This window comes from Methanosalsum natronophilum (assembly GCF_024808815.1).
Taxonomy (GTDB): Archaea; Halobacteriota; Methanosarcinia; order Methanosarcinales; family Methanosarcinaceae; genus Methanosalsum; species Methanosalsum natronophilum.
This window is the reverse complement of the sequence record NZ_JANUCS010000014.1, coordinates 1-57671: the sequence shown is the minus strand read 5'-3', so window position 1 is coordinate 57671 and position 57671 is coordinate 1. Positions and strand designations below refer to the sequence as shown.

At 35.3% G+C, this 57671-nt stretch carries 57 protein-coding genes and 2 tRNA genes (1 of these 59 running past the window's edge); 33 read left to right on the top strand and 26 right to left on the bottom strand.

Annotated features, from left to right (window positions below; genetic code table 11):
• On the bottom strand, positions 1-583 hold the 5' portion of the coding sequence (locus J2T59_RS08000; RefSeq protein ID WP_259135409.1) for a TrkA C-terminal domain-containing protein. The gene continues 59 nt to the left of window position 1, outside the view; 583 of the gene's 642 nt are visible here — the first part of the coding sequence; the start codon lies at positions 581-583; its stop codon lies off the left edge, out of view.
• Between the two features lie 45 nt (positions 584-628).
• Positions 629-1681, bottom strand: a complete 1053-nt coding sequence (locus J2T59_RS07995) for a class I SAM-dependent methyltransferase (RefSeq protein ID WP_259135408.1) — start codon at positions 1679-1681, stop codon at positions 629-631.
• An 83-nt stretch (positions 1682-1764) separates the two neighbouring features.
• On the opposite strand from J2T59_RS07995, the gene msvR reads away from it, so the two are divergent.
• Positions 1765-2532 (top strand): transcriptional factor MsvR, encoded by a 768-nt coding sequence (gene msvR / locus J2T59_RS07990; protein ID WP_259135407.1) that lies wholly within the window; start codon positions 1765-1767, stop codon positions 2530-2532.
• A 24-nt stretch (positions 2533-2556) separates the two neighbouring features.
• Here the strand turns inward: msvR and J2T59_RS07985 are convergent, their stop codons facing one another.
• The 5 genes from J2T59_RS07985 to J2T59_RS07965 form a co-directional block, all read right to left on the bottom strand.
• On the bottom strand, positions 2557-3264 hold the full coding sequence (locus J2T59_RS07985; protein WP_259135406.1) for a DUF2110 family protein: 708 nt from the start codon (positions 3262-3264) through the stop codon (positions 2557-2559).
• A gap of 68 nt (positions 3265-3332) precedes the next feature.
• Positions 3333-3947, bottom strand: coding sequence for a winged helix DNA-binding protein (locus tag J2T59_RS07980; RefSeq protein WP_259135405.1), 615 nt, complete (start codon positions 3945-3947; stop codon positions 3333-3335).
• Positions 3948-4027: 80 nt separating this feature from the next.
• The gene (locus J2T59_RS07975; RefSeq protein ID WP_259135404.1) at positions 4028-5203 is read right to left on the bottom strand and encodes a tRNA (guanine(10)-N(2))-dimethyltransferase; all 1176 of its coding nucleotides are present in this window, start codon (positions 5201-5203) and stop codon (positions 4028-4030) included.
• 58 nt (positions 5204-5261) lie between these two features.
• A complete protein-coding gene (locus tag J2T59_RS07970) occupies positions 5262-6500 on the bottom strand; it encodes an MgtC/SapB family protein (protein ID WP_259135403.1) in 1239 nt (412 codons plus the stop codon).
• A gap of 98 nt (positions 6501-6598) precedes the next feature.
• On the bottom strand, positions 6599-7264 hold the full coding sequence (locus J2T59_RS07965; RefSeq protein ID WP_259135402.1) for a metallophosphoesterase family protein: 666 nt from the start codon (positions 7262-7264) through the stop codon (positions 6599-6601).
• 124 nt (positions 7265-7388) lie between these two features.
• Here J2T59_RS07965 and trmY point away from each other — a divergent pair, with 124 nt between their 5' ends.
• From trmY to J2T59_RS07930, 7 genes are all read left to right on the top strand, one after another.
• On the top strand, positions 7389-7994 hold the full coding sequence (gene trmY / locus J2T59_RS07960) for a tRNA (pseudouridine(54)-N(1))-methyltransferase TrmY (protein WP_259135401.1): 606 nt from the start codon (positions 7389-7391) through the stop codon (positions 7992-7994).
• Between the two features lie 152 nt (positions 7995-8146).
• The gene (locus tag J2T59_RS07955; RefSeq protein WP_259135400.1) at positions 8147-9403 is read left to right on the top strand and encodes a tRNA pseudouridine(54/55) synthase Pus10; all 1257 of its coding nucleotides are present in this window, start codon (positions 8147-8149) and stop codon (positions 9401-9403) included.
• A 91-nt stretch (positions 9404-9494) separates the two neighbouring features.
• Positions 9495-9791, top strand: a complete 297-nt coding sequence (locus tag J2T59_RS07950) for a 50S ribosomal protein L21e (protein WP_259135399.1) — start codon at positions 9495-9497, stop codon at positions 9789-9791.
• A gap of 329 nt (positions 9792-10120) precedes the next feature.
• On the top strand, positions 10121-10474 hold the full coding sequence (locus J2T59_RS07945) for an RNA polymerase Rpb4 family protein (protein WP_259135398.1): 354 nt from the start codon (positions 10121-10123) through the stop codon (positions 10472-10474).
• 129 nt (positions 10475-10603) lie between these two features.
• The gene (locus J2T59_RS07940) at positions 10604-11203 is read left to right on the top strand and encodes a DUF655 domain-containing protein (RefSeq protein WP_259135397.1); all 600 of its coding nucleotides are present in this window, start codon (positions 10604-10606) and stop codon (positions 11201-11203) included.
• Positions 11204-11231: 28 nt separating this feature from the next.
• On the top strand, positions 11232-12071 hold the full coding sequence (rsmA, locus tag J2T59_RS07935; RefSeq protein WP_259135396.1) for a 16S rRNA (adenine(1518)-N(6)/adenine(1519)-N(6))-dimethyltransferase RsmA: 840 nt from the start codon (positions 11232-11234) through the stop codon (positions 12069-12071).
• A 31-nt stretch (positions 12072-12102) separates the two neighbouring features.
• The gene (locus J2T59_RS07930) at positions 12103-12699 is read left to right on the top strand and encodes a HemK2/MTQ2 family protein methyltransferase (RefSeq protein ID WP_259135395.1); all 597 of its coding nucleotides are present in this window, start codon (positions 12103-12105) and stop codon (positions 12697-12699) included.
• A gap of 20 nt (positions 12700-12719) precedes the next feature.
• Here the strand turns inward: J2T59_RS07930 and J2T59_RS07925 are convergent, their stop codons facing one another.
• From J2T59_RS07925 to J2T59_RS07890, 8 genes are all read right to left on the bottom strand, one after another.
• A complete protein-coding gene (locus J2T59_RS07925) occupies positions 12720-13592 on the bottom strand; it encodes a thiamine pyrophosphate-dependent enzyme (protein WP_259135394.1) in 873 nt (290 codons plus the stop codon).
• Positions 13593-15329 carry a 2-oxoacid:acceptor oxidoreductase subunit alpha gene (locus J2T59_RS07920; protein ID WP_259135393.1) on the bottom strand — a complete coding sequence of 579 codons (1737 nt, stop codon included), beginning with the start codon at positions 15327-15329 and terminating at the stop codon, positions 13593-13595. It abuts the gene before it with no gap.
• 226 nt (positions 15330-15555) lie between these two features.
• Positions 15556-16458: an NAD-dependent epimerase/dehydratase family protein gene (locus J2T59_RS07915; RefSeq protein WP_259135392.1), complete on the bottom strand. Its 903-nt coding sequence runs from the start codon at positions 16456-16458 to the stop codon at positions 15556-15558.
• Between the two features lie 277 nt (positions 16459-16735).
• The gene (gene nikR, locus J2T59_RS07910) at positions 16736-17158 is read right to left on the bottom strand and encodes a nickel-responsive transcriptional regulator NikR (protein ID WP_259135391.1); all 423 of its coding nucleotides are present in this window, start codon (positions 17156-17158) and stop codon (positions 16736-16738) included.
• Between the two features lie 24 nt (positions 17159-17182).
• Entirely contained in the window at positions 17183-17572 is a 390-nt protein-coding gene (locus J2T59_RS07905) for a 5-(carboxyamino)imidazole ribonucleotide mutase (protein ID WP_259135390.1), read from the bottom strand.
• Positions 17573-17628: 56 nt separating this feature from the next.
• Positions 17629-17916 carry a chorismate mutase gene (locus J2T59_RS07900; RefSeq protein ID WP_259135389.1) on the bottom strand — a complete coding sequence of 96 codons (288 nt, stop codon included), beginning with the start codon at positions 17914-17916 and terminating at the stop codon, positions 17629-17631.
• An 11-nt stretch (positions 17917-17927) separates the two neighbouring features.
• Complete coding sequence (locus J2T59_RS07895; RefSeq protein ID WP_259135388.1) at positions 17928-18803, bottom strand: shikimate kinase; 876 nt, start codon at positions 18801-18803, stop codon at positions 17928-17930.
• Between the two features lie 61 nt (positions 18804-18864).
• A tRNA-Trp gene (locus J2T59_RS07890) sits at positions 18865-19060 on the bottom strand.
• A gap of 325 nt (positions 19061-19385) precedes the next feature.
• Here J2T59_RS07890 and J2T59_RS07885 point away from each other — a divergent pair.
• Positions 19386-19532 carry a zf-TFIIB domain-containing protein gene (locus J2T59_RS07885; RefSeq protein WP_259135387.1) on the top strand — a complete coding sequence of 49 codons (147 nt, stop codon included), beginning with the start codon at positions 19386-19388 and terminating at the stop codon, positions 19530-19532.
• A gap of 76 nt (positions 19533-19608) precedes the next feature.
• On the opposite strand, the gene cobT is transcribed toward J2T59_RS07885, so the two are convergent.
• The 5 genes from cobT to J2T59_RS07860 form a co-directional block, all read right to left on the bottom strand.
• On the bottom strand, positions 19609-20664 hold the full coding sequence (gene cobT / locus J2T59_RS07880; RefSeq protein ID WP_259135386.1) for a nicotinate mononucleotide-dependent phosphoribosyltransferase CobT: 1056 nt from the start codon (positions 20662-20664) through the stop codon (positions 19609-19611).
• Between the two features lie 52 nt (positions 20665-20716).
• Entirely contained in the window at positions 20717-22150 is a 1434-nt protein-coding gene (gene proS / locus J2T59_RS07875) for a proline--tRNA ligase (RefSeq protein ID WP_259135385.1), read from the bottom strand.
• Positions 22151-22302: 152 nt separating this feature from the next.
• Positions 22303-22914 carry a ZPR1 zinc finger domain-containing protein gene (locus J2T59_RS07870; protein ID WP_259135384.1) on the bottom strand — a complete coding sequence of 204 codons (612 nt, stop codon included), beginning with the start codon at positions 22912-22914 and terminating at the stop codon, positions 22303-22305.
• A gap of 20 nt (positions 22915-22934) precedes the next feature.
• A complete protein-coding gene (locus J2T59_RS07865; protein ID WP_259135383.1) occupies positions 22935-23315 on the bottom strand; it encodes a cell division protein SepF in 381 nt (126 codons plus the stop codon).
• Between the two features lie 187 nt (positions 23316-23502).
• On the bottom strand, positions 23503-23985 hold the full coding sequence (locus tag J2T59_RS07860) for an RNA-binding protein (RefSeq protein WP_259135382.1): 483 nt from the start codon (positions 23983-23985) through the stop codon (positions 23503-23505).
• A 171-nt stretch (positions 23986-24156) separates the two neighbouring features.
• Here J2T59_RS07860 and ileS point away from each other — a divergent pair, with 171 nt between their 5' ends.
• From ileS to J2T59_RS07840, 4 genes are all read left to right on the top strand, one after another.
• The gene (gene ileS / locus J2T59_RS07855) at positions 24157-27342 is read left to right on the top strand and encodes an isoleucine--tRNA ligase (protein WP_259135381.1); all 3186 of its coding nucleotides are present in this window, start codon (positions 24157-24159) and stop codon (positions 27340-27342) included.
• 87 nt (positions 27343-27429) lie between these two features.
• On the top strand, positions 27430-28098 hold the full coding sequence (locus J2T59_RS07850; protein ID WP_259135380.1) for a 6-hydroxymethylpterin diphosphokinase MptE-like protein: 669 nt from the start codon (positions 27430-27432) through the stop codon (positions 28096-28098).
• A 181-nt stretch (positions 28099-28279) separates the two neighbouring features.
• The gene (locus J2T59_RS07845) at positions 28280-29368 is read left to right on the top strand and encodes a DUF373 family protein (protein WP_259135379.1); all 1089 of its coding nucleotides are present in this window, start codon (positions 28280-28282) and stop codon (positions 29366-29368) included.
• Positions 29369-29430: 62 nt separating this feature from the next.
• Entirely contained in the window at positions 29431-30222 is a 792-nt protein-coding gene (locus J2T59_RS07840; RefSeq protein WP_259135378.1) for an MTAP family purine nucleoside phosphorylase, read from the top strand.
• Positions 30223-30270: 48 nt separating this feature from the next.
• On the opposite strand, the gene J2T59_RS07835 is transcribed toward J2T59_RS07840, so the two are convergent.
• The gene (locus tag J2T59_RS07835) at positions 30271-31041 is read right to left on the bottom strand and encodes an RAD55 family ATPase (protein WP_259135377.1); all 771 of its coding nucleotides are present in this window, start codon (positions 31039-31041) and stop codon (positions 30271-30273) included.
• A gap of 112 nt (positions 31042-31153) precedes the next feature.
• Here J2T59_RS07835 and J2T59_RS07830 point away from each other — a divergent pair, with 112 nt between their 5' ends.
• From J2T59_RS07830 to J2T59_RS07810, 5 genes are all read left to right on the top strand, one after another.
• Complete coding sequence (locus J2T59_RS07830) at positions 31154-33616, top strand: DUF5814 domain-containing protein (RefSeq protein WP_310572668.1); 2463 nt, start codon at positions 31154-31156, stop codon at positions 33614-33616.
• A gap of 577 nt (positions 33617-34193) precedes the next feature.
• A complete protein-coding gene (locus J2T59_RS07825) occupies positions 34194-34580 on the top strand; it encodes a DUF3467 domain-containing protein (RefSeq protein WP_259135375.1) in 387 nt (128 codons plus the stop codon).
• A 149-nt stretch (positions 34581-34729) separates the two neighbouring features.
• On the top strand, positions 34730-34951 hold the full coding sequence (locus tag J2T59_RS07820; RefSeq protein ID WP_259135374.1) for an LSM domain-containing protein: 222 nt from the start codon (positions 34730-34732) through the stop codon (positions 34949-34951).
• A 32-nt stretch (positions 34952-34983) separates the two neighbouring features.
• The gene (locus J2T59_RS07815) at positions 34984-35346 is read left to right on the top strand and encodes a helix-turn-helix transcriptional regulator (RefSeq protein WP_310572667.1); all 363 of its coding nucleotides are present in this window, start codon (positions 34984-34986) and stop codon (positions 35344-35346) included.
• 68 nt (positions 35347-35414) lie between these two features.
• Positions 35415-35489, top strand: a tRNA-Glu gene (locus tag J2T59_RS07810).
• 256 nt (positions 35490-35745) lie between these two features.
• Here J2T59_RS07810 and J2T59_RS07805 read toward each other — a convergent pair.
• Entirely contained in the window at positions 35746-36645 is a 900-nt protein-coding gene (locus tag J2T59_RS07805; RefSeq protein ID WP_259135373.1) for an ABC transporter ATP-binding protein, read from the bottom strand.
• Positions 36646-36753: 108 nt separating this feature from the next.
• On the opposite strand from J2T59_RS07805, the gene J2T59_RS07800 reads away from it, so the two are divergent.
• A complete protein-coding gene (locus J2T59_RS07800; protein ID WP_259135372.1) occupies positions 36754-38589 on the top strand; it encodes an ABC transporter permease in 1836 nt (611 codons plus the stop codon).
• Positions 38582-39685, top strand: coding sequence for an ABC transporter permease (locus J2T59_RS07795; RefSeq protein WP_259135371.1), 1104 nt, complete (start codon positions 38582-38584; stop codon positions 39683-39685). Before J2T59_RS07800 ends, J2T59_RS07795 begins: the two co-directional genes overlap by 8 nt.
• A 65-nt stretch (positions 39686-39750) precedes the next feature.
• On the opposite strand, the gene J2T59_RS07790 is transcribed toward J2T59_RS07795, so the two are convergent.
• Positions 39751-40197: an FKBP-type peptidyl-prolyl cis-trans isomerase gene (locus tag J2T59_RS07790; protein WP_259135370.1), complete on the bottom strand. Its 447-nt coding sequence runs from the start codon at positions 40195-40197 to the stop codon at positions 39751-39753.
• A gap of 264 nt (positions 40198-40461) precedes the next feature.
• Between J2T59_RS07790 and J2T59_RS07785 the strand changes: the two genes are divergently transcribed.
• From J2T59_RS07785 to J2T59_RS07755, 7 genes are all read left to right on the top strand, one after another.
• Entirely contained in the window at positions 40462-41343 is an 882-nt protein-coding gene (locus J2T59_RS07785; protein ID WP_259135369.1) for a damage-control phosphatase ARMT1 family protein, read from the top strand.
• Between the two features lie 85 nt (positions 41344-41428).
• Positions 41429-41617, top strand: coding sequence for a CooT family nickel-binding protein (locus J2T59_RS07780; protein WP_259135368.1), 189 nt, complete (start codon positions 41429-41431; stop codon positions 41615-41617).
• Positions 41618-41756: 139 nt separating this feature from the next.
• Positions 41757-42767: a type II glyceraldehyde-3-phosphate dehydrogenase gene (locus J2T59_RS07775; RefSeq protein ID WP_259135367.1), complete on the top strand. Its 1011-nt coding sequence runs from the start codon at positions 41757-41759 to the stop codon at positions 42765-42767.
• A 14-nt stretch (positions 42768-42781) separates the two neighbouring features.
• The gene (locus J2T59_RS07770) at positions 42782-43585 is read left to right on the top strand and encodes a bifunctional fructose-bisphosphatase/inositol-phosphate phosphatase (RefSeq protein ID WP_259135366.1); all 804 of its coding nucleotides are present in this window, start codon (positions 42782-42784) and stop codon (positions 43583-43585) included.
• 104 nt (positions 43586-43689) lie between these two features.
• Complete coding sequence (locus tag J2T59_RS07765) at positions 43690-44535, top strand: NAD(+)/NADH kinase (RefSeq protein WP_259135365.1); 846 nt, start codon at positions 43690-43692, stop codon at positions 44533-44535.
• A 9-nt stretch (positions 44536-44544) separates the two neighbouring features.
• Positions 44545-45315 (top strand): nickel pincer cofactor biosynthesis protein LarB, encoded by a 771-nt coding sequence (gene larB, locus J2T59_RS07760; protein ID WP_310572666.1) that lies wholly within the window; start codon positions 44545-44547, stop codon positions 45313-45315.
• A 145-nt stretch (positions 45316-45460) separates the two neighbouring features.
• On the top strand, positions 45461-46642 hold the full coding sequence (locus tag J2T59_RS07755) for a homocitrate synthase family protein (RefSeq protein ID WP_259135412.1): 1182 nt from the start codon (positions 45461-45463) through the stop codon (positions 46640-46642).
• Positions 46643-46667: 25 nt separating this feature from the next.
• Here the strand turns inward: J2T59_RS07755 and J2T59_RS07750 are convergent, their stop codons facing one another.
• The 3 genes from J2T59_RS07750 to J2T59_RS07740 all read right to left on the bottom strand — a co-directional run bounded on the left by J2T59_RS07750 (position 46668) and on the right by J2T59_RS07740 (position 48649).
• Positions 46668-47225 carry a TIGR00288 family NYN domain-containing protein gene (locus J2T59_RS07750; RefSeq protein ID WP_259135411.1) on the bottom strand — a complete coding sequence of 186 codons (558 nt, stop codon included), beginning with the start codon at positions 47223-47225 and terminating at the stop codon, positions 46668-46670.
• 136 nt (positions 47226-47361) lie between these two features.
• Entirely contained in the window at positions 47362-47790 is a 429-nt protein-coding gene (locus J2T59_RS07745; protein ID WP_259135364.1) for a hypothetical protein, read from the bottom strand.
• A gap of 31 nt (positions 47791-47821) precedes the next feature.
• On the bottom strand, positions 47822-48649 hold the full coding sequence (locus tag J2T59_RS07740) for a rhomboid family intramembrane serine protease (protein WP_259135410.1): 828 nt from the start codon (positions 48647-48649) through the stop codon (positions 47822-47824).
• 453 nt (positions 48650-49102) lie between these two features.
• Here J2T59_RS07740 and cdhA point away from each other — a divergent pair, with 453 nt between their 5' ends.
• Genes cdhA through acsC form a run of 6 tightly spaced genes read left to right on the top strand, consistent with a single transcriptional unit; the run spans position 49103 to position 57095 of the window.
• Positions 49103-51517: a CO dehydrogenase/acetyl-CoA synthase complex subunit alpha gene (gene cdhA / locus J2T59_RS07735; protein ID WP_259135363.1), complete on the top strand. Its 2415-nt coding sequence runs from the start codon at positions 49103-49105 to the stop codon at positions 51515-51517.
• Between the two features lie 3 nt (positions 51518-51520).
• Positions 51521-52033, top strand: a complete 513-nt coding sequence (gene cdhB / locus J2T59_RS07730; RefSeq protein ID WP_259135362.1) for a CO dehydrogenase/acetyl-CoA synthase complex subunit epsilon — start codon at positions 51521-51523, stop codon at positions 52031-52033.
• A 43-nt stretch (positions 52034-52076) separates the two neighbouring features.
• Positions 52077-53522: a CO dehydrogenase/CO-methylating acetyl-CoA synthase complex subunit beta gene (cdhC, locus tag J2T59_RS07725; protein ID WP_259135361.1), complete on the top strand. Its 1446-nt coding sequence runs from the start codon at positions 52077-52079 to the stop codon at positions 53520-53522.
• Between the two features lie 13 nt (positions 53523-53535).
• The gene (locus tag J2T59_RS07720; RefSeq protein ID WP_259135360.1) at positions 53536-54288 is read left to right on the top strand and encodes an ATP-binding protein; all 753 of its coding nucleotides are present in this window, start codon (positions 53536-53538) and stop codon (positions 54286-54288) included.
• Positions 54289-54327: 39 nt separating this feature from the next.
• Positions 54328-55686 carry a CO dehydrogenase/acetyl-CoA synthase subunit delta gene (gene cdhD / locus J2T59_RS07715; RefSeq protein ID WP_259135359.1) on the top strand — a complete coding sequence of 453 codons (1359 nt, stop codon included), beginning with the start codon at positions 54328-54330 and terminating at the stop codon, positions 55684-55686.
• Complete coding sequence (gene acsC / locus J2T59_RS07710; protein ID WP_259135358.1) at positions 55686-57095, top strand: acetyl-CoA decarbonylase/synthase complex subunit gamma; 1410 nt, start codon at positions 55686-55688, stop codon at positions 57093-57095. The genes cdhD and acsC overlap by 1 nt, the downstream gene beginning before the upstream one ends.
• The last annotated feature ends 576 nt before the right edge of the window (positions 57096-57671 follow it).

Here is a 57671-nt window from a genome sequence, read left to right as displayed (position 1 = left end):
CTATATATTCACCGTTATATTTTTGAATGCCCAATATCAAAACACCTTCTTCGCTTAAATTCAATTCCTTTATAGTTTTACCTGCAAGCCAGTCATCAGGGTTCACTTTAAGTTCAGATACTTGATAATCAGCACCAAGATATATCAAATTTGCAGTATCTGATACTTCGACATCTGTCCATCGTTTCAACGTATGAGTTATTATTCTGTTAAGCACCTTGTCTACAGTTGAATTTTTTGTAAGTAAGAGGATTATACCTAGCCCAACAATAATATACATAAGGTACGAGGTAGCTGTCTGTTCAGCTGGATTAATAAAAATCAGGACAGTAGATGCAATAACAGCAATAATTCCAGCATTACCTACGAGCATTAGAAACATGAGCATCCGTCTTCTAAGGGGATGAGTCATTAATTTCTCAGACTCGGTTGTGGCAAAGCCAGCACCAGTTAATGCAGATCGCGCTTGGAACCGCGCAATTTCTCGAGACAAACCTGTTAAGGTTAGATATATAGTTGCCACTCGAGTAATCAAAAGAGAGATAATAATAACTGCAAATACTGTGATGATTCCTACACTCATTTAGTTGTCTTCACCCATTAGCTACAAAATAAAAAGCTTAACTTGTTATTGAATTTTATTTTTATTTTTCACTTTATAATCGAAAACTGTATGCCAGATTCCGGGCGAATATTTTTTAACTTTTCTTTTACTTATAAGTTCTATATCCAGGTTCAGCTCTTGGGCAACATCTTTAACTCTTTCAACAGGTCTAGTTTCGATTAAAGGTTCAGGTACAGTTTCATGATAGTGCAATATACCCCCACTATTTTTTATTGACTTGAGGGCATATATTAAATATTCATGAGTTATCCCGACATATCCCATAATGACCCTATCAGCAATTCCAACAGGTGCAGCATTACTACAATCGTCATTAATGGGTATAACTTTATCTTGAACTTGATTGAGTTCAATGTTTTCTAGAAGGTACTTAAAAGATACAGGATTAATTTCAATTGCAATTATTTGCTTGGGTTTGGAATGTTTAGCTATTTGTAGTGTAAAATAACCAATACCTGCAAACATGTCTACTATAGTTTCATTATAACCAATATTTGCCATCAATTTTCGCTCATGCATGTTACCTTTAGAAAACATAATTTTAGTAACATCCAATTTATAGTAGCATTCATTTTCTTTATGTATAGTTTCAGTTTTAGTTCCTCGAATTAGAGTACGGGAAGGTACTCTGTACTGGCCAGATATCCCAAAATCTTGAACAACCGATTTTATTTTAGGATATAATTGCAATAGGCTGTCAGCAATCAACTCTTTTTTATGGCTCAACGTATCAGAGATACTCACTATAATAATATCACCTAAGATTTGCCACCCACGAGGTAACTCGTCGAGTTCAGACTTATTGATTTTATTTTTTAGAATTGATTTCAATGTTAACATCTGACCGTAACTAACAGGGTTATCCTGCAAGACTATATTGTATCCAGGTATATCTTTTATTATAGGGATTTCTAAAAATTTTCTTGAATCAATTATCTTAACCTGTAATTTTCTAGACTTATCAATAATATTTTGGTCAGCTAGTTTTTTTCTGATATGTTCTCCCCGCTCCAAAGGTACTCTGATAGCACGTTGGTTCAGTTCACTATTGGTCATTTAAAGGACATATACATTTAATTGCATTTAAATATTCGTTAAACTACGAACTTTTATATAGAAATTGAACCATTCATAACTTGATGCGTAAATTATCTGATAGTACTGCATTGTTTACAACAATGTATGGTTTTATTGCACTAAATGGAGAAGTAAAATTACAAATATTAGAACTTTTAAAAGAGGGGCCATGTACATTTGAAGAACTTGTGCGTTATACAGGTAAAGCCAAATCCACTATTTCAGTACATTTACGTGATCTAAGCTCATGTAAACTAGTAGAAGAAAGGCTAAATAATTGTGATCGCAGAAAAAAAGAATATATCTTAACCTCTTGTTGCCTCGGTTCTTCTCAACAACCTGTCCAAAAACACTATAAATGTATTTTGAACAACTTTTCTTACCTTAAAAATAATGATCATAACAAAACAGAATTTTTCATGTCAATGTATCATGCTATTAGGTTTGGATTTGAAGCCTATGGTTTGAATCATTATCCTATAATGAAAAAGATTGGGTTTGATATTGGTACGAGCCTTGCACATAATTTTAATTCATCTAATATCAGCTCTTTATTTTATGATATCAGTGAATTTTGGTCCGAAAATGAGTTAGGTAACCTCGAGTTCTTTGAAGATTCAGGTATTAATATAAGAATAACTGACTGTATTGGATGCAGTACAATGCCAGTAATGAATAAAAAATTATGTTCATTTGAAGAAGGGATATTCGAAGGTTTACTTACAAGTAAAATTGATTACGTGGCAAAAGTAACTGAATCAGAATGTTGTGGTACTGGGCATCCTCATTGTTTATTCGTTGTTAAGCTTAAGAAAACTATAGAATCTTAAATTTTAAAGTAAATTTTATTGGAATCACTTGGTAGATCCTACCCCAACGACTACACCTATCACACCTTTCAATAAAGGCCCAATCTCTGTGACCAGACCAGGCCCATCAGTTTCTTCCTTACAAACAACAGCATGTTCCATCAATCCAAGTCGTTCAATCTTATTGATATCACGTTCATGCCCTGTACGCTTAATTGCAGCTTTTAGCTGTGAGCGAGTTACTGCATTCACTATAACTCTATCAAAAGGAGCCTTTCTCCAATTCCACCAGATGTCTTCCTGCTTTTTAGTGGGCTTACCTTTAAATGCTCCTGTTTGAGTATCCTCTTCGGTAACCTCTACTTCCATAGGTAAATGTGGTATTATACCAAACCGTGAAGCTTTTTGTTTTACCGATCCAACACCGACCGATTTTAGACTCGCAGAGTCAACAATTACTTCTGTTCCAATGTTAACTATAATGTATTTATCATTAATGGCATCAACATATCCCTTATATGACTTCCCGATTTTAGGTTGGTAGGTTGGAATACCATATTTCTTTACTAAAAGGTTAAGAGCAAATTCTTCATCGCTGCCACATAAAGTTATTGTGGCCCACCCACGCTTATCTTGATTAACTTCAACTTCGACTTCAAGTCCTTCAAGTTCATTTTCGAGTAATACCTTAATTGAATGCAATGCTCTATCTTTACTTCCATAAAGATGTATTAATAGATTAGTAGATTCCATAATAAACAAATCTTATCCTTTTGTGATAGTAATTAAATAAAATTGATTTAACTGATGCTATTAAATATTTAATTTTCATTAGCTATGATATTATCAAGTCGCTGTTTAATTTTTAATAAACTATCTTTCTCATTTTTAGTATGAGTATTATTATAATGAGTATTCAATTGATCTTCAAGTATTTTAACATCTCTTTTAAATGGCCCAAGTTTTCTTGCAATAGTCTCATCATCCACGTTTTGTTCCGCCAAATCATTATATATGTCATCAATTTTTACAGAAAGGTCGTTAATTTTACCTTTAAGCGTTTTATCAATTACACTATCATCGTTCTTGACATCAAGTAGACTTTTATTTTTGGTCTCAGCTTTACTTTTTTCATCTTCTATTTCTTTATGAACTAAATTTTCTTTATTCTCAATTACAAGTATTAAGTTTTTTAATGCATCTACTACTTCATGTCCATGTATTGTAAGTTCAACAAATTTAATCCTGCCTTGCATGTTGCTTTGTATTAGTCCAGCCTCTTCCATTTTAGTAAGTATTTTGGTTGTATGAGCAAAAGTAGAATTAATCTCTTTTGCAATAACTGAAGCATAGGTCTTTTGGAATGACCAAATGGCAAGTAGTGCAAGTGTAGGTTTTTCTTGTAAGAATAGGTTTTCAATATGTTCCTGACCCATAATATCACTTTTATTCGTAATTGTAAATAAGTGCACTTACGTATATTTTAATATATATCTTTTTGCATAGATATTAATTTTTAAGTATTTTCATCTAAACTGTGTACAATAGACTTTATTTGGTCCATTTTGGCATTAGTTTTAAACGATGTACCCGTAAAATGTGTCCTCGATGCCTGAAAACCTTCTTTTAGAAGTGAATCAATCAAAATATCCATATTTTGGGCAGAAATACCTAATTTTTTGCATATAATGTGTTGGTCATAGAAAGTAGGTTTGGAGAGTTCTTCTTTGCATAATTCAACTAGCCGTTTAGCTTTTTGTTTAGTATTCAGTTCAAGAGTGTCAATGCTTTCCAATACTTCTGAACAAAATGAACTTTCATGGAGTTTGCCTAACCATAGTGGACCTGCTATTTTTGGGACGGTACCACAAGAAGGACATTTTTTATGATTTCTAACAGCTAATCCATACTCAAAACTCCTGTGTCCACAAGCATTGCAATGGTTAATGTATCCCAGTTCATCAATTGCTTTATCCGCATTTTTTGCTCCAGGGAGCACTTCTAGATAAACTCTATAATAATGTCTAGTCGCATGTGAAAGTATTGGGTTGATAGCTTTATCATGTTTTGCAAACTCACGTACTACCTGACCTATCAAGACTCGTATTCCCATTTCACTATGATATTCATTGTTCAAAGGGACAGAAGCATATTTTCTAATGCCCGATTTAAGGTGTGCACCACATAGTGGTGCAGTATCAGTTGCAGTAACTTCAAGATAGTTTAGTGTAGAGAAAGCGGCAGAGTTAAGGAAAGTAGTAGGACTTCCAAAAGGATCGAGGTCAACAATATTAAACTTCTCTTCATTTAAGAGAACATTAGCGTTCTTATTATGAACCTTTATATTAACATTTAGATTCATCTCTCTTTTTAGCTGATCACAGTTTTTTATTATCTGTTTGTAAGCACTTAAGTCCCAGTCGTTTAGGGTAGTTGCTATTCTCAATTCATTTGCTATTCTTAGACCTCTAATACCTGAAGCTGAGAGTGCATCACAATACTTTATTTCACTGAACGGTATGCTCTTAAAACGATGAAGCCTTTTTGCACAGGCGAGTGTTGCAGCTACTGTGATATCTCTGTTCAGTTCCATTTCTTTATTATAAAAAACATCGGCTTTATCAGTTGTTGACCCCGAGTCAGATGAAATAAAAACGGTAGTCTTCCCTTCGTGTATCGGTTTACTAGTCATCTTTGAACCTATAAATAAATTAACTCATATTTGATTTTACTTATTTTACCTGCGGTTTTCAAACAACCCTCAAAAAGATTGCATGAAATAATAATATTAGAATTCCTACAAAGCCAATTATAATGAAAATATTTTTTGATCTATTGAAAAGGTCGGAACTACCTGTAGCTCGAATGAACAACAATTTACTGAATGTACTGATTATACTTGCCATTACAGCAGTTTCTGCTGCAACTAAATAAGATACATTACCGGTTACTGCAAGTGATGCTACAGATACAGTTACTGCTGAGCTACTTACAATACCTCCTAATGCAGTAGCATATATCCCCATGGGACCTGCTACTTGGTTCGCTACATCAGCCAGTACCATTAGTACCATGAAAATAATACCGAACTTGAAAGCAGGTTTAAGTGCAAATGGTGATTCTAATTCAATTGTTTCTTTGACTTCTGGTATTGATTCTGTTTCTTCTGTTTGTGTCCTTACCTTGTAGATGAGGTATATTGAGATTATTATCATAATAAGATGAGGTGGAACCATTAGAAGTGATATGTTCCCTGAAGGATTTACAATGAAAGCAATTATAATATTGCTGATTAACATTGCGATATTAGCTAGTATTATTCCTATAATTAGAGGATCAGTAAACTCCTGTTTTATTTTGGATAAGGATGCAAGTGCACCCGTAGTAGCTTCACTGCTAACAAATCCACCCAAAAGGCCAGAATAAGACATTCCACCTTTGGCACCAACTTTTTTTAACAGGATATAACTTGCAAAACTTATGCTAGATACCAGTACAATAATTAGAATAACTGACCTGAGATCAATTATCCCAAGTAATGCCTCCTCGGGCACTAAAGGGTAAAGAATGAACGCAACTGCTAGGAACTTTACAGCACTTAAAATCTCAGATTCTTCTAAGTTTTCTGCAAAAGTATGCAATTGATGTTTTTGTACTAAAAGAAATGTTATTATTATAGCAACGATTATTGCAAACAAAAAAAATCCATTTGCAACAATAATTCCAAGAAGATATGTCAGAAATAAAGCAATACCTGTAGTGAGACCTGAACCCCTATGCTGTATATTGGTTGAATAGATTAATATAATACAAACCACTGCAACAAATAAAGTTGTGATAATAAGTATTTCAACCGCAACAATTTCTGCGATAATACTGGCAATAGTTCCACTAAGTGCTGTTATTGCGAAGGTTCGAACTCCAGCATAAACTTTCTTCTCTATTCTCCAATGCTCTCTCTCAAGTCCAATAAGGATTCCGATAAGCAATGAAAGTCCTATCTTTTGTAAAGTATCAGAAATGATGAAATCTAATATTGGGAGGGTGAACAGACTATCTACTTAAATACCTCCTCTATTTTAATGGTTCAAGCTTGGATAAGTTCAACATTAACGGTTCTTTTTTGGTTAGGTTTACTAAGTTCGATTAGTGCAGCATAACCGTGACAAGCCATCCCAGGATTCACTATTGTAGTGTCTCCTACTTTCATAACACCCCTAGCTTCATGTATATGAGCACAGACCACGATATCCATATAATCAACAAATTTCTTGATTGCACGACTGCCTACATGCCCTATGTTAATTTCGTCGAGAGTTTCATATGGAGGTGCGTGTGTTAAGAGTAACTTAATATTATTCTCAGGTGATTTTTCTACTATTTTCAGAAGTTCTTTTAGACACTGCTCTATCTCATCTTCATCCATCTCAAAAGGTGTATTGAAAGGAGTGGGGTTTGAACCCCCAAATCCTATAAGGGTTAGATTCTCAATGGTTATAAAGTTGTTATGAAGATTAATTGCTTTAGAGGAATTAAGCACTTCAATTATTCCTCGATTGTCACAATTTCCTGGTACAGCAATAACAGGGACTGTGAACATTTTTATTAGTTCAATTGCTTTGTAGTCAGGTCCAAAATCAGTTATATCACCTGCGATGAGTACCATATCAATATTCTGTAACATATCTAGCTTAAGCAGATCATTGATTTTCGAATAGTTTCCGTGAGGGTCAGATATAGCTAATATTTTCATTGTTGTAACACCCATTTCATGTTTGAATATAGGATTGAAATTATACTTTATCAATCAACTAATTAATTTCTAATAACAAATATTTTGAGTTAATGTAATATATGACGCACCTAATTATAAAAACATGCGTGACTTTCTAATTATTGGTAATAGGGCATTAACTTCACCAGACTTTTCATTGAACGACCTCCCGGGTTCAGCAGGTCGAATGGATGTACTTTGTAGATGTATAAACTCAGCACTTTTCTTATCTCATGATATGAGACGTGATGTGCAAATTCATCTATTCCTTCAAGGTCCACCAAATCCAGGTATAGCGATCAGGTTCAACGGTAGTGAATTAAAGTACCTGAACCCAGATGAACGTAGCGCAGCTTCCTTGATAAAAAAAGCATTGAATAAAGACATTATGGATGGTAACCTAGAACTTGAATCAACTCCGGGTGTTTGGGTGAGAAAGACTAGTTTAAATACAATAATGACTGAACTATCGAGTGCTGATAAACCTTTATACTATCTTAGAGAAGATGGAACTGATATTCGCAAAATTTCAATTTTGTCAGGTAAGGGCACTTATGTACTTGGTGATGACCAGGGTTTAACATCTGAGAATGAGCTGATTGTACTGAACCATAAACCCACCATACTCTCATTATCCCCAATTTCACTGCACAGTGACCACTGTATCACAATACTGAACAATGAAATTGATAGAGTTGAACTTGGTTGATTTATTTAACAACGTATAGGAGCTAATGTCGATAGGATAAAAAAGTTTATATTAATCTGTAACCTGAGAACCCATTATTTGTACCAAGGAAGAACAAAAATTATCCATTTCTTACTAATTATGAATATAACTGAATTTAAACGAGTGATTGAATGAGCATTATAGATATTTCTAAAAAAGTAGCCAATGAAGGTCCAATATGTGACCATTGTCTTGGGAGACAGTTTGGGCAGCTATCTACTGGACTAACTAATGACAAGAGGGGCCATGCAATAAGATTAACACTTTTAATGGAAGCTGACCGATTGAAAAAAGAAGGTGTTGAAGAGCCATTTATTAAAAATGTTTTTAATAATAATGAAGATGGGTGCTGGGTTTGTAATGATATTTTCACTGAGCTTGATATTTGGGTCCAAAAGATTCTTGTTGAGGTGAATAACTACGAATATTCCACTTTTCTTGTAGGTACTATAATGAGCGGCCTCTTAAATGAAAACGAAGAAATACTATGGGCTGAATCGAGTACAACTCATGCAGAACCTTTAAAATCCGAGCTTAATAGAGAAATAGGAAAACTTATATCAAAGGAAACTGGAAAAGATGTTGATTTTACCAATCCAGATATTGTTATTCTGCTTAACATAGCTGAAAATGATGTAAAGATTCAAGTAAGATCAATATTTCTCTACGGCAGATATAAAAAACTTGTACGAGGTATTCCTCAAACAAGATGGCCTTGCAGAACATGTAAAGGTAAAGGATGTGTTGAATGCAGTTATTCAGGTAAACAATATCAGGTTTCAGTTGACGAACTCTTAAGGGAACCTTTAATGAATATTTCAAGATGCTCAGACACAAAGTTTCATGGTGCAGGCAGAGAGGATATTGATGCTCTAATGTTAGGGTCAGGTAGACCTTTTGTAGTGGAGGGTGTTGATCCTATATTTCGCACATTTGATCCGAAATTACTTGAAAATGAGATAAATCGGTGCTCAAATGGTAAAATTGAAATAGAAGGATTAGAATTTGTGTCCAAAGATATAATTGAAAAGCTTAAATCATCTAAAGCGGATAAAGTTTATAACCTTAAAGTTACATTCAAGGACACAGTTTCTGAAGATTCTTTGAGGAAAGCAATAGACCTAATCTCGGGGTCAACGATAAGGCAAGGCACACCACAACGTGTACTTCACAGGAGAAGTGATATGATTCGAGAAAAGAAAGTTAACTACTGTGAACTATTGGAACACTATGGTGACTATGCTTATATAAAGGTAGATTGTTCAAGTGGCCTATATGTAAAAGAGCTGGTATCAGGTGACGAAGGTCGAACTGAACCCAGCTTATCAGGAATTTTAGAGGTTAGTTCAGTAGTAGAAGAACTAGATGTAATGGATGTCAAAATTTAAAATAATTCGGTATATCAATCAATTAACTAATTATCAGATAGATATAAATCCAAATCATATTAATACTTAATTTAGATAGGAGAAGATTAGAATGCCTAAATCACAAGGTGAGCGGTACTGTACTAGGTACAAATTAAAAAAATCGGTTAGAGAAAGGGGTATATCTCCAGTTGTTAGAGCAATACAAGAATTCAGCAATGGTCAGATGGTCCATATTGACATTGATCCAAGTGTTCACAAAGGAATGCCTAACCCTAGATTCCAGGGAAAAGTTGGAAAAATTGTAGGACAAAGGGGTAGAGCCTATAAATTGAATGTAAAAGACGGTAATTCAATGAAAGAGATTTTTTGTGTACCTGAACACCTAAAGCCTCAAAAATATAACTGAGTTAATTTTGACCTTCACTATAAGGTCAAAATTGTTCAAACATTCTCCCAGATATAAAAGGTTACATATACCTAGTCAATAGGGATAATTTCAGCAAGATATATTAAAATAAACTTTCCATTATAATTAGCTGATAGTGGATAGTTATTTAAAGTTAGTCACACATTATTTGGTAGTTAAATTAGTTAATGTAGCTGTGACACTATTACCATTGAAATGATAAGGGTTCTATAAAATCTGATCTTGAGTATATGTTAATGAAGTACATAATAAATTAATTACTTAAGTATAGATGATATTATCATATTTAAACCAAAAGAGTGTATCCAATGATAGTTAAGGAAATTAAAGATGAAGAACTGTTAACAGTAGCAGAAGTAAAACAAATTCTTAATGAATTAGTTGAAGAACGCTCAGAACGTGGTGAAGAGCTGGAATATGAGCTTAGAAAGGCTGTCAATCATTCGGAAATCTTCGCTAAAATGAGTCCTGAAAAAGCTAGAGAATTAGTTAACAATCTTCTAGAACTAGATAAGATGAAACCAGAGATTGCTATCAGAATCGCTGATATCACTCCAATGTCAAGGGATGAACTAAGAGCCTTATATGCAAAAGAAAGGTACACTTTAACCGAAGAAGAACTTGATACGATCCTGGACCTCGTGACTGATTCGTTAGAGTAATTTTGAGTTAGGTAATACTCATTATCAGGTGAGTACCATCTACTACAAATACTATCAGTTTCACTTTTTTCTTAAACAGGAAATAAAATTATTACAATATTAAAACGCACCACTGGAGGGTACATATTAATGATCACTAAAAAAACATCTGGAAAAGAGAGTTATGCTTGGACACTTGATTATTTGCCTTATGGTAACCCAACGGATAAACGTCCAACTTACCAAAAAAAACCTCTTGTTCAAGCAGTAGGAGAAGAGTTTTTTGTTTTAATGGAATTAGTACCAAAAGAAGGTATGGTTCCAGAACCCCAATCTAGGATATATATAGGTGACGGTGAAAGGGATTCAATAGACCATGTTAAACACAGGATAAAGTATGATGAATTAACCCATGGGGCTCAATTGGAGCTACCATTTGCTTTAGAAAAAATAGTAATGTATTCAGAAAAAAGGTTTGTTGATTTTTTTAATGAAGCACACCCTATAACTGCACGATTACACATGCTTGAACTTATCCCAGGTATTGGTAAAAAGTTAATGTGGGCTATCATAGATGAAAAGAAGAAAGGAGATTTCAAGGACTTTGGTGACCTCGCAGAACGTGTATCCGGATTACATTCACCAGGCAAGGTAGCAAAAAGTGTTGCTCATAGGATAGAAGACGAACTAAAGGATGACAATATCAAGTATAGGTTATTCACAACATCTCCATATCGTCCCAAAAAATAAATAAAAATATTCAAGGTGAAGTTATTCCGTGATCAAATCACTCTTAAATCAATATAATATCAGAGGTGGCTCTAGAGACCAGCATTTCCTGATAAATTCTCATACAATTGAGAATATTGTTAGGTATGCTGAGCTGGAAGATGATGATATTGTTCTTGAGATAGGAGCAGGGATTGGTAATTTAACAGAAAAGATAGTACCACATGTTCAAAAGGTGGTAGCTGTTGAATTTGATCCCGAGCTGGTATACGTTCTCCAGGATCGGTTCAGTGATATCTTCAAGGGAAAATTGGAGATAATCTCAGGTGATGTACTTGATATTGAGTTGCCATACTTTAATAAAATTGTAGCTAACTTACCTTATTCTATTTCCTCACCCGTCACCTTCAAACTGCTTAAGTACAATTTCGAGCTTGCTATTTTGATGTACCAATATGAGTTCGCACAACGTATGAAGGCTACATCTAACACTAAAGATTACAGTAGACTATCAGTCGCTACACAATACTTTGCAGATGTTGAACATCTTCTAACCGTACCACCCTCCTATTTTTCACCGCAACCTAAAATAAGATCATCTGTACTCAAATTAACTCCAAGGCCTGCACCCTACATTGTCTATAATGAATCGTTTTTCTTTAAATTCATAACAGTTTTGTTTGGACAACGCAGAAAAAAGATCCGTAATGCATTACTTAACAGTTCTTCACAGTTAAAACTGAGTAAAGATAATATGAAACAATTCTTACAAGAACTTGATAGCACCTTGATTGATATGAGAGCAGAGAACTTGGAACCAAGTGAACATGCCATGCTAGCAAACTTACTATTTGAATTCAAGTCTCAATGCAACCAAGTTTCCCATTAAAAAACCGAAATATAGCTAACTCACTTGGAAAATGACAAAAATAAAGTATAATGGAATAGAAGTTACAGTTCCTGAAAATGTTTACGAACCATCAGAAGACTCTTTCATGTTAGTGGATACAGTAATTTACTACGTTTCTGAAGGCATGAATGTACTAGAAATCGGGACTGGATCAGGTCTGATTGCAGCTACTATTCAAAAAGAATATGAAAAATGCTCTGTTATCGCAACTGAAATTAACCCAAAAGCATCTTTATGTGCTAAACACAACGGAGTGAATGTTATCCGCACGGACATGTTCGATGCTCTGAAAAAAAACAAAAAATTCGATGTTATTATATTCAACCCACCCTACCTACCAACAGTCGATGAACAAATAGAAGGGTGGTTAAATTATGCTTTTGATGGTGGACCCGATGGAAATGATGCGATTGAAAGTTTTTGTGAAAGGGTAATAGATTATTTAGACGATAAAGGAACTGTTTTTCTAGTTACTTCATCTCTTGCCAGTATAGATAGGGCTCTCAAGATAATGGAAATAAACAAATTGCAACCTGAGATAGTTAATAGTACAAAACATTTCTTTGAAGAGCTCGTTGTCATAAAAGCAAGTAAATCTAGACAATGAAGAAATTTTAGGGAACTTACTTAAGTAAATTCCAACATTAAAGCTGTTATATCTCTGGAATCATCACTTTTCTTTGTAAGTGCTTGATCATCTACCCCAACATTCTGTTCATAGGTATTAAGATAATTTTCTTTATTCTCATAAAAAATCCCTGTGGGTATCTTGTCACCAAACTCTAAGGATTTTCTAAAAGCCTCCTGTTGATCATGAGGGTCGTGTCCTTCATCATCTAAATTATATACACGTTCTTGATACCATTTATAGGTGTTCAGTTTATTGAACGTTACGCAGGGTTGAAGTATATCTACTAATGCAAACCCTTTGTGTAAAATTGCTTTTTTGAGTATAGATGTGAGCTGCTCAATATTTCCTGCAAAACCTCTACTGACAAATGAACAATTTAATCCGATGGCAACAGATAAAGGATTGAAAGGGCGATTAATTACACCATGTTTTTGTAACTTTGTAATCATACCAAAGTTACTTGTAGGGGATGCTTGACCTTTAGTCAGCCCGTATATTTGATTATCATGCGCTATCATTGTAATATTAGGATTTCTTCTGATAGTATGAATAAAATGATTTCCCCCTTCACCATACATATCACCATCACCACCAATTGCGATAACTGTAAGTTCACTGTTGACTATTTTGGCAGCTGTAGCGATAGGTAATGCACGACCATGCAATCCGTTATAAATGTTAGAATTTATATAATGGGGTAATTTTGCAGCTTGACCGATTCCGGAGCACAACAAAAGTTCTTCAGGTTTTTTCTCCAATTCTGTAAATGCTCTTTTTAAAGCCTTTAAAATATTGAAATTACCACAGCCTGGACACCATTCAATCTCTTGATTAGTATCAAATAATTGTGGTTGAATGTGTTTAGACATTTAAATCATCTCCATATCATGAAGTTTGCCTATAATGTTATCTGCAGTAAAAGGTAACCCGTCAAACCTGAGAATAGATTGGGAAATTTTAATACCCGTCTCTGAATAGAGCAACTTTGTGAATTGACCCGTTGCATTGTTTTCGATTGCTATCAAAGAATTTTTATCTTTTAAGATACTAGTAACTGTTTCTTGAGGTAAAGGATATACTTCGTTGAAATGTACCATATTCACATGATACCCTTTTTTAGTTAAAGTATCCACAGCTTCTTTAATTGGCCCATAAGTTGAACCCCAACCTACAAATGTTATATCGGAATCATTTGAACCGTACTCTAAAGGCGGGAAAATTTCTTTAACTAAACCCTCATTCTTTTTTAATCGTTTAGAGTTCATTTTAATCCTGTTCTCAATAGTTTGATCAATATGCCCATATTCATCATGCTCATCACTATCTGCACATACTAGGTGTTTCGAACTGCCGGGCAATGCACGTGGTGATATGCCTGATTCGGTGATAAGGTACCTTTTATATTCTTCTATCTCATCAAGTTCTTCACTCGATAAGACCCAGTGCTCAACATCGATATTGTCCTGATCAAATATGGGTACGGTGAAAGATGAGTCTGCTAAGTACTGGTCACCTAACAAGAAAACTGGGATTTGATACTTTGCTGCAATATTGAATGCTTTAACAGTCAGATAAAAAGCATCTTTTGGATTCATTGGAGCTAAGACACACCTTGGAAACTCACCTTGAGATGCATTGATAACAAATTGAAGGTCACCTTGTTCTGTCATTGTCGGAAGTCCTGTAGCAGGACCTGGTCTTTGTGCAAGGTAGATTACAACAGGGGTTTCTGTTATACCTGCCAACCCTAATGCTTCGGCCATAAGTGCAAAGCCACCACCTGATGTAGTGACCATTGACCTGGCACCAGCAAAAGAAGCTCCTATTGCCATATTCAGTGCAGCTATTTCGTCCTCAGCCTGCTCTACAATGATATTGAACTTATCAGCATTATCTGCTATGTAAAGCATAGCACCAGTTGATGGCGACATTGGGTATGCTGAGAGGAACTGTAACCCGCCAGAAATTGCACCTAAACCAATAGCTTCATTCCCTGTAACTAAAATTTTATTTGTAGTTTTATCTTTTGGTATCACCATGTGATAACATTGAGTTGCATAATTTTCTTGAGCATAATCATAACCTGCCTTTGCTGCATTGATATTATTCTGTACAATATCATCACCTTTACTTTCAAAAGCTCTGGTTAATACATCTGCAAGGTACTGGAACTCATAACATAAAAGTCCAACAATGGCACCAGTTGCTACCGAATTAGAGTAAATTTTATGCCCACTTATATCTTTTGCAATATCAGTAAATGGGACATCGAAATATGATGCATCATCAGCTTCTTTGGTGATACTCTCAATACTATTTATATCAAGCACAATGACTGTGCCTTCATTCAACTCATCATAATGATGTTCTATTGATTTAGCATCTAAAGCTACAAGAAGATCAACACTATTCTTTTTAGAATTGATTTGTTCATCACTGATACGAACCTCGGAAAAATTATGGCCACCTCGAATTCTTGACAGGAAAAAATGGGATACAAAAACATTATACCCACCATTCAAAAAAGTCTTTGCAAGTGCAGAACTAATTGTCTGTAAGCCCTGCCCCGCTTCACCTCCGATTTTAATATTAAAGTCTACTGACATGTGAATCCTCAAATTTAAACTGTTTTTAAGCTAACTCAAAAGTATTTACTATATTACCAATAATTAGTTTAATTTAAGTTATATCTTTTTCTCAACAAACTTACTTTTGTTAAAAATAGAGGAAAGTGAGGTACTTAACCTTAAGCGATGCATACAAATTAGAATGAACCTATGGGCCAAGTAACACAAATATAAATAGATGTAGCACTATTTATACATTTTCCTATTAAATTAGTTCAGTTAGTCCTCTTTTAAGATTAAGGTCTGGTTTGAACCCCAATTTTTTTGCTGCGCTGATATCGGCCACACTGTGATATATGTCACCGGGACGCGCTTCTTGATAATTTATTTCAAGTTCATTACCTATTAATTCCATAACAAGGTCGGATAATGTGTTTATATTTGTCTGGGTACCAGTACCCGCATTAAATACTTTTCCTATAACTTTATTTGATTTTAGGATTAAGTTAACTAAATTCACAATATCGTGGACTGAAATAAAATCGCGTGTTTGTTTACCGTCACCAAATATGGTTGGGCTTTGATTTGATTTGACATGTTCAATGAATTTGCTTATTACTCCAGAATAAGGGTTTAAGGGGTTTTGGCGTGGACTGTAAATATTAAATGGTCTTATTGCAACAACAGGTAAGTCGAATGCACGCTGGTACATTAATGCATATTTCTCACCTGCTAATTTACTGACACCGTAAGGTGATAAAGGTTCTGTAGGATGTGATTCATGTACTGGTATTTTGATGGGGTCACCGTAAACAGCAGCTGAACTAAAGTAAATGAACTTGTCAAGGTTTAAATCCTTACTAGCTGCTAAAAGATTGAGAGTTCCTTGGATATTAGTATCACAATCGAATGATGGTTGGTTAAATGACTTGTTAACATCGATTTGCGCTGCTGTATGAATGACAATATCTGCTTGATTAACTAAGCGTACGGCCTCTGGACCTTGGATATCACCGATAACCAAGTTGACATTTTCAGGAACTGTATCTCTATAGGATGAACTCGCATTGTCAAGGATGGTTATTTCATTATTCTCGTAATATCTCTCTGTAAGATAAGATCCTACTTGCCCCAATCCTCCAGTTATTAAAATTCGTTTATTTTTCATATAAATTCATAATTAGTTATAGCTATAAAAAAGTTTATTTAAATATATAATCTTTTGATTTAACCGATTTATGGAAAGCTTTTGGCAATGATTTTAGATTAAATGAGAGATGGATGCACTTAATTTTATTGATTTTCTCATTTTTATTAGCACAGTTCTTAAAAAGAAAAGAATCTTACATAATATTTATCGATAAAGCTTGGTTAAATAATAATCTTAGATAATTGATGGGATAATATAATTATTTAATAATAAAAGTTAGCTAAATCTTAAAAAGTCATTTCATGTCTGCAATTCTAGTTGTACTGAATCTAACAAAGTTAACACCTTTTTGTGCCATTATAGCTTCTGTAAATCCCCTTATATTAGAAGCATTCCCTTGTAAAACAATATTTTCTAAACATTTACTGGTATCAATGTAATTACTTGAGATGCTAAGTATAAGTTCAGAGTATTGTCTCTTTATAGTGGAAATTTTTTCAGCAAAACTAGTTTTTTCGGAATCGTAAATTACTGTAAGAATAGCTATGCGTTCACCTTCAACTTCACAAGACCATTCGTAATACTGGATATAATGTTTGATAGAAGCTCTGATACCTTCTGACCTTGAAGCGTATCCCCTATTGTAGATGATATCATCAAACTTTGCTAAAAGTTCTTTAGGGATAGAAACTCCAATTCGAGACAGTTCAATATCCATGAGTTCCCTCAAAAATTAAAAAGATTATTTGTTCATTTCCATGATGCGAATGGCCATGTGTGCAGCATTTGCACCATTATCAATACCAACACAGGCAACTGGTACACCTGGTGGCATTTGGGCAACTGACAATAATGCATCCAATCCACCTAATTTTGCACTTACAGGGACACCGATGACAGGTTTTTTTGTCTTGGATGCTACAACACCTGGTAATGCAGCTGAGAGGCCCGCAATAGTAATAAAAATCTTAGCATCAGAATTCGATACATATTCATCTAATTTATCAGGGTTTCTATGTGCTGATATCACTTCCACTTCAAAAGAATATTCGGTGTTTTCAAGTACACTAGTTACTCTGTTAGCTATCTCTCTATCAGATTCTGAGCCCATTAGAATAGAAATATTTACCATTTATTTACCTCTTGACTTAAGTATTATTATTATTATTATTATTATTATTATTGATTTCAAGGAAGATTACCTTCACCACTCATTTCATGTTGCCTATCAATGTTCATCTGAATTAAAATTTGAAAGATGCGCTTAATTGCTTCACAGTCCAAGTTTAGTTCAGTGGAAACTTCACAGGCACGTTTTAACACAACTTTGTTTTGTTCTTCATTGTTTATTGGGAGTCCATCTTGTTGTTTTAATTTTAAGACATCGTCCGCCATATCCACTCTTTTTTTTATCAGAGAAATGATCTCAAGATCAATTTCTTCTATTTGTTCACGTACAGTATCCAATTGAGTCATTGGTGGTCGCCTTACCTATAATAGTTGATTGAACTTTTATTGTTAAGTTTAGTTTCAATTATATTTCCCTTTATACCTAAATCAGTCCATGATTTTTTAAGTTTGTTGGTATTATTTTTTTCAACTAGAGCCACATAGGACGGACCAGTACCCGAAAGTGTAACCCCTTGAACCCCTGCTTCAAGTGCTTTGAATAAGGGTTCAGTGTCACACTTGAGTGCATTACAGTACAAAAAACCGTTTAGTGTCATTGCAGTCTTATAGTTTCCATTCAAAGCATGAGAGTAAGCAATATCGACCCATGGTGCTATTAGTTTTGATCTGGCAACATCCGTTTGTGCACTATATGCTTTTTTATGGGGTGCTAAAACTAAAACATCCATTTCAACCTCATCTCGCTTTACTAGCTCTAACCGATAATTGTCAGTTATCACGACACCACCCAGCATTGATGCACAGGCGTCATCGAAAGCACCAGTTATGCTAATATTTGTATCCTTAGCTGCTTGAACTCCAATCTTTATTGCTTCAATAGGCTCCATCACCTCATTGATCGCGTTAAGAGTTGCAATTATGGCTGCATTAGATGCTGCACTACTGCTTTTGAGCCCACTTGCAAGGGGAATTTCCGTGTTAGTGGTAACAGTTCCACCATAATCTAGATTGAAATGGTTTAAGACCAATTGTACAGTTCTTTCAATTAGACAAGTATTACCTTCTTCAGGGTAACCTTCAATCATTCCAATGATATTATTATCACTAGAAGAAAGTTCTACTTTTGCCTTAGTTTCCATATCAATACTAAAAGCCGAACCTTTCCAAGTAGAAATGGCATTAATGATCGTACCAGCACCATTTGCATGACCACGACCACTTAATTCAACCATTTGCCTAACAACTCCACTGAAATCTATTTAAAATCATATCTTGTATTTTAAAAGAATAGGATGGGGCTGGTGAGATTTGAACTCACGATCGACGGGTCTCTCCGAATAGCTATCTAGGACAGCTTTGTTCTTACAAGCACACATCAGTGCTCCAACGGTTCATCATAGCTATATCCCGTCGGACATAACTCAGTAGACCCGTTGTTCATCATATATCCGCTGGAGCCCGTCGCCATGCCGGACTAGGCCACAGCCCCTCATAACATGATTAATTTAGATTTATTTTAGTATTAAATTTAACAGAACTACTTATCATTACATGTAATTGTTTTATATTGGATTATAGTGAGGTTTATGCTACCTTAAAGACATTATACCTTTAAAAGCTTTTGCTTCTTGTTGCACATTCAATTTCTTTCAAGCTTATATTTAGCCGAATATAAGTTAAGTTACCGGGGAATTCTACTTTTTTAAGGCATAAAGAAAAAAATTCATATAAAAAAACCTATCATTTAATGTAATAGTGGGTTTCACATAACTGTTAATTATCTGTAAAAAATTAAATGGAGGGGGTTTCACCGTATGAAACAGAAAATGTTAACAAAATGCCCTAAATGTAATGTTGATTTTAAAAACATGGATGTATCTGAATATCAACAGTGTTTTCAATGTGGGTACTGGACAAGAAATGGCACTTTAAGGCTTGATCCAATACTGATATTTGATTAATTTCTTTAAAAAATAGTATTGCATTATTTTCTGTGCAATACTTATCTATCTATTTTTAATTTATATTGGCTTCAAATTATTCTGAATGAATTTCAGCAAATTTGCCTAACTCTAAACACAGTTCTTCAATGCCTTTTAGAATTTGCTCTTGGGGTATGTTACGCATTGCAGCCAAGTACAGAGCACCACCGGCACCAACACCTTCTTTCACATACCCGTCCTCGTATCTTTGAAGCCCTAGATGCCTGGAACGAGAAAAACCGGGATCTGCATAGTACATTGGAATACCTATTTCTTCAATGAGCTTCTGGAACCCAGCTGAATTATCGTTAACAATGAATTTGGTGGTTACTATGGACATAGTATCTTTTAGTTCACCTAAATGTTTAAGGACAGCTGCAACTGCTGCCATTTGAGTGCCACCTGCAAGCACAATCTCAGTATCCTTGGCTCCTGCAGCAATGCCAGCAACACAGGGTATCATGGGATCACCTAAATATTTAATAGCGTCAAAAGGTGAAGACTGTAAACTTCCAAAAGAAACACCCGAAATCTTCATACCTTCTTTTACTACTTTATTCTTCAAATCTAAGGGATTAGTTCCACAACTGCTACTAACATTTCCATCATAACCTAGAGCACATAGAACACCTCTAGCAGTAGTAGTTCCTCCAGGAATGCTTTCACCGATTGTTATTAAGTCAGACTCAGTACTTAGCTTTTCACCTATTTTGACACCGCGTTCAAATATCTCTTTAGGATCATCCACTGCAATCTTTTCACGAATATCTTTACCAAATGGACTTTTCATATCCACCATATCAACATCAGGTACCACTTTTAAACCAGAATTAATGAAGATGTATGGTACTTGACTCAGCTTCAATGCAACTCTTGTAATGACAGCGGGTGTAGGTGTCCCGTAAGGAGGTGTCATTGGAACAATATCAAAACTGGTAACTTTTCCTCGCTCCACTAGTTCTGCATCCCCTGCAGGCGTATAATCTGTCATATCAGGAGACTCACCTGCACCTGAGAGGTTAGGTATATGTGCAGTTTCTGTATTAGATAGAACACATAAAAATATAGGCGTTTTAGCTTGATGTTTACATTTAGGTATAATCCAGTCCATACATATTCCCTCGCTTTAATAATTATATTATTTACTTCGATTTAATTTAAAATTAATATGTTCGTGCCATATATGCATTTATATTAGTTTCTTTTTGGCATATAGTACACTTAGATGCGTCACAACTTTCATCATTTTGTGGAATTCCCAGAATTCCTGCACCGGTCCTTTCCTCAAGCTCGAGCCCACATTCTTTATTTCCACACCATGGTATTAGAACAATACCTTTCTGGATATGTTTGTCAACTGACTCAATATCAGCACACTTGTATATTTTCGAGTACAAATCTTCTTCTGCCTTTGAGTAGAGATTTTGATGAACTTGATCTAGCAAGCGTTGAACTGTTTCTTCCAACTTAGACATGTGGACAATTTCTTTTGTACTGTCGTTTCTCTTTACAATAACAACCGAATTATTCTTTAGATCACGGGGCCCTATTTCGATTCTAAGTGGGACACCTTTTAATTCCCACTTATAATATTTGGCACCTGGTCTTTTATCAGAAGAATCGAGTTCGACTCGAAGACCTATACCATGTAGTCTCTCCTTAACCTTCTCACATACCTCAAGCACTTCAGAAGAGTCTTTGAATATTATTGGAATAATAACTATCTGAACTGGTGCTATGGATGGGGGTAACACTAACCCTTTATCATCACCGTGAACTGATATTAGAGACGCAATACATCTTTCTGATATTCCGTAACATGTCTGGTGAGCATAAACCTGACCGCCTTCTTTATTCTCATACTTAATATCAAATGTCTTCGCGAAATTGTCTCCAAGATGATGTGCAGTGCCTACCTGTAACGTTCTGCCATCAGGCATCAGAGAATCTACAGCAATAGTATAATCAGCTCCTGGAAACTTGTCCCAATCTGGTCTTTTTGAACTCAATACTGGTATTGCAAGGTTTTTATAGAATTCTATGTACAGTTCTATTGCCTTTTTAACCTGATTAGCAGCCTCATTCCAATTTGCATGTACTGTATGAGCTTCTTTGAAAGATGTTATTTCCCTTAACCTTATAAGGGGTCTAGTGTGCTTAGTTTCGTATCTAAATGTGTTTACAATCTGATAAACTTTTATTGGAAGGTCAGCATGTGAACGTATCCATATCTTGTACATAGGATAAATAGCTGTTTCGCTTGTTGGTCGAAGAGCAAGATTTATGTCAAGAGGTGTGGTTCCACCGTTAGTAACCCAATAAACTTCATCTTCGAATCCCTTAATATGCTCAGCTTCTTTCATAAACTCATGTTCGGGAATCAGGAGTGGGAAAAGTGCTTCATCATGATCAGTGTCTAACAGTTCTCTTAACATATTATAGACTCTTTTTCTGATAGAGAATCCGAAGGGGAACCAGACATATAACCCTTTTACAGGATATCGAACATCCATAATCTCTGCCACACTTAGTATATCATTATACCATTCACTAAACTCTTGCTTGCAAGGAAGGCTTTTATCGCATTCTTCTCCCATATTGCCACCATATTATAAAACTGTATAAATCTTAATAAAACACTAATCTATTTTTTTATCTGTCGAAATATCTTAAAAATATTAGAGAATAAATTACTGTGAAACTAAACTAGCTGAGTCTAAATTTAAGCATGAGAAATAAATCTTACACTTTATTCATTAGAAACAATTTCAGAAGTTCCAACATCATATATAAACATGCCCGTTTTTAGCTTTGCAGCCTCATGTTCACTCAATTTTCGGGAAGTTGCTTTCTCATTAATAATGGCACTGTTCCCAAAGGGATCCTCTATCACTAAAGTTAGTTTATCAGTACCTTTGAACACACTCAATAATTTAGCCTTGAGTTCATCTGCTTTAGCTAATTTACTCTTATCATCTCCATACCACCGAATAGCTGTATCTAGCACGTCATTTAATCTGTTTAATACACCCTCTACATTAGTGACATATGCGTCCGAAGTTGTTCCTGGTTCCACCATAATACCTAGCTCAGGAACTGTTATTGTACCTGAAGTAGAGCGAATCACGCGTGCATTTAGGTCATCTATCCCATCAATTATCATTTCATAATGAATGGGTTCCCTCTCCTGTAAAATCATGGTGTCAGTGAACTTAAAACTACATTTGCATCTGGCAGTAACGTACATCACTTCTCCAAAATAAGGGATATTATCTCCTTGCCAGTGAATGACCATCTCTTCTTTACAAAGTGGACACGTTGACCTACTTTCAAAGCTTTGGCAATTATTATCTAGCGGCATAGGTAAAAAATTTAATAGGTTTAGTACTTGGCCCCGATTATCTTTGATCGATCAATCTTTACACCTGTTGGTGTGACTAGTACTTGATCGTCTTTTAGACCCGCAATATCACCACGTACATCAGATACTACTTCTTTTAGGTCTTTTAAGGCTCTGTCAAGCAACAGCTTATCTCCTTTTATGTTTGAAATATCTATCATTAGGATATTACCCTCATATATCTCTTTTTTCAGAGATGTCATGTCTGCAAGATTCGTGATTTCAGCTACTCTTATATAGGTTTCTGCAGGCTCATCTTCTATCACTTCTTCATATTTGCTAAGATCCAATTCAGCAAACTCATCGGGACTGGTTACTTTTTTACTACCACTACTGCCAAAAATTTCTTTAAAACTGACCATATTTGCACCTTTTTACTGTTATTTTAATTTAATTAGATTGAATTATTGTGTTTATTAAACTTATTAAGTTAAAATACCATAATGTCTCTAATATTAATTCTATTGTTATTGGAATAATGATATATTAATTACTCCACAATTTTAAATATATTGCTATCAATTTTTACATTATAATAATACAAATAGTTTATATTTCGAAGTTCCAGATATAGTCTCCTACATAATGAACGGTTTTTATGACCTTTCCAGAATCACCTACCATGGATGAACCATTTACTAAAGCATACCCAATAGATAAAGGCTTATGGTGAGTTTCTTCCTTGACTATCACGTATTCATTTTCTTTTATTTTAGGTTCAGCACTGATAATTCCAGGAGACATTATGTCTGCACCATTAGCTACATGAGGTACTGCACCTTTATCTACGATAACTATATTTTTATCAATATCTAGATCCATCACACACACAAGAGTGGGGAATAGTGTACCTTTATACTTGAAGAAATAGGGCTTAGTGTTCACGAGATACAGCTCAGTGTTATTATATGTCCCAGTTTCAAACTTTTCATTTTCAATAGAATCAATGGCTGAACCAAACATTTCACTTAGTTCATCTACTAATTTATTTTTGTTGGATTTTCGGAGTTGAACCCTTGACTTGAATTTCAAATACCATCACCCGAGTTAAAATGATATAATACTAGATTTCACTTTATTTGTTTACATTATTGTCTAAGTTAAATATTTTACCTATTATTCGTACTAGGTCTAATCAAAAATGCTTTAAACGAATTGCGTATTATAAAAGAAACAGAATTCTGTTCATGGAGATTATTGGTAATGATAGAAGAAGTTAATGATAAATACGATGCTCAACGAATTGAAACTGGAGTGCAGGAGTTATGGCGAACTAATAGCACTTATGAGAAAGTACGTGCACATCGCAAGGACGGAAAAAAGCTATTTTTTGTCGACGGACCACCTTACCCTACTGGAAAGATTCATCTTGGCACTGCATGGAACAAAATCATTAAAGATTCTTTATTACGGTACTATTCTATGAACAACTATCATCTCCAAGACCGTGCAGGTTGGGATATGCACGGGTTACCGATTGAAGTCAAAGTTGAAGGTGTACTTGGTTTTAAGTCAAAGAAAGATATCGAGTCTTATGGTGTAGAAAATTTCATAGATAAATGTAAAGAATTTGCAATGAAAAATAAAGGTGACATGACGCTACAGTTCCAGAGATTGGGATCATGGCTTGACTGGGACGAGCCTTACATGACACTCAAAGATGAGTATATCGAAGCTGCTTGGTGGACACTTAAACGGGCACATGAGAATAATCTCATTGATAGAGGTGAACGTGTAGTTAACTGGTGTCCTCGATGCGCGACTGCAATTGCTGATTCAGAGGTTGACTATGAGGATAAGACAGATCCGTCAGTGTACATAAAATTCAAAGTTAATGAACTGGAGAATACTCATATTGTTATCTGGACAACAACCCCGTGGACAATACCGTCAAATATGGCAGTTGCGGTTCACCCACAGATAGAATATGCTAAAGTCAAAGCAATTAATTCCAGAGGTGGAACTGAGAACCTTATCATGGCTAAAGACTTAGTAGAAAATGTATTGAAGATGGGTCGTTATACAGATTACGAAATAATTGAAACTATTTTAGGTGTGGATTTAACAGGCTATTCATATGAACATCCGCTTTCTGATATTATTCCTAAACAGTCTGAATTCGAGCACAATATATATTTAGCTGAGTTTGTTACTGCCGAAAACAGTGGTTGCGTTCATATTGCACCTGGACACGGCTTAGACGATTTTGAAGTAGGTGTAAAACACAATTTACCTATATTCTGTCCAGTAGATCATGAAGGTTTGTATACTGAAGATGTAGGGAAGTATGCAGGCCTTAATGTGAAGGAAGCAAATTCGACTATAATTGATGACCTTGAGGCCCGCCAAAAGTTGATATCACAAACTTCAATACAGCATAGATATGGGCATTGTTGGCGGTGTAAATCTTCAATAATCTACCTTGCAACAGTACAATGGTTCATAAAGGTCTCTGAGATGAAAGAGGATATGCTTGAAGAGATCAAGAATGTTGAATGGACTCCTGAATGGGCTGGCTCTTCACGGTTCAAAGACTGGATTGAAGGAGCAAGGGACTGGTGTATTTCAAGACAAAGGTATTGGGGCATCCCGATACCAGTTTGGAAATGTGATGTTTGTGACTCACTAGATGTGATTGGGACAAAGAAGGAGTTGATGGACAGAGCAAACATTGACAATGATATTGAACTGCATAGACCTTATGTTGATCAAGTTGTACTTGACTGTAAGTGTGGAGGGAATATGAACAGGGTCGAAGACGTGTTCGATGTTTGGTTTGATTCAGCAGTAGCTTCATGGGCAACTCTCAATTTTCCACAAGATAGCGAAACGTTTGAACAGTGGTGGCCAGCAGATTTTATTACTGAAGGACACGATCAAACACGTGGTTGGTTCTATTCTCAACTAGGTGCTAGCATGATAGCTTTTGGGAAAGCACCCTACAAAAGCGTTCTAATGCATGGATTCACATTAGATCAACATGGTAAAAAGATGTCAAAAAGTCTTGGTAACATAGTGGAACCATCTGAAGTTATCGAGAAATATGGCGCTGATACATTACGTATTTATGTACTGTCAACAAGTGCACCTTGGGAAGACTTGAAATTTAACTGGGAAGGTGTGGCTAATATACATAGGCTCCTGAATATTTTATGGAATGTATACAGGTTCCCATTACCTTACATGTCACTAGATAACTTTAATCCTCTTTCTGTTCAATTCGATGATATTGAGAATCATTTAAGGATGGAAGATAAATGGATTATTTCCAGGATGAATACCGTTATCCAGGAAGTAACTGAGTATATGGAGAAGTATATGCTTCATCGGGCAGTAAGAAAAATAAATGAATTTATTGTGGAAGATTTGTCAAGATGGTACATCCAACTAATTCGACCAAGGACTTGGATAGAGGCGGATGATTCTGATAAGTTAGCTGCTTACCGCGTACTGTATGATATATTTGTTACATTATCGAAACTTATAGCACCGTTTACTCCACATTTGGCTGAAGAGATGTACCGTAACCTCCAGTTAAATGTGTACAATGATGCATTACCATCAGTTCACATGTGTGATTGGCCTGAAGTTAACAAGGGATTACAGAATATTGATCTTGAGAAACAGATGCGCATTGCACGGTCTATAGTGGAATCATGTTCTAATGCGAGACAAAAAGTTAAACGGAAACTTAGATGGCCAGTAAAACGTATAGTGATTTCGGCACAGAGTGAAGATGCGGTAAGTGCTGCTAGGAAACTTGAAACAGTTTTAAAGGATCAAGCAAACGCGAAACAGATTGAAGTAGTTGATGTTGGGTCACAATGGGAGGAGCTTGGTGTAGTTGCAGTGCCTGAAACAAGCAAGATTGGTCCCGAATTCAAGAAAGATGCTGGTCTTGTGATACAGGCTATCAAGACAACTGACGCTTCATTACTATACAAAACATTCAAGGAATCGGACGAAGTAGAACTTTATATTTCTAATGGAGAGAAGGTTACAATTAATCGAGATATGGTTAATTTCACTGAAACAGTTCCTGAAGAAGTAGCTAGTGCCGAGTTTAGTGATGGAATAGTTTATGTCGATGCTGCACTGACACGTGAGATTGAGTCGGAAGGGTTCGCACGAGAAGTAATACGTCGTGTTCAAGATATGAGGAAAGATATGCAACTCGCAGTTGAAGAGAATATTTTTGTATCTATATTGATTGAAGATGAACGTGTACGGGAGCTTGTATTCGACCTAAAAGACTTTATTGCAAAAGAAGTGCGTGCTGAAGAACTTCGAATAAGTGGTTCTGAAGTACCTGAAGGTGACCGATTAAAAGATTGGGATGTTGAATCTATATCGATTACTATTGGACTTACACCTAGCAAAAAACGATAACTTGTAGGTGAATCGAATAATGTATCTACTTTAAATAGTTTATCTTTCCCATAAAAAATTTAGTTGAATGGTACTTAATGTATGATAATGGAATTTAAGGACTGGAAACCTATATACTACCAAATAGTACAGGATTTCGGTTTTGATATGGCACATGATAGGCTAGCAACATTACAGTTTTCAAAGTTAGTTGCATTATCAGATCAAAATCTTAGCCTAAATTTAACTAGAATAAGAGAATTAATTGAAGGTCATAGAGTATTGGTATGTGGGAATGCTCCATGTCTTCAAGAGGAGTTAAAAAAAATTAATTTAGGCAAATATACTGTGATTGCAGCAGACGGTGCAACTGAAACTGTTATGAATGTCAGCAAAATGATACCTGATATTATAGTTACTGACCTTGATGGTAATGTTGAGATGGAATTAGATGCTGTTAGCAAGGGGGCAATTGCAGTCATTCATGTACACGGTGATAATATCGATATTGTGCGCAAAAATCTACCAAAATTCAAAACCTTTATTGGTACGACACAATCTGAACCCACTATCAACATATTCAATTTCGGTGGCTTTACTGATGGGGATAGATGTGTATTTATTGCTAATAGATTTAATTCAATTCAAATAGATATTGTGGGATTTGATTTTAGTGATAATAATGTTTCTGATATTAAACAAAAAAAATTAGCTTGGGCTAAAAGATTAATAGAAATGATTAAACCTAACCCCACGTTTATAGATAAATATGAATAAAATATATTAATCTGTGTAAAAGATATCTTTAACTAGGTATATCTATTCGAAAAAAGAATAATGAGTTGGATATAAAAATCATATATAGCAAAAAAGATACTTAGTTTGGTATTAAAGTTTAATTAAATATATATTAGTTTGTTAGAACCTTAAACTAAAAATATTAGTATATGAGGATTGGATGGATACTTTAATTATTTGTATAGATAGGGACAACGACTTAGGTGAGAAGGCTGGAATCAGAACACCTATCATAGGCCGTGAGAAGATTATAGAAGCTGCTGTTAGTTTAGGGACTGTAGATCCAGAGGATTCCGATACAAATACATTGTTTGGTGGAGTCAAGGTTTTGGATGATCTCCACAATAAAGGGGTAGACGCCGAGATTGTTTCGCTTGCAGGTGATAAGAATGTAGGTGTTATGTCAGATCAGAATATTTCTCGACAGTTAGATGATGTACTTGAAACCTATGATGTCAAAAACGCTATTTTCATCTCTGATGGTGCCGAAGATGAGACATTAGTGCCAATAGTCCAGTCTAGGATAAAAATAGACTCAGTGAAACGTATTGTAGTTATGCAGAGCGCCAATCTTGAAAGCACTTATTATATCTTGAAACATGCTTTTAGTGATCCAAAGATATCTCAAACCTTTTTTGTCCCTCTGGGACTGGCAGCAATCATTTATTCCATATCACTATTAGCAAATTATCCTGAAGGTGCCATAATTGGTATTCTTATAGCAGTTGGTGTTTATATGTTGTACAGGGGTTTCATGTTGGACGACAAATTAGTTGTTCTTACTGAACAAACAAAGTCTTCTATCAGAGCTGGTAAGATAACTTTTATTACATACCTTGCAGCTGCCCTTGTTGCTATTACTGGCACTATATACGGATTAACCAACGTTTGGCAGTTCTATGTTGAAGGAGGAATATGGTATTATGGATCTTTGACTTTAATTACAGTGTTTATTAACAAGTCAGTATTATGGTACATTGGAGCTGGTTTGGTAGCTATTGCTGGTAAGATGATTGATCAATATATGAACCAAGTGCCAATTCAAAATAAAGTGCCACCTGCTCTATATGTAATGTCAGCTGGCTTATTGTTTTGGGGTGCAAGTACATATATACTCTCTATGACAATGTCGGATGAATTTATGTTAAATCCGGATATAGGGTTACAGTATTTTGTTTACTCTATAGTTGCAGCATTTATATTAGGCATTATAGGTATTAAGTTAGCAATGGAACCTGAAAACAGGTAATACACTATAGATAAAATCTATTAGATGTAATTGAAAAAAGTTCGATTTTATGTGGGACTAGTATGATTGATGTTGACCTTATAGTGATTGGTGGTGTAGGATTTACTAATTCTGAAAAACTTTCATTAGGCTCGAATGGATATGAGATAAAAAAAATTGAGACGCCTTATGGAACCACTCTAGCCCATATTTTTGAGACTAGTGGTCTAAGAATAGCTATTATTCCCAGACATTTTGGTACTAACCATGTACCACCTCACAATATAAATTATCGTGCTAATATTTGGGCCACAAAAAGTTTTGCCTGTAATCGTGTATTGGCATTGAATTCGGTTGGTACGATGAATGAAATTAAGAATTTACCTGGAACATTCTTTATACCCAACGATTTTATTGATTATACTAAATCCCGAATATACACTTTTTTTGATGAGAAAACTGTTCATTTGGATATGACCGATCCATACTGCGCTCAAATGCGATCTAAACTTAACTCTTTTTTAGGGAATTTGGGTACAAAATTCTCTGAAGGTACATATGTTTGTACTGAAGGACCAAGGTTTGAGACAAAGGCAGAGATTAAAATGTTAAAACAGTTTGGTGATGTTGTAGGAATGACTGGTATTCCTGAAGTAATATTGGCTAGAGAGATAGGTTTATGCTATTGTTCTATATGTACAATAACAAATTATGCTTGTGGTATTTCAACTAACAAACTTACTATAGACGAAGTGATTGAGAACATTGAACAAAGTAAAGATACCTTAGCTGAAATTATTCTGCATATGGCAAAGCAATCAGACACAAGAAAAATATGTGCTTGCCAAAATTCAATTGATGGTGCAACTCTTTAATGTAATTAGAAAAAACAATTTCTGAATTTGCGACTGTGCGAAAAAAATTTATGCAATATCTCTTGATGTGTCTATCTCGACCCCATCACTTATTGTGAACTTGATTATTTCAGTGTTAGGTACCATACCTCGCACTTTGGGTATTATTAATTTACTTGAAATTTTATCAATATTCTTTTCTAGTGAAATATCGAAAATGACATCTGAGGCATGAAGGATTTCGTTTTCAATATTATCTGAATGACTCCCTTTTAAACCTAATAAATAGGTTATACAATTACTTTCTTTAGTACATTCATATAATACGTTTATTAGTTTTTTAATTAAACCTCTGTTAACGTGCAAATTTAAGAAAAAGGTAAAATTGTCAATTATAAGATTGAATTCATCATCGCTATTTTCTGCTACTATATTGTTAAGGTTGTATTCGAGGTACTGTATAATGTTAGTGTCCACATACTCATTCCCAATAGTATCAGTCATATCACCATTAGGTGTGAAATAGTATTCTTGGTACACATCAATGAAAATTATAGCATCCGCATTGAAGTTTAGATTTTTGATGTTTTGATTAACATACTCTTTTCGTCTATCAGTTGTAATATAATATGTTTTTCTTGCTTGGGTGAATTGGTACAAAAACACCTCTGCCATTGAGAAAGCGTCTGCAGATATGTAAACTACTGACCTTTCAGGCAAGCCGCCATTTAAGCTTCTGTCAAGTGCATCAATACCTGTATTCATTACTTTAAAAGGAGCTTCTTCTTCAACCTTGAATGAAGCTTCATCACTCATATTCAACTGTTCAAAAGCAACCATAATCTTAATCTCACAGTTAAATAAGAACACTATTCCTAATAAGAGTTTCTTTTTTGGGAATATCTTATATGGTAGCACACAATTTTAGCAGTAGATGACTTTATGGACATTTATGACATCCAATCGCGGTAAAATAAAAGTTCTTACTATTAAAGATAAGAAAAAAGTGCCAGTTATAGTAGGTGAACTTATTTTAAGAAAAACTAAAGCTGGATCACGTCCGCATAAATTCAGGATAAGTAACAGTGACAAAAAAAATGAACATTTAGCCCCAGAAAGTTTCATTGAAATGTTAAAAAAGTCAGATAGGATATTGATATCTACTGATTGTGACGGTGATACTAGCTCTAGAATAAATGAGATGTTAACAGGGTTTCAGTTAACATCAGAGCCTGTTAATGTATGTAGGTTATGCTTGCTTCAAGATAAGTTTAATTTTGTTGGTAAGAAGTCATACAGGTTCCATGATGAATACATCTGTTGGGACTGTGCTAAAGATGAATTGTACCGCTATTTTAGGAACTCAGGGTTTAGTTGGGGTGAGCAGACAATATCTTATCTTGAAGATTTGCTTTGTAAGAGTAAGGATTTGGATCGAACAATAGGTTTTCTTAACCCTACTGAACTTGATAAGGAATTTACACACTATGATACTATTACTTCAGAATCACGTATCTCTGAACTAAGATTTAATGACCTTCCACTTGACAAATCTTTAAGGAACCTGTTGAGTAAAAAGGCTGATAAGTTATTGCCAGTACAGACACTTGCAGTTGAACAAGGGTTATTCGATGGTATTAACTTGCTGGTAACTTCAGTCACAGCAACTGGAAAAACACTAGTAGGTGAAATGGTTGGTGTGAATAATATTTTGAAGAAACGGGGTAAGATGTTATTTTTGGTACCCCTTGTAGCACTTGCTAACCAGAAATATTATGACTTTTCTACTAAATATTCAAAAATAGGTCTTAAAACATCTATAAGAGTAGGTAGTAACCGTATAAAGTCTTCAAAGAATTTAAAGATGAAGACCAATCTAGATTCGGATATAGTTGTAGCAACCTATGAAGGTATTGATTACATTTTAAGGTCAGGTAATTCTGATTCTCTTGGAAATATAGGCACTGTAGTGATTGATGAGGTTCACACAATTGAAGATAAGGAAAGGGGTCATCGACTTGATGGCCTCATTGCGAGACTCAAATACATTACATCAAATACACAGTTCATTTATTTATCAGCCACTGTAGCAAATCCTGATCATCTTGCAAAGAAACTTAATGCTTCTATAGTAAATTATGAACATCGACCAGTACCAATTGAACGTCACTTGATTTATTGTGAAGATCATAGAAAGAATAAATTGATGGCAAAGCTTGTTCAGGAAGAGTATAAACAAAAGTCATCTAAAGGTCATTTTGGTCAAACAATAATATTCACTAACTCAAGGAAGAACTGTCAACACATTTCTAAATCATTACCTATTTCTTCTTCGGCTTATCATGCAGGTATGCTTCAACATGAGAGAAATCGAATCGAACAGAGGTTCAAAACAGGAAAACTACCTGTTGTAGTAACTACTGCAGCTCTTGCAGCAGGTGTTGACTTCCCAGCTTCCCAAGTAATCTTTGAATCTCTTGCGATGGGTATTGAATGGTTATCAATTCAGGAATTCATGCAGATGCTAGGTAGGGCTGGTCGACCTGATTATCATGATAGGGGTAGGATTGTTATTTTGGCTACACCTGACAAGAAATATACGGCTAATCAGGAAGGTACGGAAGATGAAATTGCTATAAGCCTGCTTAAAGGTAAACTTGAGAGTTTAGCAGTAGATTATTCTGAAGATGATATGATGGAAGAAATACTTGCATCTGTCGCAGTAACTAACTCAAAAAGGGATTTGCAATCAATACACAATTCAATGGTAGCAAGCTACCAAATTAATATTTACCTAAAGACACTGGCAAAAACTGGATTTCTTGCACAGCGGGGTAATTCTATTAATTTAAGTAAACTTGGAAAGATAGCAGCAAAGCATTTTTTAACTACATCAAAAGCTATTTTGATAAAAGAAGGAGTAGTTTCGAATACTGAACCTATGGATATAATTACAAGTCTGGAGCTATTCGATTCAGCTTACTTTAAGTCAGCTGCACAAATATCTAAATCACTTAATATCAATTTGTCTTCAAGGGTATTTCAAGGATCTTCACTTGATATCTTATTCGATGGTGAAACTTTATCTAAATTAAACCCAACTTTACAAGATCGATTGTTGAATTTTGCGACTGAGTTTTTGACTTGTGGATGTAAAGGCTCACCATTTTGTGGCTGTCCAGAAAGAAAATTTTCTTTTAAGTTATTAGGACTAAGAGGAGAAGGCTTGTCACCAGAAGCTATTATTGATATTCTTGAGGATACTTACGGAGTTACTGCATATACAGGTGATATACTTGATTATTTAGAAAAAGCAGTAAGAAATCTAGATGCGGTATTGATGATGGCACAAGCGTATTCTAAAAGTGATGTTTACCAAAAGTCTATTACCTTAAGAAAAAAACTAGAGGGTTGAGGATTCATCTTAATAATAGTGTTCGATTTACCTTGCCCTCTATAAAATAGTTTCAATTTAGTTGCAATTTGTTTATGCACTAGAAAAGGCGAAGCTTTTTATGAACCTCAGTATAAATATTTAGTTGCTTGAACAAAGTAAAAATCTAATATGTTTTTTTCCACGAACTATTCTCATAACATTATATTCTAGACGATTTAGTATTTTTCTACAAAAGTTATGAACTAGTTTTGACCAAGCAATGAAATTGGTAACTCATTTAACTGATAGGAATCAAGATTTCAAGTCCAATATCTAATACATCGATATAGTATCCTAAGATTATCTACTATAGAGTTCTTAGATAATAGTTACTAATAATAACAAACATCAAAGCGTGTGTATTTTATAATTAGTAAAACCATGCAAAATACTTGTATTTGTAATATCATTAATAGATTTTTTACTTTTAATGCAGATTACTTATTAGAATAATATTTCACAATTAGTATTTTTATTGGAGTTAGATTAGCTTTAAAGCAAACATATAAGTTTAATGTCACATATTTATATGATTGTTGCGTAGGGGTTCAAACATATGGCTGATGAATCTAAAGATAATGATAATACGAATGAGAAAATGAAGGAAAAAAGGCGTATTAGTATAGAAATTCAACAGTCTGAACAGTTCAGACAAATCTATGCTATTGGTGCTGTTGGTGGGCATACCCCGTATGATATCAGGATTGGTTTTTATAACGATATTCCTCAAACTATAGGATCACAAAAGCAAAAACATTCGATGAGACGCCAAATCGAAACTGAAATAATCCTCTCTCCACTTGCTGCACTAGAACTGTCTGGTTGGCTTAAACAACATTTACAGGAGTATGAAAGAAAGTTTGGCCCTATAACCAGGCCAAGGAAACAAAACATATCCGAGAAACAGATTGAAGACAGCTCCAATTTACAGGGTTATATTTGACATTATAATCAGAAATTATTAGCATTACTAAAGTAAAATAAGGTATGCAGTTAATACTAAATAGTATAAATTAATAGTACTTTAACTCCTTACAGACCTAATTTGATGCATATAACAACGCGATAAAACTATATAGTGAGGATATTACATTGTTCCCGAATAAGAAAGTTCAAAAATTAGTTGGCTCGAAAATACAAGTTGAGATGAAAGGAAACCTTCATTTACTTGAAGGTACCCTAAAAAGCGCTGATGATTATTTAAATCTACATTTAGTGGATACTGTTGAAATATCTGAAGGTGAAAAACTAAGATCTCTTGGTTCAGTTGTATTAAGAGGAAATAATATTATTCTAGTTACACCACTTGAATAAATGTTATATGGTATGAAAAAGCATATTCGGTAATGAACATGACTATCGAAGAATCTGCATTCCACGTGATTAAGAAAAAGAAAGATGGTATATATCAAAACGAGCTCTGGAAAGAGCTTGAAATTGATAGCAGAAAATGTTCTCGGATAATCTCTAAACTGCTAGAAGAAGGTCTGGTTACAAGGGAATCTGCTGTTTCTAACGGATCAAGGACATATCTCATTAAAGCTAACACTCAAACGCAACCTTCTTATGAGATGCTACTTGGAGCACATGAATTTTCACCTTGTGCAGGTTGTAGAGATGCATGTCAGCCCGAAACATGTCCGAAATTAACCGAGTGGATTACTATAATTATAAAGAATGAAATTTTGAGTGAAGCACAGAACCCTTAATATTTTTAGAAAACTATTTATACTAAAATTACATAGTGGTGCTGCCTTGTTAGAAAAGGTAAAAACGTGCTCCGATAGTGTAGTCAGGCCAATCATTCCGGCCTTTCGAGCCGAAGACTCGGGTTCGAATCCCGATCGGAGCATCTCATTCTTAAGTTCAATACTGTAAAAATTTTCACCATGCTAAGTGCAGCGTGTAATATTTTTGTGAACAATTATTTAATATGAGCTTATATAACCATGATGCAAATGAAAACAAAATTAATAACCTTATTTTGAATTTGAAATTCATAAAGTAAAATCCTATTTAGGACAGATTTTTACAATTGGAAATTTTGAGGATCATGTATAGATATTATACTTTTACTGAAATATTATTATAAAGGAATATGCATAAATTCAAGAACTCACAATCCTCAAAAAAATGTCTTCTAATGTAGGCTCCACTGTACTCATTTCAAGGATTTTTCCACCACTTGTTATTATTTTCTTTGTGACGCTGTTTACAGTTTCAATGTTTTCTGTTAATAATACGTACCTGTCATCACGCCAAAAGATATTTTCTTGCTTCAGTTGAATTTCAGCATCTTTATTATTATCTAATACGAACTCGAGCCTATAAGATGTATTAGAATACTGTTTTTTTATTTCTCCAGGTGAACCAAGTGCTTTTTGCTTACCATCTTTAATTATAAGGATTCTGTCACAGAGTTTATCCATTTGGTAGAGGTTATGAGCACTGAACACTATAGTTTTACCTTCATTTTTCAATTGTCCAATATATTCTGTGATAAAATTAGATGTCATAGGGTCAAGACCAGACCCCGGCTCGTCATAGACAAGTATATCTGGCTCATTAATTAGCGACCTTGCAATTGCAACTTTGCGTTTCATTCCTTTGGAAAGATCACCTATCTTTTTGCTATAGGGATTTAATGAAAGATCTGTGAGTAGTCTGAATATTCTCTCATTTGCATCCTTTTTATCCAGACCATACAGCTCTGAAAAAAAGAGTAAATATTCTTCAACTTCCATATTTTCGTATAAAGTCGAATCTTCTGGTAAGAACCCGAGTATTGATTTAATTTCCACCATATTGCTGGAAAGGCCAAGTCCATTTATTTTAATAGTGCCAGAAGTTGGTTTGATTAACCCAATCAACATTTTTAATGTTGTACTTTTACCTGCACCGTTTGGTCCGATGATACCAAAGATCTCACCAGGATAAACGTTAAACGTCAAAGAACTAACTGCACTAAAGTCTTCATAGAACTTCTGTAAATCATTCACTTCTATCATAGTCTAAGAAATAGGGATTAGTATAATATATATAATTATTTATACTATTTAGAACTCGAGTTTGCTATAATAATTAGTTTTTAATCTGATGACATCATACACACTTTGATGCCAGCCTGGAGTATTATTTCCAAATGGGAACTTAAACGATCACTCACTAAGTTTGATCGGAAGACTGTAAGTCTATTACTTCTTGCTCTTGTTCTCATATTCGTGGTCACATACGCTGCCTCTATGGCTGGATTTGGCTTAAACCAAAAAATTTATTCTGTAGCCTCTTCACAACCCGAACTTAATGATATTATATCTAATGACCCACGGTTTAACGTGGAATATGCGAATGAGCCATGGAAACTTCTTGGCCAAGACACAAAATATGATATTATAATAATCAACGACCGTGCTTATTTATCGGGTACTGAAAAATCTGCAGCTGCCGGTAAAGCACTGGAAAATGCGTTAATAAACTATCGTGAAACTATTTTATCATCTTATAAATCTATACCTGACAGTCATCCTGTATGGGTTATTGTTCATGATATAGATAGGCCTGAAAGTTTCGAACTCTTAGGTGATGTCAGGAGTATGGATACTGATACTCGACAAGACACTGAGGCTCAACAAGACACTGAGGCTCAACAAGACACTGAGAATGATATTGAAGCTGGAAAGGACTCTGATGTATCTCCTGAAGATGTGTCGGAAAAAGATGAGCATTTTGTGCACCCAAGTGAACGTTTCGAGATGGATCAACAGGCTACAATTACTCTGTTCCAAACACAGACGATTTCTACACCCTCCCATTTTTCACCACCAATACCTTTTATGGCTATATTATATTCTTTCTTGTTTATTTTCCCAATATATATTATTGCACAATTATATTCATCTAGTATGATGGAAGAAAGGACTAACAGAAAATGTCAGCTTTTACTTGCAGCTCCTTTAAGGTCTATAGATATAGTCTTAGGAAAAACAGCACCCTACATTATTACACTAATGCTACTTGTAATAATTATATCAACCTTTATTCAACAGCCTAGTACAATAAGAGAAGTAACGACAGTATTCTCAATGGCCCTGATAATGTTGCCTGTGATACTCCTATTTATGGCATTATCATTTATTGCAGCAATATTTTCAAGAAGCTTTAAAGAATTGACATTTAGTATGGTCTTCTTATCAGTAATCGTTTCAGGCTACTTGTTTTTCCCAGCAATGTTTGCTAATATACATGCAGTCAGTGCAATATCACCAATGACTCTAATAGTGAACTTGGTTGAAGGAAATCAAATTGATGTTAATACTTATCTGTTTTCAACTGTTCCTTTTTATCTGGTGAGCTTGAGTCTATATGGATTAGGTACATCTATATTCAACGAAGAGAATCTGTTTAGCCAGAAAAACCTCATATCAAAATCACTCGATTCTATCGAAAAATTCTTGGAATTCCCAGGAGGCTCCGTTTTTACTCTTAGTTTAGTGTCAATTCCTTTCATATACATGTTACAGTTAATGTTTATAATAATTCTATTCAACTTACCATTACCCTACTCAATACTTATAATGATATTCTTGTCTGCATTCGTTGAAGAACTTGCAAAATCGATTGGAATTTTAACTATAATAAAAAAGAAATTGGAACATATCAACTTAAAGAAGGCCACTTTACTCTCTATATTGGCAGGTACAGGATTTTTTGTAGGCGAAAAACTTATTTCTGTGATAACATTGACACCAATTGAATCTTCATTATTCGGTTTTGTTATGAGTATGGGTCCTTTACTCTTACTCCCATTAATGCTTCATGTATCAGCTACAGCGATTGTAGGTATTGGGCTATACTATTTGGGTCATAGGTATTACTTGGTTTTGCTTTTAGCTGCTACTTTTGTTCATTCTTTCTATAATATTTATTTACTAAGGGGGATTCTTGTTGGATAAGCTATGGCCGGGCCGTAAAGTATTGGCAATATCAAAAAAAGAATCTAAAGGATTGCTGTCCGAAAAAACGTTCTTGTTAACAGTATTTATTCAACTTTTCATTGCAACTTTTTCAGTTTTTTTAATATTTGGGTTAACTACATTCTATGACCCGGGTGCTTTACAAGACTTTGAAATGCAATCTCCGCAGGTAGGTGTTTTTGGGAATGAAGAAAGTGAATTTTATGATATTTTAGTAAATTCTGATATCGAAGTAACATACTACGAAGATTTCAGTGAAGCTTATATTGATTTTTATACACGAGAAATTGATGCTATTATTGAGATTCCCTATGAACAAGCTGATGGTGAAGATTTGATAGATATCAATGTGTACATGTCTCGTTCAGAGCTTAGTGCAACTCTTGTCTCTATCAACCTAAAAGAACCTTTAGAACAGTTTGAGGAGGTTGTCAGGGAAGTTAGGACTCAGCGTCTTCCAGGTTATGCTCCACTAGATTTGGATATTGAGAGTCCTAAAGATGGTACAACTATAATTAATCTTGAATTTATTTATGTTGCACTATTACCACTCTTACTATTAACTCCGGCATTCATTTCAGGAGGTTTAGTTATTGATTTTATTACCGAAGAGTTTGAAAAAAAGACAGTAGGTCTTTTATTAGTATCTCCTGTCTCGCTATTGGATATTATTAGTGGGAAAGTGCTAGTTGCAGTCTTCATTGTTCCAATACAATCATTAGCTTGGATGATTCTACTTGTTTTGAATGGAATTGAGATTAATAATTTTTTATCAATTTTGGTACTGGTCAGTTTAATAGCAACTATACTTGTAACAATAGGCGGATCAATATCTCTATTAGTTAAGGAAAGAGGGATAGCTCAAATGTTTTATTCATTTATTCTTATCCTGATGGTAATGATATCATATCTCTATGTGAACTCTCCACTGAACATGATAACACGCCTAGCACTGGATAGTATACCTTTAATTGAATCTATATATTGGCTATTGCTCTATACTCTTATTGCAATAGTTTTGTTATTATTATTGATTAATAGTAGCAGAAAAGGTGATATTGCAGATATCTATTAGCACAAAAGAACTTGGCTTTAATTAGGGTAAAAAAAGAATAAGGAAAAAAGTTTAAATTAGTTATCTCAATCTTCCTTAGTACCGATTTCGTTAACTTTCACTTTAAAGTTCAATATTTGCCCTGCTAGTGGATGGTTCATATCTAGTGTTACTGTATCTTCAGTTATCTCTAATACCTGTGCAGGTATTTGCGTACCGTTTGGTAATGCGACTGCTAACATCATACCGGTTTGAAGTTGATTGTCACTGTCTTCAGGCACTTGATCTCGTGGGATTGAGCGTACCATTTCTTCTTTTGGTTCGCCGTATGCGTTTTCAGGCTGTAGCTGAAATTCTTTTTCTTCTCCAACCTCCATCCCAATAATTTCATTTTCAAAACCTTCAATAATCTGACCAGATCCAACTTCGAATTCGAATTCACTGTCATGCATGTCGGTACTATCAAATGTGGTACCATCTTCTAACTTTACTTCGTAATCTATTTTTATTGTATCGCCATTATTTACTGACAAATTATCATATCCTGTTTAAAAACTAAAAGCTTAACAACTTTTATTTATTTACTACCCAATTTGAGTTAGCATCATATATACAACTATGCCCACTAAAAAAGATGTGACTGAAGTCAAGCATAGTGATATGCTATAAATGGTAACTAATTTTATCATTATTTGCATAAATTAATTGAAACAATAAAGATATCCTTTTTAAAGCTTAAACACATTTTACGGGACACATTAATTTAAAATAACTGAAAATATATGGAATTGATACCAATGAAAATAGATTCAAGATGTCCTGCTTGCTTACTATCAAGGGTTCAGTATGAAGCTGAGCTATCTACTGATGATAAAGAGCTGATACACAATACAATAAAAGAGAGTTTGAAAGTATTGAATGACACTTATGAACCTGGCGCACCTGCAGGTTTAGTGTCAACTGCTGTACATCGGAAAGCTTACGAAGTTCTAAATGACAAAGATCCTTATATTGATTTGAAAATATTGAGTAATAATATTGTCATTGACATCATGCCAATTGCGGAATCTTATATTTATGAAGGGGATCCTGACAATAAAGAGATCTTTAAGAGAGCAGTACTATCTTCAGTTATTGGGAATACATTTGATTTTGGTGTAATGGGGTTTGATGTGGATCCTGACAAGTTTGATCAAACATTTTCAACTCTCTTTAAAAAAGGGTTGGATATTGATGACACCTTTAAGATGTTAGATTTGTTAGATCAGGTAGTTTATGTTGTTGATAATTGTGGGGAAATACTTTTTGATATGCTTGTCATAGATACGATAAGGAAGTTGGGTGGTAATGTCACTTTAGTTGTCCGGGGTGCACCGATGTTGACTGATGTTACTATGGAAGATGTGAAAGAACTTGGCCTTGAGAAAAGGGTTGATAAGGTCTTAACTACGGGGTCGAATGCTGTTGGAGTTAATTTCGAAGAAATATCTTCAGAGTTATTGGAAGAGTTCAAATCTTCAAGCCTTATTATTAGTAAAGGTATGGCAAACTATGAAACAATTTCAGAGCATGATACTGATTTGAGACCAATAGCTTACCTATTGAGGACCAAATGCGCTAGTGTTGCAGAAGATCTTGGAATCGACCAAGGACTTTCAATTGCTAAACTGATAAGGTGATGCTAATTATAGTTAAATAACAGGAATTGATTTTCTACATACTTTTATATTAGGTATTAAATAGGGAAAAGGAGTTGATTTTAACATGTGTGAGTTGAATGTTGTTAAGTATTATGAAGGCGAAAAGGAGACAATAATGGAGTCTGTAACTAAAATAACGATTGATAATAATACTATTGAGTTAACTGGGATTTTTGGGGATACCAAGAAAATTGTAGCTAAAATAAAAGAAGTAGATTTTTCAAAAGGGGAAACTGTTATTATTGATGTATGAGTCAAAAGGTTCCTTTTTTAAGGCTCAATGATTATTGTACAATAAATTGAATGTGTATTAAAACTAATAAATTAGAATTAAGCTCAATTTAATCTAAGTTGATGTTTGATACAGATCGAGTGAAGGAGGCTTGAATTTAATGGATAAAATAAAAGTTGCAGTAAATGGCTATGGAACTATAGGTAAAAGAATTGCGGACGCTGTTAGTTTACAAAAGGATATGGAAATAGTTGGCGTATCTAAAACAAAACCAAATTTTGAAGCGTTTATGGCATTGGAAAAAGGTTATTCTGTTTACTCACCTTCAGAAAAGATTAAAAAGATGAAAGAAGCTGGTATAGAAGTTTCTGGTTCAATCGAGGATATGACTGGTAAGGCTGACATTATCGTTGATTGTACTCCTGGTGGTGTTGGTGAAAAAAACAAACCCATGTATGAAGACGCCAATGTAAAGGTTATATGGCAAGGTGGAGAAGATCATGAACTAGCTGGCTTTTCTTTTAATGCTATAGCAAACTATGAAGAGGCAATTGGTAAAGATTTGGCTAGAGTGGTATCTTGTAATACTACTGGACTCTGTAGAGTGCTTTATCCTCTGGATAAGGAATTTGGAGTTAAGAAAGCTAGAGTATCTTTACTCCGAAGAGCAGCTGACCCGGGTGATATAAAAACAGGGCCCATTAACGCAATTGTTCCAAACCCAGTGAAATTACCGTCACATCATGGTCCAGACGTTAAATCTGTAATGCCACATATTGATATTACAACAACAGCTGTCAAACTACCTACCACATTAATGCATGTCCATATAGTGAATGCGGAACTTGATAAAGAGTGCAATGAAGATGATATTAAGTCGCTTTTAGGTGGACAGTCAAGAATCAAGTTTGTAGGACAAGGAGTTTCTTCTACAGCTGAAGTGATGGAAATGTCCCGAGATATGCTAAGACCACGCAGTGATATGTGGGAAAATTGTTTATGGGAGGATTCTGTGAGTATTTATAACAATGAACTCTATTTCTTCCAAGCAATACACCAGGAATCTATTGTAGTACCAGATAATATTGATGCAATAAGAGCAATGATGGAAATTGAAGGTGACGGTACTCAATCAATTGAAAAGACTAATAGGTCGATGGGTATAGTGTAAATTTAGTATCATGTATGAAGACCATAAAATCAAATTATCTGGATTTGTGTAATGAAGCCGCGAAAGCCGTGGCAAACGCTACTGAGTCTCTAGTAGGTACGGATGAAGCATATGAATCTCTATACATGGGTGCCGATGGGACTCCAACTAAAAAAATAGATCATGTCGCAGAAACTGCCCTATTTTGTGTACTGGAGTCCTTCGGGGTATCTATGCGAGTGCTAAGTGAAGAGTTTGGTGAGAAGACAATAGGTACTGACCCCGAGATAGCGGTTGTAATTGACCCACTGGATGGAACTTATAATGCAGCGCATGGTATTCCAATATATAGTGTTTCAATAGCAATTGGAACACCTGACCTATCAGAGATATGGTTTGGATATGTTAGGAATCTGGCAAATAACGATACTTACCATGCTCAGAGTGGTCAAGGTGCTTATTTAAACAACGTCGCAATAAACCCTTCGACTACAACAACATTACGGAAGTCTTGTATGAGTCTTTATGGGTATAGGCTTAATGTTGAGCGAACTGTGAAGTTATGGAAAGAGGTTCGAAGAATCCGTATATTTGGGAGTGTTGCTCTAGAGATATGTTATGTAGCTGCTGGTAAAGCGGATGCGTTTGTTGATGTTAGAAGGGCATTAAGAATGACTGATGTGGCTGCAGGTAAGGTTATTTTAGAGGAAGCTGGTGGTAAAGTTACTAATGGTGTAGGTGGCGATCTTGTCTTAATAGACAATGTAGCAAAAAAAGTTGATATTGTAGCTACTAATAAACATTTACATAACACCATACTCAAACTCACAGAAAAATGAAACTAAATATATGATGATATTAATAGTTTAATTATATTGAACATAAACTAGCCCATTCAATTTGCTACTAGTGCATCACTGAATTAAACATTAGAGAGAAAATAATGGCCATTATCAAAAAGATTGCTATTGTAGCCAAGAGTGATAGTCAGGCAGCTATTGGAATAGCTCAGAATATCTTGGAGAAATTTTCAGATGTTGTAGAAATAATTTTATCTCCGAGCACAGCACGCTCTTTATCATTATCTTCATTAAGAGTTCCAATAGTGCCTATAAAGAGCATGAGGTATGAAGGCGCTGAGTTATTGATTTGTATTGGTGGCGATGGGACTGTTCTTCGTAGTATTTCTAAGATGGAAGACCCACTTCCAATTCTTGGTATTAATGTAGGAACTCTTGGCTTTTTAGTTGATGTAAGTCCCCATGAAGCTTTAAACACAATTGAACGCATACTTTCTGGCTTTACATACAATGAAAGGTTACGCTTAGATGTGAAATTTAATGGTGAAAAACTTCCATCAGCAACAAATGAAGCGGTACTTATTACAGGACGCCCTGCTAAGATATTAACTTTTAAGATACAAGTGGATCAATGTGAGATGGAAGAATTAAGGGCTGATGGAGTAGTTTTCGCAACACCAACAGGATCTACTGCTTATGCTATGAGCGCAGGTGGGCCCATAGTAGATCCTAGAGTGGATGCAGCTGTTATTGTGCCACTGGCACCTTTTAAATTATCAGCAAGACCCTGGGTCGTACCTGCAGATTCAATTTTAAAGATAAGAGTGACTATACCAGAAAAAAAAGCTGCTATTGTTATTGATGGGCAGTATACCTATCACGTGTCTGAAAAAGATGAAGTTTTTTTAACAGAAGCCAAGAATCCAGCAAGATTTGTTGATTCTTCACTGATTAGTTTTTATGAAAAAGTTCAAAATAAGTTAATGTGAATGTAGCTGATGAATATGGAATTGAAGAATATTTTGAAGGATTTACTAGAAGGACGTTTGGATATTGATGAAGCTACATCTAAGGTAATGTCTTTTGGATATATTCCTGTTATGGATATTGCTAAAGCAGATACTCATCGGATACATAGAACCGGATATCCTGAGGCAATTCTTGCAGAAGGTAAAACTCCACAAGATACACTGGCAATCGTTAGATCACACCTCGAGAGTTGTGGAAGGGCCCTTATCACAAGAGTATCAGACTCACACCTTGAATACCTAAATGAAAATTTTAGCTCTGAATTGGTAGATTGGCATCCAAGAGCAAGGTCTTATATTGTCAGTACTGGTAAAGAAATTAAGAAAACCGGTTCCAAGATAGGCATAATCTCGGGTGGTACAGCGGATATTGGTGTTGCAGAGGAAGCCTATGTAGTAGCTCGTGAAATGGGCTGTGATGTTTTGAAAGCTTATGATGTAGGAGTTGCAGGAATTCATCGTCTTTATCCAGAAATATCTAAACTGAAACAGAACAATGTGAAAGCTGTAGTTGTTGCTGCTGGTAGAGAAGGTACGTTACCAGCTGTAGTTTCGGGTCTCATTGATGTTCCTGTTATAGGTTTACCAGTATCAACTGGTTATGGTGCAGGCGGTAATGGGGAAGCAGCTCTTTTATCAATGTTACAATCATGTTCAATCATAGCAGTTGTGAACATAGATGCAGGATTTGTTGCAGGCGCTATTGCCGCGAGAATTGCAAACATTGCAGTTGAACCTTAATTAGTATACTTCTTTTGATATTAGGTAAGGGAGTATTTAGAGATTTGTTTCGGAGAGCAATTCCATAAATTAAATATAGGTCTACTAATTTCCTTTAAAACTATTGACCAAAATTTAACTATTTACCCTTTAAGGATATGAGATGATGAATAAAATTGGTAATGATACATATTCGAGAAATGAATTAATGGCATTGGTATCATCTGTACCCAAAGATGTTGAAATATGCGATGTTACACTACGGGATGGTGAACAAACACCAGGTGTTGTTTTTACTAAGCATGAAAAGATTAACTTAGCACAGGAACTTGAAAATATAGGTGTAGAGATAATCGAAGCCGGATTCCCTGTAGTATCAGAAGCTGAAAAGGATACAATCAAATCAATTTCGGGTATGGGTCTTAACGCACGTATATGTTGTTTATCTCGTGCACTGATAAGTGATGTTGAATCTGCACTTGAATGTGATGTTGACATGGTCAGTATCTTTATAGCGATATCAGATCTTCATTTAAAGCACAAATATAGACGAACACGTGAAGAAATGATCCAATGTGCTATGAATACTATTGAATATGCAAAAGACCATGGTCTTGCGGTCAGGTTTGCAGCGGAAGATGCTACAAGAACTGACATTGAGATATTAAAAAGTGCATTCTCAAGTGCTGAAGAGTATGGAGTGGATTATGTGAGTATAGCCGATACTATTGGTATACTAAATCCAACCACATCATATAACATAGTAAGTTCGATAAAACAAGAAATTAAAACACCAATTTGCATACATTGCCATAATGATTTGGGTCTAGCCACAGCTAATACACTATCTGCAGCTGAAGCAGGAGCGAAGCAATTACATACTACTGTAAATGGTATTGGTGAACGTGCAGGTAATGCTGCATTAGAAGAGGTATTAATTTCACTTATGGTACAATACGGAATTGATCAGTATAATACAGAGAATATAACTAAACTTTCAGCAATGGTTCAAGAATATTCTAATGTATATACCGCACCCAATAAAGCCATAGTGGGTAAAAATGCATTTTCACATGAATCTGGTATTCATGTGATGGCAATACTAGAAAATCCAAAGACATATGAACTATTTTCACCAGAACTTGTTGGTGGGAAGCGCAACTTGATTGCAGGAAAACATACGGGGATGAAAGCATTGAAAGGTATTGTTGCAGATATTGGATATACCTTAACTGACCAAGAACTTAATGCTTTAATAGAAAAAGTAAAGAACTGTACTGAAGCTAAAAAGGGTATTTCAAGGAACCGATTAGAAAATATTATTAAGGGTATAAAAGGTGAAAAATGAACAATTTAATGAGTAATACTAGCTTTTAGTATTCCTCATCATACTCTTTTATTTGTTCCATTTCTCTAATTCCTGCCTTGTTATCTATTTCTACAGTCCCTGAATTATCTTGTCCTACAATAATTACATAATCAGCTGAATTTCGTAATGCAGATGAAAAGCCGGGTTCAACTCCGAAAATTATTGTTTCTTTTCCATGCTCATTAGCTTTGTTTAATAGGGGTTTAAAATCAGCATCCCTTGTGACCAGTGCAACAGTATCAATATTTGGGTTATATACTAATTCCATTCCTTCGACTGCAAGGCGTACATCTACATCACTTGAACAGATTATTGGTTCAAATCCATTATTTTCTATAGCTTCAACTAATTTGTTTGAGGCGTATTGATTTAGAAAAACGCGACCAATCTTGACATTTCCATATTCTGTTAAAACAGTTCGAATTTCTTCAAGATTTACATCAAATTCTTTTCTTAAAACATTAGGGCCATCTACCAGTAGACCAATACTCCGTCTACCATGCTCTTTTTTTGTACTTAAGTATTTTACAATTGAGCTGAACCCAGTCTTAACAGGTTTTATAATTTCACATCCTGAAGCTAAACAATCATAAGATATATCTGGTTTTATTTATAAGTGTAATGTCTTATATTAAATATACACACATTTAATGACAGTTAATTGGAATAGTTTAAAGTATTATTTTTTACAGTAGCTTTTAGTCTAACATATCAACAAGATTCCTTTTGGTTACATTTTTATCCGGAACTGAACTTGTATCAACTCTAAACGTGTTAAAAATCTGTCTACCTACTCTTCTTCTAGTATACAACATCTCTCCTCCATATTGAATTAATTCATCTAATTTAAGTTCTAATTGTTTAAATTCATTTGCTGATAATTCAATTGCTCCTTCACGATTCGCAAACCAATTATAGACTTTGACCAAGTTAACATGCCTAATTCTTTTTAATCCATTTGAATTTTGGTCGATGTTAAGATAAATAGTCTTTTTCCTTTTCGGACACCAACCAGCAATCTTAGCTTCAAAATCCAAAAAGTGAATTGGTATCTCTTCGTTTTCTTTAGGTTTTGGAAAATATTGTTTCAGATGACTAGCATAACCATGGCCTGATAAACGAGTCATCTAAAAAAACCTACCCCTAATAACCCTCTATTCATATATACTGTCTGTAATCGTATGCAGATTTCTGCTTATTTCTTTTTTTGAGATAAAAGCCCATTAAAATTCCTGTAAACAGGCCTATAAGATGAGCTTCATGAGCGATCATGGTAGATGCTCCAAATAATAGCAAGAAGTCCACTATGGCTAAAAGGACAAGTGCATACTTGATTTTCATTGGGAAGAAGTAAATGTAAATTCTCATGTTTGGTGCAAGAACAGCAACTGATGCAAAAACACCGAATATTGCACCACTTGCCCCAACCATACCAACCGTTAAATCTCCTATCGTTGCTAACGAATATCCTATTGCTGCAACAATACCACATAAGAAGAACACTACAAGGAACATTTGATTTCCAACCCTACGTTCCAGTTCTTTTCCAAAAAAGAATAAAACGAACATGTTAAAAAATAAATGTAACCCACTTCCATGAAGAAACATATAAGAGATAACTGTCCAGGGCTGTAAAATGAATTTACTCGGATCGAACATAAAAAGTTCAAAATATCCAGGTATTAATATGCTTAAAATGAACGAAAGTACACATATTCCTATGATTGTCAACGATGGACTCTTTTTGACTGAATTTATTAAATGGTTCATGATTCCTCTGGTAATACTTTTTAGGGCATGTGCCGATGTTTGTTTGAATGCGTCTTTAACTATATCGTCAGAGCTAGTTTTGTGGTTAGAGTAGATGTTCTCTTTAAATGTACCAAGCCCAGTACACCCGTGTCTTTCCGGTAATCTGTGATCCGAGCAATAGTTCTTACCACAAAACCTGCACTTGTACATGAAAGCTTGCTTTTTACCACATATCCAACATTCATTGTCTTTTGCTATATTTTAATCCTCCAACTTTTAGGAATTCAAAAATATAAACTAATCTGAGTTAGTTTAATCTATTTACATGTACTCTACCCATTACTTAATCAAAACTATAATAAATATTCTTTTTTACAATGAATTTGGATTGAATATAATAACTATTAATAGTAAACTTGAATTATATGTATGTGATATGAATATTATTTGGGACACAAGCTCACCTGAAAACGTAATAGAAATATAAAGAAATATATGATGTGATATACCATTTAAAATACTTAAGTAATAATCATGATAAATAAGCGAAACCTATTTATATTTAAGGCTATATAGAAAAGTCACAATTTAATCAGTTGATTCATGATTGCATTTTTATTTTATAATAATCTTCAAGATTAAATTATTTTAACAAATAACATAGCACCAAAAGGAGAAATCGACAAAATGAGTCAAATAAAAACTGGTAAGTTCTCTATTGATGAACTAGAGAACGTTCAAATTACGATAGGTAGTGTAGTAGGTGCCCTTGAACAAGAAATGGACTCTGAAGAACTTGACATTGGTCCAAGTCCATGTCCAGGTATTAAAGATTTAAGGAACTGGGACTTTAACCTCTTATCAAGATACGAACCAGTATACACCCCGGTATGTGATCAGTGTTGTTATTGTACGTTCGGTAAATGTGACCTGAGCAAAAATAAAGAGGGAGCTTGTGGTATTGATATGTCAAGCCACCAGGCACGTGAGTTTTTACTACGAGTAATCACAGGTGCTGCAGCACACTCAGCTCATGGACGACACCTGCTTCATTACCTGATTGAGAAATATGGGCCAGACCACCCAATTGATGTTGGTGCATCAAATCTAAAGACGCCTATTATACAACTTGTTACCGGTATGAAACCAGAAACTATTGGTGATTTACAAAAGGCACTTGAGTATGTTGAGGAACAATTGACACAATTGCTTGCTACAATACAGGTTGGCCAAGAAGGTGCAGCTCTTGATTTCGAGTCTAAAGCACTTCATGGTGGAATGATAGACCATGTTGGAATGGAAGTATCTGATGTTGCTCAAATATCTTGTTTGGGGATGCCTAAGGCGGAAGAGAATACGGGATATGCTGAACTTGGAATGGGCTGCATAGATTCTGAGAAACCTATGGTTTTAACTATTGGTCATAATGTTTCTGCAGTTACTCATATAATGGATTATATTGGTGACCATGGACTTGAGGATGAAGTTGAACTTGGAGGATTGTGTTGTACCTCTATTGATATGAGCAGGTACAAATCCGAGGGTGCACATGATTCTAAGTCTAAAGTGATTGGGCCTATAGCAAAAGAACTCAAGTTTATCAGATCTGGTGTACCTGATGTGATTGTTGTAGATGAACAGTGTGTAAGAGCAGATGTTCTAAGAGAAGCTAAAGAACTCCATATGCCAGTTATTGCAACTAATGAGAAAATCATGTATGGACTAAGAGATAGGAGTGACGATGATGTTGAGGATATTGTAAGTGATCTTGTTTCTGGGAAAGAACCTGGTGCTCTACTCCTTGATTTTGATAAGGTAGGAGAGGTTGCTACTAGAGTTGCCATGGAAGTAGCTCCTATTAGGTCTGAAAATAACATGACAGCGCTACCATCCGATGATGAATTCAATGAACTTATCAATAGTTGTGTACATTGCCAGCTATGTGAAAATACCTGCCCTACAAACCTTCCAATAAGTGATGCTTTTAGACTCGCAGAAGAAGGAGATATGTCTGGTCTTGTGGATCTCCATGATCCTTGTGTTGGCTGTGGGAAATGTGAGACTGTCTGTCCAAAGGATATTCCTATTCTCAACACTATCGAAAAGAGTTCACAACAGGCTATCAGGGAAGAGAAAGGCAAGATCAGAGTTGGTAGAGGCCAGATAAGTGACCCTGAGATTAGGGAAGAAGGTGTGAACCTTGTACTTGGTACAACTCCAGGAATTGTTGCAATGGTAGGTTGTTCCAACTATGCTGAAGGTACACAGGATATCTATAAAATAGCTGATGAAATGTTGCAAAGGAACTATATTGTTGTAGTTTCAGGCTGTGCTGCCATGGATCTTGGAATGTACAAAAACAAGGATGGGGAAACACTTTACGAGAAGTATCCCGGTAAGTTCACAAAGGGTAATTTGCTGAACGTAGGTTCATGTGTATCTAATTCACATATTGCATCTACTGCAATCAAAGTAGCAGCCATATTCGCACAAAGAAAGATTAGTGGTAATTATGAAGAGGTTGCTGATTATATTATGAACCGTATAGGTGCTACTGGTCTTGCATGGGGGGCATATTCTCAGAAAGCGTCTGCGATTGCTTCTGGGTGTAATCGACTTGGAATTCCTGTCATTGTTGGACCACATGGCTCAAAGTACCGTAGAGCCTTGATAGGTCGCCCTTATGCTGAAGATAAATGGAATGTATATGATGCAAGAAATGGTGATGTCATACCAATCGCATCAGTGCCCGAGTTCCTGCTGACCACTGCTGGAACTGTTGAAGAGGTAATGCCGATGATTGCAAAGAATTGTATACGGCCAAGTGATAATAATATGGGTAGAATGATCAAATTGACTCATTATATTGAACTTAGCAAGAAGTACCTAGGTGTACTGCCTGAAGACTGGCATAATTTTGTGAGAAGTGAACAGGATTTGCCACTTGCTAAAAGAGATGAACTTCTTAATATCCTGGAAAAGGAGCATGGATGGGAAATTGATTGGGATAAGAAAAAGATTATATCAGGTCCGTCTATGAAATTTGATGTATCTGTCCAACCAACAAACCTTGAACGCTTGTGCAAAGGTCAGGAGGTATGATCAATGGTAGATGCAACTAAGAATACTGTTATTACTACTACTTGGGGTACTACCAATGCAAGACCCGTGCAACCAGCAGTTGTTGCTAAAGTCATCAAGAAGGCAAAAAGACCTTTACTGATAACTGGTGGAGATGTATTGGATGAAGATATTTTAAAACGTGCAGTAGAGATAGGTAAAAAAGGTATACAAATAGCCGCAACAGGTAACTCAATGACGGGATTTGTGGATGAAGAGAGTGTTTTTGCAAAGTACATAAATGCACACTCTCTTGCATTATATTTGAGTGACTCTGGTTGGAAAGGGCTGGATGGTCATGGAAATTATGATCTCATAGTAGCTTTGGGTCACAAGAAATATTATATAAATCAAGTTCTATCAGGGGTAAGAAATTTCACTAAGTTAAAATCAATTTCAATTGAAAGGAATTATATACAAAATGCAACTATGTCATTTGGAAAACTAAACAAAGAAACTCATCTAAAAGCTCTAGATGAATTGATAGATAATCTATAATCTTAACTATTTAATTTTTATTTAACGTGATGGTGAACTTAATATGACAAACGAATTCCCATTTGAAATATCTCCTATGTTTGAAGGTGAAAGGGTTAGAAAAGATGATATGTATGTTGAACTTGCTGGCCCAAAGTCAAAAGGTTTTGAACTTGTGCGTTCAGTAGATCCAGACGAATCAATAAATCCGGTAGATGATGGCAAGTTCACTTTGATTGGTCCAGATATCGCTGACATGGAAGAGGGTGGTAGGTATCCTTTAGCTATGATTTATCGCATTTCTGGTGAACTTGTTGAAGGCGATCTTGAATCCATTGTTGAAAGAAGGAACCATGATTTTCAGAATTATATTCAGGGTGTGATGCACCTTAACCAAAGGTACGATATTTGGCTTCGTATTAGCAAAGAGGCTGTGAATAAAGGATTGGATACTCTTGAACATATAGCACGGGCTACAATGATGCTGTTTAAAAGTGAACTTCCATTTATTGAAAATATTGAAGCTATCTATATCACAGACATGGCGGAAGTGGAAAAAGAACTAGATGATGCTTTTGCTATTTATGAGGCAAGGGATGAGAGGACACGTGATTTACATGATGAGGATGTTGATACGTTCTATGGGTGTACATTGTGTCAATCATTTGCTCCAACAAATGTTTGCGTAATTACTCCAGATAGAGTTGCTTTATGTGGTGCAATAAACTGGTTTGATGGGAGGGCTGCTGCAAAGGTAGACCCTGAAGGTCCACAGTTCCCTATTGAAAAGGGGGAAGTAATTGACGAATTTTCAGGTGAATATTCTGGTGTTAATGAAAAGGCAAAATCACTTTCAAGTGGTGAGTATGAGAGAATAAAGCTTCATTCGTTCTTTGAATACCCTCACACTTCATGTGGCTGCTTTGAAGTTGTTGGATTTTATATCCCAGAAGTCGATGGTATTGGTTGGATTGATCGAGATTTCCTTGGTAATGCCCCGAACGGTCTACCGTTCTCGACTATGGCTGGTCAGACAGGTGGTGGAAAACAAGTAGCAGGATTCCTTGGTGTTGGTATTAGTTATTTCAGGTCGCCTAAATTTATTCAAGCTGATGGTGGCTGGGATAGAGTTGTATGGATGCCAAAACATCTTAAAGATAAAGTTCGTGATAGTATACCTGAGGATATTGTTGACAAGTTACCTACTGAGGAGGAAGCTACTGATATCAATTCACTTGAAAGCTTCTTGAAAGATAAAAACCATCCAATTATTGAGAGATGGGAATCTGAAGAAGAGGAAGGTGAAGGGGAAGTCGAGGATACTTCTGGTATGACACAAACTCAATCACCAGCAACGGGATATCAGTACCAACAAAACGCTGGGTTGGTACCACCATCTCAAATGAATGCGCCTCAACCATCTTACAACAATAGTAGTAGTGGAGTTAAGATCAGTTTTAAGAATGCTAAGATTAGTATAGATAAATTGATTATCAGGAAGAAAGAATGAGTCGAGGAATTCCGTGACAAGGGTAATTGCCATTACAGGAAAAGGTGGTACTGGTAAGACAGCAATCACCACTCTTCTTATAAAGTATCTACAGAACAGTAATAACACCACATTGGCTGTAGATGCGGATCCAGATACAAATCTTCCAGAAACACTAGGCTCTGAAGATGAACGAACTGTTGGTGATGTAAGAGAGTTTATGCTAAATGAAAGAGATAATTTACCACCTGACAGTAATAAGGAATCAATACTCGAATCCAAACTATTTGAGGTAATAAACGAGATGTCTGGCTATGACCTTCTTGTTATGGGTAGACCCGAAGGGCCAGGTTGCTACTGTTATATCAATAATCTGCTAAGGGGGATATTGGATCGACTCATTGAGAACTATGACCTTGCTATCTTAGATACTGCTGCTGGCCTGGAACATTTTAGCAGGAAACTGATACATGATATAGATGACTTAATTGTAGTTACAGATGGGTCACGAAGGGGGCTGAGAACTGCCGAGAGGATTAGGGATCTTGTTGATGAACTTGAGACTAAGGTCAGTAATGTATATGTGATTGCGAATAAGGTTAATGAAAGCAATAAAGAAACTTTAGAAAAAACTGCAAAAGAACTGGGTCTTGAATTGATAGGTACTGTACCTCAGGATGAAGAAATTGCTGAGATGGATTTGACAGGATCTCCTTTATTTGAAATATCTGATAATTCAGCTGCATTTAATGAGATGAAAAAAATTGCAGCTCGGTTAAAGATTTAATTTAATTATAATTTTTATGTTTAATAAGGTGGAATTCAAATGACGAAAAAGGTTAAGATATCCGAGCTAACGAATATGTTGCAGGATCTTGATATTGAAGCATTAGAAGGAGTTGAGATCGAAGGAGATATTGAGATTGATATTGGTGGACTTGGTGGTTTTGATCCCAATCTAGCTCACGCACTGGGCCATGAAACTGCACAACTCTCAGTTCATTTAGCAAATATTTCGCGATTACTTGGATATCCAGTAGAACAAGCTTTTGCTTCAGCTTCTATGTCAATGGCAGGTCAACAGCCACAAATGCAACCTCAGGATAAACAACAAATACCATTTGGTTCAGGTAGATTGTCAGAACTTCTCTCTGCTAAGCTAGAGGTGGAACCTGCACAGGAATGGACACATACGATTCAAGAAGTTACTTTAGGTGCAACGTCTTCTGATGGTGGAAGTAGAAAGAGTACAGTGACAATTGGTGGTGAAAAAGCATTACCTTATTATTTCGATGCTCCGATGCCTAACCGAAACTATGTCACTATGGACGTTTTCGATATGCCTATAGGAATGGCAAAAGCTGTCAAGGTGAACTATGAAGATGTGATGGGCGATCCAGGAGAATGGGCTAAAAAAGTAGTAAATGAATTTAATGCTGATATGGTTACAGTTCACTTGGTTTCAACTGATCCTATGATAAAGGACACATCACCACGTGAAGCTTCAAAAGTGGTTGAAGATGTATTACAAGCAGTTGATGTTCCGTTGGTGATTGGAGGATCCGGAAATCCGCAAAAGGATCCTGAAGTGCTAGAGAAAGCAGCTGAGGTTGCTGAAGGTGAACGTGTCTTGCTAGCCTCTGCTAGCTTGAATCTCGACTATGAGCGGATTGCAAAAGCTGCTATCAACTATGGACATGCAGTTTTATCTTGGACACAACTTGAGATTAATGCTCAAAAAGAACTTAATAGAAAATTGATGAAACAATGTAATGTACCAAGAGAAAGTATTGTCATGGACCCAACAACTGCAGCATTAGGTTATGGGTTGGATTACGCTTATACTAATATGGAACGTATTAGATTAGCTGGTCTTATGGGAGACGAAGAACTAACGTTCCCAATGTCGTCAGGAACTACTAATGCATGGGGTGCCCGTGAATCTTGGATGAAATCATCTCCTATGAAAGACGATTCTGATTGGGGTCCAAGAGAATACCGTGGACCTATATGGGAAATAGTGACTGGATTATCACTTGCACTGGCAGGTAATGACCTGTTCATGATGATGCATCCGACATCAGTTCAAGTATTAAAAGAAATAACTCAAACATTGTATGGATCTGTAGATAAGGAGACCGTTGATATTAGTAACTGGGTTGAAATAGAGATGGAGGTGCAATAATGAAGGTTAATAGCCCACTAGAAGTTTATAAATATTTACCAGGGGATAACTGTGGGGTATGTGGTGTAGATACTTGTATGGCATTTGCCTCCAAACTTTTAGATAGGTCAGGCCAGTTGAATGATTGTACTCCTTTGTTAGAAGACGAAAATAAGGACAAACTTGAGAAATTGGAACACTTGCTAGCCCCTGAAATCCGTGAAGTTGAAATAGGTATAGGTGATAAATCAGTAGTTATTGGTGGGGATGATGTACTTTATAGGCACAAACTTACATTCTTCAATAAAACTGCTCTAGCTTATGATGTATGGGATACACTTGATGAAGATAATCTAGTAGAACGAGTAAAATATATTGAAGACTTTAAAAAGTTCTATGTAGGTGAATTTTTATCACCTGATATGATTGCTATCCGCTCATCTTCAAATGATCCCAAGAAATTTGCAGATACTGTAGAAAAAGTTATGGAAAATACAGAGCTTCCGCTTATTCTTTGCTCATTTGATCCTGTAGTACTTCGAGCGGGTGTCGAGAAAGCTCATAAGAGGAATCCATTATTATATGCCGCAACAATGAGCAATTGGCAAGAAGTTGCTGATATTGCACTTGAGTATGACCTTGCAGTAACATTGTTTTCTCCGAATGACCTTGATAATTTAAAATCATTAGCAACATCCTTCAATAAAATGGGTGGTGAAAAACTGGTGCTTGACCCCGGAACGTATCCTACGGGCAAAGAGCTTAACACTACTTTTAATAATATCTTAAAGATTCGGCGTGCAGGTATTGGAGGAGATAAGGATATAGCTTATCCGATAATGGCGGTTCCACTAACTTCATGGCTTGTACATAAAGATACAGTAACTGCATCATATTGGGAAACCGTACTAGCATCCGTTTTTACTATTAAATATGGTGATGTAATGATATTGCATAGTACTGAGCCTTATGCCATGATGGCTGAACTTCACTTAGGGGACACGATATACACCGATCCCAGAAAACCAGTTACTGTAGATCCAGGTGTTTATGAGGTTGGATCTCCTACACCTGAATCTCCCCTTATTATAACTACAAACTTTGCTTTAACGTACTATACTGTAGAAAGTGATCTTTCATCAAATTCTATTAATTCTTACCTTGCTGCAGTAGATACTGATGGCATTGGCGTTGAAGCTGCAGTTGCTGGAGGGCAACTCACGGCCTCAAAGATTAAAGAAGTATTAGAATTAGCTGACTTTAGTCTTAATGAGAAAACTTCACATAATACCATTATCTTACCAGGTTTAGCGGCAAGGTTACAAGGGGATGTAGAAGATATGTTAGATGCAAATGTTTTAATTGGTTCTGCTGATTCTGGTAGATTGCCTGGATGGATGGATAAGAATTGGCCGCCTGAGAAAGAGTAATATAAACACAGTTTATTGTTAGGGCTGAATCATCAACCCTAGTTTTTATTTTACCTTGAAATATTACAGAAATTTCTTTATAAGCACACTTTTTTTGGCGCTTTGCTAAAGAATTAATTTTAGCTCTTCTAAATGTCAATAATATATTATCTTAAGAACGATATACTGCTTCATATTAAAAAGTAAATCAAACACTTTTTCTAGCAAAATTAATCTTATTTAGTTCATACAATAAAACTCGTAAAAAGATGATAGATTTGTTTGATGAAATAATATAAACAAAAACTATAAATAATATAATACTATTCTATAGTTGCTTTCATAGGTGTCACTTAATATGTGACATTTGATTTAATGATGAGGTTACTCATAAATACACAAATGTTTTTTGGAGTAGTTCATCAGATATTTCAAAAAAGTGTGGCATGAATACTTATTTATGCTAGTAAAATAATGTTTAATATCCTGATAATAAGAGTTATCTTATAATCATCTTATATGGAGGCAGGAGTTATTTCTTGCCTGACGCTAGATCTGGCAGTTCAGTTAATTTCGGCTGATAGTTGTATATTATTC

What these genes read in the sequence shown, in the direction of transcription:
- J2T59_RS07995 (WP_259135408.1), bottom strand. Translation starts at nt 1,681, where the DNA reads ATGACCAATAGTGAACTGAACCAACGTGCTATCAGAGTACCTTTGGAG.
- msvR (WP_259135407.1), top strand. Translation starts at nt 1,765, where the DNA reads ATGCGTAAATTATCTGATAGTACTGCATTGTTTACAACAATGTATGGT.
- J2T59_RS07985 (WP_259135406.1), bottom strand. Translation starts at nt 3,264, where the DNA reads ATGGAATCTACTAATCTATTAATACATCTTTATGGAAGTAAAGATAGA.
- J2T59_RS07980 (WP_259135405.1), bottom strand. Translation starts at nt 3,947, where the DNA reads ATGGGTCAGGAACATATTGAAAACCTATTCTTACAAGAAAAACCTACA.
- J2T59_RS07975 (WP_259135404.1), bottom strand. Translation starts at nt 5,203, where the DNA reads ATGACTAGTAAACCGATACACGAAGGGAAGACTACCGTTTTTATTTCA.
- J2T59_RS07965 (WP_259135402.1), bottom strand. Translation starts at nt 7,264, where the DNA reads ATGAAAATATTAGCTATATCTGACCCTCACGGAAACTATTCGAAAATC.
- trmY (WP_259135401.1), top strand. Translation starts at nt 7,389, where the DNA reads ATGCGTGACTTTCTAATTATTGGTAATAGGGCATTAACTTCACCAGAC.
- J2T59_RS07955 (WP_259135400.1), top strand. Translation starts at nt 8,147, where the DNA reads ATGAGCATTATAGATATTTCTAAAAAAGTAGCCAATGAAGGTCCAATA.
- J2T59_RS07950 (WP_259135399.1), top strand. Translation starts at nt 9,495, where the DNA reads ATGCCTAAATCACAAGGTGAGCGGTACTGTACTAGGTACAAATTAAAA.
- J2T59_RS07945 (WP_259135398.1), top strand. Translation starts at nt 10,121, where the DNA reads ATGATAGTTAAGGAAATTAAAGATGAAGAACTGTTAACAGTAGCAGAA.
- J2T59_RS07940 (WP_259135397.1), top strand. Translation starts at nt 10,604, where the DNA reads ATGATCACTAAAAAAACATCTGGAAAAGAGAGTTATGCTTGGACACTT.
- J2T59_RS07930 (WP_259135395.1), top strand. Translation starts at nt 12,103, where the DNA reads ATGACAAAAATAAAGTATAATGGAATAGAAGTTACAGTTCCTGAAAAT.
- J2T59_RS07925 (WP_259135394.1), bottom strand. Translation starts at nt 13,592, where the DNA reads ATGTCTAAACACATTCAACCACAATTATTTGATACTAATCAAGAGATT.
- J2T59_RS07920 (WP_259135393.1), bottom strand. Translation starts at nt 15,329, where the DNA reads ATGTCAGTAGACTTTAATATTAAAATCGGAGGTGAAGCGGGGCAGGGC.
- J2T59_RS07915 (WP_259135392.1), bottom strand. Translation starts at nt 16,458, where the DNA reads ATGAAAAATAAACGAATTTTAATAACTGGAGGATTGGGGCAAGTAGGA.
- nikR (WP_259135391.1), bottom strand. Translation starts at nt 17,158, where the DNA reads ATGGATATTGAACTGTCTCGAATTGGAGTTTCTATCCCTAAAGAACTT.
- J2T59_RS07905 (WP_259135390.1), bottom strand. Translation starts at nt 17,572, where the DNA reads ATGGTAAATATTTCTATTCTAATGGGCTCAGAATCTGATAGAGAGATA.
- J2T59_RS07900 (WP_259135389.1), bottom strand. Translation starts at nt 17,916, where the DNA reads ATGACTCAATTGGATACTGTACGTGAACAAATAGAAGAAATTGATCTT.
- J2T59_RS07895 (WP_259135388.1), bottom strand. Translation starts at nt 18,803, where the DNA reads ATGGTTGAATTAAGTGGTCGTGGTCATGCAAATGGTGCTGGTACGATC.
- J2T59_RS07885 (WP_259135387.1), top strand. Translation starts at nt 19,386, where the DNA reads ATGAAACAGAAAATGTTAACAAAATGCCCTAAATGTAATGTTGATTTT.
- cobT (WP_259135386.1), bottom strand. Translation starts at nt 20,664, where the DNA reads ATGGACTGGATTATACCTAAATGTAAACATCAAGCTAAAACGCCTATA.
- proS (WP_259135385.1), bottom strand. Translation starts at nt 22,150, where the DNA reads ATGGGAGAAGAATGCGATAAAAGCCTTCCTTGCAAGCAAGAGTTTAGT.
- J2T59_RS07870 (WP_259135384.1), bottom strand. Translation starts at nt 22,914, where the DNA reads ATGCCGCTAGATAATAATTGCCAAAGCTTTGAAAGTAGGTCAACGTGT.
- J2T59_RS07865 (WP_259135383.1), bottom strand. Translation starts at nt 23,315, where the DNA reads ATGGTCAGTTTTAAAGAAATTTTTGGCAGTAGTGGTAGTAAAAAAGTA.
- ileS (WP_259135381.1), top strand. Translation starts at nt 24,157, where the DNA reads ATGATAGAAGAAGTTAATGATAAATACGATGCTCAACGAATTGAAACT.
- J2T59_RS07850 (WP_259135380.1), top strand. Translation starts at nt 27,430, where the DNA reads ATGGAATTTAAGGACTGGAAACCTATATACTACCAAATAGTACAGGAT.
- J2T59_RS07845 (WP_259135379.1), top strand. Translation starts at nt 28,280, where the DNA reads ATGGATACTTTAATTATTTGTATAGATAGGGACAACGACTTAGGTGAG.
- J2T59_RS07840 (WP_259135378.1), top strand. Translation starts at nt 29,431, where the DNA reads ATGATTGATGTTGACCTTATAGTGATTGGTGGTGTAGGATTTACTAAT.
- J2T59_RS07835 (WP_259135377.1), bottom strand. Translation starts at nt 31,041, where the DNA reads ATGGTTGCTTTTGAACAGTTGAATATGAGTGATGAAGCTTCATTCAAG.
- J2T59_RS07830 (WP_310572668.1), top strand. Translation starts at nt 31,154, where the DNA reads ATGACATCCAATCGCGGTAAAATAAAAGTTCTTACTATTAAAGATAAG.
- J2T59_RS07825 (WP_259135375.1), top strand. Translation starts at nt 34,194, where the DNA reads ATGGCTGATGAATCTAAAGATAATGATAATACGAATGAGAAAATGAAG.
- J2T59_RS07815 (WP_310572667.1), top strand. Translation starts at nt 34,984, where the DNA reads ATGAACATGACTATCGAAGAATCTGCATTCCACGTGATTAAGAAAAAG.
- J2T59_RS07805 (WP_259135373.1), bottom strand. Translation starts at nt 36,645, where the DNA reads ATGATAGAAGTGAATGATTTACAGAAGTTCTATGAAGACTTTAGTGCA.
- J2T59_RS07800 (WP_259135372.1), top strand. Translation starts at nt 36,754, where the DNA reads ATGCCAGCCTGGAGTATTATTTCCAAATGGGAACTTAAACGATCACTC.
- J2T59_RS07785 (WP_259135369.1), top strand. Translation starts at nt 40,462, where the DNA reads ATGAAAATAGATTCAAGATGTCCTGCTTGCTTACTATCAAGGGTTCAG.
- J2T59_RS07780 (WP_259135368.1), top strand. Translation starts at nt 41,429, where the DNA reads ATGTGTGAGTTGAATGTTGTTAAGTATTATGAAGGCGAAAAGGAGACA.
- J2T59_RS07775 (WP_259135367.1), top strand. Translation starts at nt 41,757, where the DNA reads ATGGATAAAATAAAAGTTGCAGTAAATGGCTATGGAACTATAGGTAAA.
- J2T59_RS07770 (WP_259135366.1), top strand. Translation starts at nt 42,782, where the DNA reads ATGAAGACCATAAAATCAAATTATCTGGATTTGTGTAATGAAGCCGCG.
- J2T59_RS07765 (WP_259135365.1), top strand. Translation starts at nt 43,690, where the DNA reads ATGGCCATTATCAAAAAGATTGCTATTGTAGCCAAGAGTGATAGTCAG.
- larB (WP_310572666.1), top strand. Translation starts at nt 44,545, where the DNA reads ATGAATATGGAATTGAAGAATATTTTGAAGGATTTACTAGAAGGACGT.
- J2T59_RS07755 (WP_259135412.1), top strand. Translation starts at nt 45,461, where the DNA reads ATGAATAAAATTGGTAATGATACATATTCGAGAAATGAATTAATGGCA.
- J2T59_RS07745 (WP_259135364.1), bottom strand. Translation starts at nt 47,790, where the DNA reads ATGACTCGTTTATCAGGCCATGGTTATGCTAGTCATCTGAAACAATAT.
- cdhA (WP_259135363.1), top strand. Translation starts at nt 49,103, where the DNA reads ATGAGTCAAATAAAAACTGGTAAGTTCTCTATTGATGAACTAGAGAAC.
- cdhB (WP_259135362.1), top strand. Translation starts at nt 51,521, where the DNA reads ATGGTAGATGCAACTAAGAATACTGTTATTACTACTACTTGGGGTACT.
- cdhC (WP_259135361.1), top strand. Translation starts at nt 52,077, where the DNA reads ATGACAAACGAATTCCCATTTGAAATATCTCCTATGTTTGAAGGTGAA.
- cdhD (WP_259135359.1), top strand. Translation starts at nt 54,328, where the DNA reads ATGACGAAAAAGGTTAAGATATCCGAGCTAACGAATATGTTGCAGGAT.
- acsC (WP_259135358.1), top strand. Translation starts at nt 55,686, where the DNA reads ATGAAGGTTAATAGCCCACTAGAAGTTTATAAATATTTACCAGGGGAT.